Raw genomic sequence first — 57671 nt, 5'->3', positions numbered from 1 at the left:
AATGACCTTGGGCAAATCAGAATTTTTTCCATATTTACCTGTTCCTATAAATAATCTACTACTTAACTCTTTTCCACCTATTTTAAATACATCATTTTCTACCATCTTTACAATTCCCCTTTACAATTTACTTATTACTAAACATGATTTTCATTTAAAATCAGCCTTAATGCCATATTTGCTTCATGACAAGCTGCTATTCCGACTCTAGGTGCCATTAAACCTTCATTCACCTTTGCTTCGTTTTCAAAATCTCCACAAATATAAAAGCGTGAATTCACTTTTCTACTAACTATTAAATTATTAGAATAATATCCTGCCATACCTGATGCAGAAATTATCTTTGGCTTATTAGTTTGAAGTAAAACCTCTCTAACTATCATCGCTTTATTTTCTGCTCCATCAAAAGCTTCAATCACAATATCCATATCCTCAAATAATTCTTTAATGTTATCTGTATTAACATTTACATCTGCATTACATACCTCTATAAATGGATTGATTTCTGAAAGTATCTCCTTTAATGCATCGCACTTTTTCATTCCAATATGTCTTATAAAATATTGTTGTCTATTTAAATTGCTAGGTTCAACTACATCAAAATCAATTATTTTAAGATATCCAACTCCAATTCTACCAAGCGCTAAAGCAACTGTTGATCCAAGACCTCCAAGCCCTGCAATAGCCACTCTTGCTTTTTTTACCTTTTCATGAACCTTTGGAGTATGTCTGCTTACCATTAAGGCTTCAAGCTCCTCTTTTCTAGGAATTTCTCCTCTCTTTATTAATGTAAGCTTATCCCCAGCTTTTAAAACGTAGTCTTGTTTTATTGGAAACCCATTTAAAATTAATATGTCTGCGTCACATTTAAAATTTTCTCTAATACTAAATGCTGTCCTTTCATCTTCTACAGATACTTCTTTTTCATTTACTAAAATTCTCAACTAAAATCCTCCTTCTAAAATATTTGAAATCAGCCTCCACCAACGAAACTTATAACTTCAATGATATTACTTTCTTTAAGTTCACGATTTTCAAAATCTTCTTTAGTTATTATTTCTTTATCTATCTCAACTACAAGTCTATCTGAATTTAAGTTAAGTTCCTTTATAAGATCGCTAACTACTTTTTTATTTCCAAGTTCCATTTTTTTACCATTTACTATCACTTTCTTCACCTCTTTCTTAAAATTTTTATAATCAAACTAAATTATATAGCTCCATCTTTTCACCTTAAAAAAACATGTAAAAAAGGACTCACCATAAAGGCAAGTCCTACAAAATTCATATTACTATTTATTAATGACTTAATAAATAATTTAAATTTACTTATTGCTTCCCTACGGTGGTATTAGCCACATCAGGTTAAAAGAGTTAAAGCAAGTATAGCTTCTCTCAGCCAATTTAAATTGGCACCCCTAGCCTTTTTATATTTAGTTTTCATAACAACTCCATATTACCACTTTATTTCTAATATTTCAATTATTTATAAACAAATTTTTAGAATTTGAATCTTATTTTTTAAATTCATAGCACAAGTGAATTAATCCTTAAATATCTTATGATTTTCTTATTATTATATAAAGATAGATTAAACCTACTATCAAATTTTAAATTCTCATTTATAATAATATTAATAAGACTATTGAAAATTAGCTATAACTTAAATATTTATAATTTATCTTAGAAAATAAATAGTAAAAATTACATAAATAAAAAACATGGATGGTGGTTATAATGTTAGAAAAAAAAAGATTATATAAAGATACTTCAAGAAAAAAAATTTCTGGTGTACTTGTTGGTTTTTCTGATTATATTAATGGTGATGTTACTTTAGTTAGAATATTATTTGTATTGCTCAGCATAGAATTTCTCCCAATTAGTGTTGTGATTTATTTTATATTTGCAGTTATAATGCCTGATAAACAAGACTTATATAACAATCCTAACCAATATTAACAAAAACAATTTTATTCTCACCTTTAAAATATTGTTGAACATTTTTTTAAAAGTGTTAAAATACTATTTGTCGGTATTCCTTTGGAAGCTGAACGGAAATTCATATATTATTATAGATTTTTCCGAATTATATCCATTATTAAGGAGTAAGAACGGAGGTATTTTCATGGAAAGAAATTATGTTAAAACAAGATTTTCAGTGAGACAAATAGCAATGGTTGGAATGCTTTCTGCAATTTCAATTTTCTTAGGATTAACTGGTCTTGGATTTATTCCAATTCCACCTGTAAGAGCTACTATAATGCATATTCCTGTTATAATAGGTGCAATCGTTGAAGGGCCTGTAGTTGGTGCTGCAGTTGGATTAGTTTTTGGTTTATTTTCAATGTATCAAAACTTTACAGCACCTGGGCCAACATCATTTATTTTTTGGAATCCTATAATAGCATTAGTACCTAGAATTTTAATTGGACTTGTAGCATATTATGTGTACAAGCTTATTAAGACAAAATTTAAAAATCAAAGTATTAGCATTGCCATAGCATCAATATGTGCTACTTTAATCAATACAATAGGTGTTTTAGGTTTTACTTATGTATTTTATTTAGAAAAGTATTCAGCCATCCTTAAAATAAAACCTGAAACTGCTGGTGCTGCAATTGCAACTATAGGTGCTACAAACGGAATTCCAGAAGCTATAGTAAGTGCTGTAATTTCAGTACCTGTTATAATAGCAATTTTAAAAACAAAAAAATAATAAATTTTAATTAAAATAAGATAGGCAACAAAATATAAAACTGCCTATCTTTTTATTATTTATTACTATTTTAATTCTTTAGTTTCATTTAGATAATGTATGCATTTTTGTATACATTATCTTTTAAAATATATTAGTGATATTTGTATCAAAATTAATAGTATTTTATACTATTAAAATGCATGATTTTGTTTATAAAAGCCTTTTCTGAATTTCTACCAATTGTTTTATAATTATTTAATTGGTAATGTAACGGATGTTATAAGAATTTCCTCATCTACTCCATGAATTCTAACCTTTGAGCCATAATTTAATTCTCCTTTTATTATCATTCTAGCAAGTCTATTTTCTAATGTATTTTGAATATATCTCTTAAGTGGTCTTGCTCCATATACTACATCATAACCTTCTCTTGCCATTATTGTTTTAGCTTCATCTGTAACCTCTATTTCTATATTCTTATCCTTTAATCTCTTTCCTACCTCACCTAAGAATATATCAATTATTTTCTTAATACCAACTTCTGATAATGGTTTGAACATTATGATATCATCTACTCTGTTTAAGAATTCTGGTTTAAACCTTGATTTTAATACACTTATTACTCTGCTCTTAATATCTTCTTCAACATATTCTTCGTTTTTGTTTTCTAATAGATATTCACTTCCAATATTTGAAGTCATGATTATTATGGCATTTTTAAAATCTACTGTCTTACCTTTATTATCTGTTAATCTACCATCATCAAGGATTTGAAGAAATATATTGAATACATCCTCATGAGCTTTTTCAATTTCATCAAATAGAATTACACTATAAGGGTTTCTTCTTACAGCTTCTGTCAATTGACCACCTTCATCATAACCTACATATCCTGGAGGCGCTCCAACTAATCTAGATACTGAATGCTTTTCCATATATTCAGACATATCTATACGAATTATATTTTCTTCTGAATCAAATAAATTTCTAGCTAAGGTTTTTGCAAGTTCTGTTTTACCAACTCCAGTAGGTCCTAGGAATATAAATGAACCTATTGGTCTGTTAATATCTTTAAGTCCAGCTCTTGCTCTAAGTATTGCATTTGTAACAGATTCAATTGCTTCATCCTGTCCTATTACTCTCTTACCCATTTCACTTTCTAATCTTAGGAGTTTTTCTCTTTCACCTTCAAGTAAATTAGTAACAGGAATTCCAGTCCACTTAGAAAGTACTTGTGAAACTTCTTCTTCAGTAACTTCTTCTTTTAGCAAAGCACCTTCATAATTTTCTTTTAATTCAATTTCCTTTTGTTTAATCTCTTCTTCTAATGCAGGAATTTTACTATATTGAATTTCAGCCACCTTATTATAATCAAAATTCCTTTGAGCAATTTCGATTTCGCCTCTAGCGTCGTCTAATTCACTCTTTAAAGTCTTAATTGCTATAATTTGCTCTTTTTCCTTAGTATACTTTGCAGTCATTTCATCATTTTCTTCTTTAAACTCTGCAAGTTCTTTTTCAATATCTTCTAACCTGCTTTTTGATCCTTCATCCTTTTCCTTTGATAAAGCTTCCTTTTCAATTTCTAGCTTAAATATCTTTCTTCTTATAATATCGAGTTCTGTAGGAAGAGAATCAATTTCTGATCTTATCATAGCACCAGCTTCATCAATTAAGTCAATTGCTTTATCTGGCATAAATCTATCTTGAATATATCTATCAGAAAGTTTTGCAGCCGCTACTATTGCTGAATCATGAATTCTGATTCCATGATGTATTTCAAATCTTTCCTTTAATCCTCTTAAAATAGCTATTGTATCTTCAACAGTAGGCTCATCTATTATTACTGGTTGGAATCTTCTTTCTAGTGCTTTATCTTTTTCAATATATTTTCTATATTCATCAAAGGTCGTAGCACCAATGCAATGAAGCTCTCCTCTTGCAAGTAATGGTTTTATTAGATTACCTGCATCCATAGCACCATCAGTCTTACCAGCCCCAACTATAGTATGAATTTCATCTATAAATAGCAAGATTCTACCTTCACTACTTTGAACTTCTTTTAAAACTGCCTTTAGCCTCTCTTCAAATTCGCCTCTATATTTTGCACCAGCAATTAATGCTCCCATATCTAAGGAAAATATAATTTTATCCTTTAACCCTTCTGGAACATCTCCTCGTACTATTCTTTCAGCTAACCCTTCAATAATTGCTGTTTTACCAACACCAGGTTCACCTATTAATACAGGATTATTCTTTGTTCTTCTAGAAAGAATTCTTATTGTTCTTCTTATTTCTTCGTCTCTTCCTATAACAGGGTCAAGCTTATGCTTTTTAGCAAGATCTACTAAATTAGTTCCATACTTGGCTAATGCATCATAAGTCCCTTCTGGATCCTGTGTTTCGACTCTTTGACTTCCTCTAACCTCCGCAAGAATTTTTAAGAAATTATCTTTATTTATATTATATTGCTTTAATATTTTGGAAACAGGACTACTCTTATCTACTTCCATAATAGCAAGCATCAAATGTTCAACACTAACATATGAATCATCAAATTTCTTTGAAATTTCTTCAGCTTTAATTAAAACTTCTTCTACTTTTCTATTAATATATACATTACCAACACCTTCACCTAAAACCTTAGGCATCAAATCTAATTCTCTATTTATTGAATCTTTTACACTCTTTACTGATATGCTCATCTTAGTAAAAATATTTGGTACTAATCCATCATCTTGTTCCACAAGAGCAGAAAAAAGGTGAATTAAATCTATTTGTTGATGATTAAACTTAACTGCTGTAACATTTGCATCATTTAAAGCTTGTTGTACTCTTAAAGTCATTTTATCAATATTCATTATTATTCCTCCTCAAAATTAATATTAATATACACTTTTAGTTGTGCTCGAAAGTCTTAATTATACTTCTTAATCTTTTATATGTGTTTGACTTGTGGTTGATAATTCCTAATTGTACTTCGCATTTTCTTTATAGGTGTAAAGATATTAATTGTGCTTCGCACTTTTTTTATATGTGTGTACTTTTTATCAAGTCTTGGTTCTACTTAGTACCTTTTTTATTAATATCCTAAATAATTCCTTCTCATATATATAATAATACATAGGTCAAAGAAAGTCAAAGTATATTTATTTTTTTATAATATTTTTTTATTAATTAAACTTTTGTTTAAAAATTAATAATTCTGTAGTAAAATAGTAGTATATATAGTTATATGTTTATCCAAATCTGTAATTCATGTACAATTGGAAATATTATATTTTTAAAAGAGGTGATATTATGAAAATTAATTCTGTTCTTAAGCACGATTTTCACACAATTCACACAAATGATTCTATAGATAAGGCTTTAGATTTTATGAATAAATCTAATGTAAATGGTATGCCTGTAGTAGATAATGATAATAATCTCGTAGGAATGGTTGTTAAAGCTGATATATATAGATTTATGGTACATCCTGGTCATTATGTTAGTTGTCCTGTCGAATGGGTTATGTCAAAATCTGTAATTGTTGCTCAATCTGATGAAGACCTATTTACTATTGCTAAACGTTTAAGGAAAAATGACATTATTGCTATGCCTGTAGTTGAAGGCGAGAAGATTATAGGAATTATTAGTATTGAAGATTTATTGGACTATTTTCTTAATGTAGATCCTCAAAATGATTCCTTTGGGTATGCAGATGGCTCATTAGAAGAATAAGTTCTTATTAGTATATATTTTAATTTAGTTTACAGTCGAAGTAATTGCTAATTTATATTTTATAAGTATAAATTACAATTACATAAAAATTATTATTTATACTCATAAGATTCAAATTAAAATAGAAGAATATTTGTTTAAAATTATAAACAAATATTCTTCTATTTTAATTTTGCATTATTTAATTATATTTTTTTATCTACTGCTAATGCTAAATTGAAGTATTTTAAAGAATCTGTAGTAGAACCAAGCTTATAATAAAGGTGTCCCATATCTATATACCTGCTTTTTCGTTCTTCTCTTGTACCAAATTTAAATAGTGAATCTAAAGATAAATTCATGTATTTTTCGGCTTCAACACATTTATCCATTTTTTGTAAAATTAAACCCTTTAAGTAATATGACTTTTCAATTAACTTTATATTATCTGTAATGATTGCCATATTTAAGGCCTCTTCTGTGATCTTATATGCTGTATCATACTCTAAATTTTTAATTAATATATTAGTACAATAATTTAGAAATTCTACATTTTTTTCTATATTATCGCTTGGGAATATTTTTATTCCTTTTTGTAATTCTATAATTGCTTTATCTTTTTCCCCTACTTCAAAATAATACTTTCCATAGTTCCCATGTGATAAGGCTACTGAAATAGGATTATATTTTTGATACTCAAAGGCTTTATTTTTATATTCATCAACATAATCTTTCTTTAACTTAATGCACACTGTAGCATAGATATGATATATTTTCCCCTTACTTTCATCAGTTTTAAGTGCATCAACATATTCTATTATCTCTGATAAAATACTATATGCTTCCTCTGACTTTTTTAAATTTTGATAACATAAGGCTTCATTATATCCTATCAAGCAATATTCTCCACTATCAAAACCTTCTTTTTTTTGTTGAAACATTTCTCTAAGTTTACTATAGTAAGATATTGCCTCTATATATTCTCTATTTTGAGAAAGATATCTTGCCATATCCTTAAAGTATATAACTGTATTTTCTTCTGTATTATTTCTTTGATATAAATCATAATATTGAGAAACTATTAATTGAATGTTTTCAACTTTGTTTTCTTCCACATAATAAGAAAACAATATATGTATTAATTCAAATGCTAAATCATAATATTTATATTTAAGTGCATAACTTAAATTATCTTTTAATTTATTTTCAGAATCATTATCACATGAAATATTCTTTTTTATAAAGTTTAAGTTACTTAAAATTTGCTCATAAACATCTTCTATTAAATAATCTAAATCAATTTCAATTTTCTCTGCTATATATTCAAGTAATTCTTTATCAGCCTTAATTTTCCCATTTTCTATACAACTCATTTTAGCAATTGAAATTTTGTTTCCACAAAGGTCTTTCAATGTAATTCCTTTAAATATTCTAGCTCTCTTTATTTTTTCACCAGTTGACAGTATTTCCAAATCCATCACCCCTTTGCTTTTAATTTTTCAACTTTTCTGCCTCATCAAACAATTTTATTCCTTGATTTAAATAGTATGAAGCTTCTTCTTCTTCTTTTTTGTCTATAAAGTATTTTCCAACTCTCATAGCTAATTCTCCTGCTTTAGCTAATCGCCCACTATTTTTTGCTAATAAGTATGTATCAATTAAAACACTTTCTGCTTGTTCAACTTTCTCATCAATACTAAACATGGTATATTTGATTAGTTTACATTCAATCTTCCTATCAACATCTTCTTCTTCAACGCTGTTTTCAATATTTTTTAATATCTTGCTGCATTGTTCAGTATTCTTTAGTTTCAAATGATGTTTGCAAATATCCATTAATATATCATTTACATAACCAACGCGGTTTTGAATACTGACATTTCTTGATATTTCATAGTGTTTAATTGATTCGTCTAAATCACCTAATTCATAAAATAATTTTCCTAAATTATGTTCTATATTAACTATACTCTTGTTATATTGTATTTTTTTATAAACTTCTAGCGTTTTCTTTGAGTATTTTATAGCATTTAATAAATCACCTTTTTTATTGAAGTCTTCTGCTAAACAAAATAAATTATTTGCATAATCTTCATCATTGTATATTTGTTCAAATCTTTTTTTTGCTGAATACGAATATTCTAATGCAGAATCTAATTCTTCTATATCATAATATGTTCTAGCCATATTATAATGTATTTCTCCCATTAAAAAATCATCTACTACTTTATTATCTAAATATACTTTTTCAGCTTGCTTTAAATAACTGCTTGCTGAATGATATGCTCTTAATTCTAAGGCTATATTAGCTAAATTTAAAAAAGTTTTTATTATTTGTTCATAATTATTATTTTTTATAAAAATCACATTTGCTGATAAAAAAAACTTTTGTGCCATCGGAAAATCTTTTTTATACATGTAAGACTTTGCAGTTATAAAATATATCATTGCTTTTCTATATTCTAAGTTATACTTTTCACAATAATATAATGCATTGTCAGTATATCTTTGTCCTTTTTCATAATCTTCCTGTAAAATACAAGATTCACCTACTTGCTCATAATAAAGACTAATTTTTTCAGCTTGACTCTCTTCGGATTCCATCAAGTATTCTACCGATGTACTTAATGCATCAGCTAAATATTCTAATAAGTCAACTGAAGGATTAGAACGACCCGACTCAACCAAGCTTATTTGTCCTGGAGTTATTCTGTCTTTCGCCAAATCTTTTAAGGTCATATTTAATTGTTTTCTTCTTCTTTTAATTTTTTCTCCTAATGATAGAATTTCCATTTCTTCAATCCTTCTCTATTCAACAAATTATTTAATTAATTTAATATAATTTTTCTTAATTATAACATAAATTCATAAAAAACTGCATAAAAATATAAATGCTGTCCAAAATTTATATAATTTAATTTTTTTATCCATTTTTATACTAAATTTTATAAACATAAAATATTTTTTTATTATAATATAAAAGACATGAATTCGATTTTTTATAAATCAAATTCATGTCTTTCAAAATAATAAATATTTATTTCATCCAATCTTGAATTCCATTGTAAGTAGATTCAGCCATATTTCTCATTCTTTTTCCTGCTCTTTTCATTGTCCTTTGTGTCCTTCTATCATAGTATGGCATCATGGCCATTTCAACAGCTACTCCAATTAAAATTCCTGCTACCATACCCTTTGAAAATCTTTCCATAATTAACACCTCTTTAATAATAATTTATTTTCTAAATGTAGATTATGTAGTAATTAAAAAGTTATCCAAGTTATTTTTTCCCATATTATATTACATATATTAAATTTAGATTTTAAAGGTAATAAGAACTTTCAAGAGCTATTACTTATTGCGGCATATCTCTTTTTATATGAATATTATATTTAGTTGCTGCAATTTTTAATTTTAAATTATTCTTATCTATCTATTCAAACTTATTCAATAGGTATAATATAAAGCTTTCTTTTTCTTTACTTAACAATTTTGAAATAATCTTCTTTCCATCTTTACAATTACTTTTATACAAACTTATAATTTTCTCAAATCTTACTTCCTTATCCTCATTTTCATCTTTGTCTGTAGCTACATCATTTTTTATGTCATCGTTAATAACTTCAATGTGTCCACTTATAATTATATTCTTAACAGCATTAGGAGCTATACTTAAAATTTCAGCTTTTACTTCCTCATTAGAAACTTCTATAGTATTTTTAGAAAGCCATTTTTCAATAACCCTATCAGAAGTTATACCTAGGCATTCCTTACATTTTTCATCTACTAGTTCATTAAATAAATCTCCTGTGTGACTATCTACCTTTACAAATATAATTTCAATTCCAGAATTCATTAATTTTTGCATCTTATTATAATATTCCATAGATGATTCTTCTTTTCTATCCCAAGCACCAGTAGCATGATGCGCTATTCCTTCATAATCATGAAATAAAACTATTTTAGTTTCATTTTGTTTTAAACCATATTCAATAGCTCTAACAGCACCTTTAAGCTCTCCTGCTATTTGTCTTATATTTTTTTCTGATGTATCCTTTTCTGCATTACTTTCTATATATTCTACAACATTATCTTTAACACAAACTACACCATAAGAATATCTTCCGTCAGATGAATTATAACTGCCATCAACATAAGCGTGAAGACAATCTTTGGGATAGTTTTCATCACTCTTTTTAAGCATTCTATTACCTTCATTTAAATATAAATTTGCATCTTCAATACTTTCAAAACTCTTATATTTAGCACCTTTTACACCTTTCACATATTTAAGACATTCATCCCAAGTATTAACTATAGTATTTTCTATTCTCTTATTGTTCTTAGCATCAAATCCACATTGTATTGCATAAACTTTCTTTGCCATTTCCTTATTCCCTTCTTTGTTAAATCCTTAATCTCATAAAGACATGTATTACATCCTCGATTATTTTTCCTATATATGTTGCATTTTAAATCTTACATTTCTAGTAATTAATATTTAAGAAATTCCAAAAGAAAAGTGAATGTCCAAAAGCGAGAATCAAAAAGTGATGACCCAAATTTTATCTTTGGCTATCAGAGCTTTCTCTGTGATCATTTTAAATCTTGTCTTTCAAACTTTCATACAGTAAATTTTATCTTTTGAAACATGAACTTTCTCTCTAGAGATTTCATTATTCATTGTTAATTGCTAACTGAAATATATATATAATTTATATAAATTATATCCAAATATTAAAGTTAACTTACAATGTAGATAATTCTTCTACTACCTCATATAGTTTTCCTACATTTCTAGCTCCAGTAAAATCAGTTAAATATTCAATTCCATTTTTCAACACTAAAAGCAACTCATTTTCGCCTTCCCAATTTTCTAATATTATAGTTAATGGAACATCTTTAAGAACCTTATTTAAAGCAAAAATTCCCACTCCAATATCATCAATTACACCTATGAATGGTATTTTACTAGGTATTAAATCTGTAGGTATTGTTATATATCCAATAGCTGCTGACATTATCAACTTAGTTTTTATAGATACTCTAGTATCCTTAAGTAACCTGTAAATTAGAGAAACTATATCTGGCAATATAAATATATAATCTTTATATTTTTTAGCTTCTTCCGATAACTTGTTGCTTAGAATATCTCTGCCTTTAGAGTACTTATCCTCTATTTTATTTACAATTTCTAATGCTTCTGTGACCTCTTCACTTTCGTCCTTAACTTCTTCTGCTTCTACTTTCTTTATTAATTCTCCAGCTACAGATATATTAACATTGCTAATTTCCACCCATAATTCCGATCTCTTCATAAAAATTTCATCAATAGTCAAATCAACAAATGGTACATCTTTAATAATTGTATTTATATTTATTGTTACTTTATCTTTTTGGCTTTCTATTCCATATTCTTTAAATACTTTTGCTAGCTGCTTTAATGCAAAACTTCTTATAATTCTAAAAAGCCCAAGGTTTAAAATTTTTACTTTAACTATTCTAGCCGTAATCTTATTACTAAAACATTCAACTAATTCTACTTTCATCAAAAAATCTATTTTAATTCCTTTTTTAAAGCTTCCATCTAAAATTATTCCATCTTCAATGGTTACACTTTTTAAATTTAATCCATCAATTTTGACGAATTCATTAATAATACTTAATATATCCTTTCCTACTAACTTTACCTTAACCTCTGATATGTTCATAACTCATTCCCCTTTAAAGAAAATCTTTACCTTTAAGCTTAAATTTCTTTTTATGTAATTTACAATTTAGAACATTATTTTCCTAATTATAATTAAAAGTATACATTATTTTAGCTAATTGTTAAAGATAAAGAAAAATCCTCCACAAGTATTTATCATACTTGCAGAGGAACTTATTTTGGTGTGGCTAAACTCTAATATTTTTAATTTTATAATTCATTAAAATACTGGAATTACCGCTCCACTGTATTCTTTTTCTATAAAAGCTTTTACTTCTGGTGATGTCAACGCTTTTACTAAAGCTTGAATTTTTTCTTGCTTTTCATTACCTTCTTTTACAACAATAATGTTTGCATAAGGCTTAGCAGCTTCTGAATTTTTATCTTCAATTATTATTGCATCTTTTGTTGGATTAAATTTAGCTTCTATTGCATAGTTACCATTTATTACAGCTGCATCAACATCATCTATTGCTCTTGGAACTGCTGCTGCTTCTAATTCAGAAAACTTTAAATTTTTCTTATTTTCTGTAATATCTTTTGGTGTAGCTAATTCACCCTCTTTAATTTTTATTATCCCCTTACTTTCCAATAATTTTAATGCTCTAGCTTCATTTGTTGCATCATTTGGAATGGCAATTGTGGAACCATCTTTAAGTTCATCTAAATTCTTAATCTTTTTAGAATATAATCCCATTGGCTCCAAATGAACTGCGCCTACTGAAACTAATTTAAATCCCTTTGATTCATTTTGTTCCTTTAAATATGGAGCATGTTGAAAGAAGTTTGCATCTAACGATCCTTCTGACACGGCAGTGTTAGGTTGAACATAATCATTGAATTCAGTTATTTCTACTGTATATCCTTCTTTTTCAAGTAAAGGCTTTGCTATTTCTACTATTTCTTTATGTGGTTTTGGTGTTACTCCAATCTTTATTACCTTATCACTTTTAGAATCTTTACTTGCTGTATTATTTGTGCCCCCACAGCCTACTAATCCTAATGTTACTATTCCTGCTAAAACTATTGATAAAATTGATTTCTTTTTCATATTTTATTCCCCCTATTTTGATAATTTATTATAAAAATAATTTCCTAACAATTGTAGTCCTTGTACTACTATAATTAAAATAATACAAGTTACTATCATTACATCTGTTTGGTATCTTTGGTATCCATAACTTATTGCTACTTGACCAAGTCCTCCGCCTCCAATAGTTCCTGCCATTGCAGAATATCCAACAATACTTATTATTGTAAGAGTTATTCCTGATATTATTGAAGGAACTGCTTCTTTGAGCATAACCTTAAATATAATTTGAGTATTTGATGCTCCAAAAGATTTTGCTGCTTCAACTACTCCTTTATCAACTTCTCTTAATGATGATTCTATAATTCTTGCAACAAAAGGTGCTGCTGCAATTGTAAGTGGAACCATAGCTGCTTCTGTACCTATAGATTTACCTACAATAAATCTTGTTAAAGGTATAATTATTACCATTAATATAAGAACTGGAAAACTTCTTAATGTATTAATTATAAAATCTAAAATAGTATAAATTATTTTATTAGGTTTTAATCCATCATTAGCTGTTACTGTTAATATAATTGCAGGTATAAATCCTAAAATAACTGAAAACGTAGTTGATACAAGAACCATCTCTAATGTTTCTATTAAAGCTTTTCCTATTATCTCATTCATTATTCAATCACCTCCAATAAAATATCCTTACTCTCAAGATACTTCATAACCTTATCTTTGTCTTGTTCTTTTATATTTATTACAAGCCCCCCTAATACTTCCTCCCTAAATTTTTCAAGTTTACCCCAAACTATTGAAAAATCTATTTCAAGCTCTCTAGCCATTTTAGTTATAAGTGCATTTTCTGAAGAATTGCTTGGAAAAAATAATTTAATATTAACTCCATCTTCTGGTAAAAGCTCATCATCTTCTTCACCTAGGAATTTCTTTAGTGACTTTCCAGGTTTTAAAAATAAATCTTCTGCTTTCCCTTCTGCTTTTACTATTCCCCCATCTAATAAAGTAACTCTTTGACAAATTTCTTTTATAACTTCCATTTGATGGGTAACTATTACTATTGTTATTCCTAATTCTTTATTAATTTTAGAAAGTAATGATAATATATCTTTTGTTATTTTAGGATCTAATGCTGATGTAGCTTCATCACAAAGTAATATTTTAGGATCTAATGCTAATGCTCTTGCTATTGCTACTCTTTGTTTCTGTCCACCACTAAGTTCTGATGGTTTGCTTAATCTTTTGTCTTCTAATCCAACCAATTTAAGTAATTCCAATACCTTATCTTTTATTTCACTCTTATTGTAGCCCCATACTTCAAGAGGAAGTGCAACATTATAAAAAACATTTTTTCTTTTCATAAGATTAAAGTTTTGAAAAATCATTCCTAAATCTTTTCTAAATTCTCTAAGGCTTTTACCTGTTAATGAAGAAACTTCTTTACCCATTACATTAACAAATCCTCCATTATAAGATTCTAGTCCATTTATACATCTAAGCAATGTAGATTTTCCTGCTCCACTATGTCCTATTATCCCATAAATTTCGCCTTTTTTTATACTTATTGATACATCTTTTATAACTTGTGTTTCCCCAAAACTTTTAATTACATTTTTAATTTCTATCAAAACACTTTTCCTCCTTGATTTTGTTCTGTCTAGTCTCCGGATAACTAAGATATCTGTCTCAAATAACTAACTGGTTTGCTATTTATTTGAAGATACCTCAAAACAAAAGCGCCAGAGAATAAATCTCTAGCGCATAAAACACTTGTAAATTTATCCTCTCATCTATCAGCTAAAAGCTGCTGGAATTAGCACCATAAAAATATTAATAAATGAATCAATATTTCGGTTGCCGGGTTTCAAAGGGCCAGTCCCTCCACCACTCTTGATAAGATATTCGATTATTTAATTTAGTTTATGACATGATTATATAAGCATTTTTTTTATTTGTCAACCCCAAAAAATAATCCTTTAAACTCTTGAATCCTTAGTATTGTAATCGGATTAGTTATATTATATATATTTATTTATTTTATTGCAAGCTTTTTAATATATACATTCCAATTAATTTTCTACATTAAACTCTCATATAGATTGCTGAATATTATCTAATATAAATAAAAGTATACCTCATTCAAAATTTAATGAGGTATACTTTATATTTGAAAAATTGCTATTTAATAATTAATGATTCTTCCTAACATCTTTTATTACACTATCTATATCTCTCTTTTATTGCTCTATCTATATCTCTCTTATGAGCTCTCTCTAACATAGAATCTCTCTTATCATAATTTTTCTTACCTTTACATACCCCAAGTGCAACTTTGACTTTACCTTCTTTTAGGTAAAGCGATAATGGTATTAAAGTGTATCCATCTTGAGATACTAATCCATCAAGTCTTCTTATTTGCTCTTTATGAAGCAGTAATTTTCTTTCTCTTACTGGATCTACATTAAATATATTTCCTTGTTCATAAGGAGAAATATGCATATTTTTTATAAATAATTCACCATTATATATATCAGCGTAGCAATCTTTAAGATTAACCCTACCCTTTCTTATTGATTTAACTTCTGTTCCAACTAGCACTAACCCAGCTTCCATTGCTTCTTCCACAAAGTAGTCATGTCTTGCTTTTCTATTTTCAGCTAATGAATTTTCATTCTTTTTTCTTGCCATTTTAAATCACCCACTTAGTTAAGTTAAGAGTTAATGCCCTTTAGAGTACCCTGTGGCAATTAACAATTAACAGTTTATTACTAAAATTATATTATACATATCTTTCTAAATCAACAAATTTAGGTGGATTAAAAATCTCCATCTAAATATTTTTAATCTATTTATACTGTTTCTTCTGATTAACTTTTAAGTTCTTTATCCATATCTTTTGGTATATCTTGTTCTTCACCCTCTTCTCTTTTATGTTCTTCTGTAATTCTAAAGAATATTTCTCTGTTTGCTATATCTACATTCACACATTCTACTTTTACTTTATCTCCAAGCTTATAAATCTTCTTAGTTCTCTCACCAATTAGACTAAGATGAGCTTCATCAAATATGTAATAGTCATCATCTAAGTCTGTAATATGAACTAATCCTTCAATTGTATTTTGTAATTCTACAAATACTCCAAAAGATGTAACTGAAGATATAATTCCTTCGAACTCTTCTCCAATCTTATCTTGCATATATTCAGCCTTTTTAAGATCATCAACTTCTCTTTCTGCATCTTGTGCCTTTCTTTCCATTTCTGATGATTGCTTAGCTGCGTAGCCAACTATATTTTTCAATTTATTTATTCTTTTTTCATCAATTTCTCCATGTAAATATTCTTTTATAATTCTATGAATTTGCAAATCTGGATATCTTCTTATTGGAGAAGTAAAGTGACAATAATACTCTGCTGCAAGTCCGAAGTGACCACTACATTCTGTAGCATATCTAGCCTGCATCATAGAACGTAACAATAAAGTACTTACAACGGTCTCTTCATTCTTACCTTTAACTTTCTCTAAAATTTCTTGAAAACTCTTAGGACGTATTTCTTCAGTCCATTGAATAGTATACCCTAAGTTATAAACAAATTCTTTGAATTTAGCTAACTTTTCTTCATCTGGGCTCTCATGTATTCTATATACAAAAGGAAAATGAGTTTTAAACATATGCTCTGCTACTGTTTCATTGGCAGCTAACATAAATTCTTCTATCATTCTATTTGCTATTTCACGATCATAAGGCTTTATTTCAATTGGTTTGCCAAGCTCATTTAATGTAATTTTGGCTTCTGCAATTTCAAAATCAATGGCTCCTCTTTTAGTTCTCTTTAATCTTAATATATAGCAAAGTTCTTCCATCATCTTAAAATCTTCATAAAGATAGTCATATTTCTTTATTAATTCCTCATCATGATTTTTTAAAATTTTTGTAACATCTGTATATGTCATTCTTTCATTAGTTTTAATAATTGATTCTACTATTTCATGATTTACTACTTTTCCTTTATGATCTATTTCCATAAAGCAAGTTAATGTCAATCTATCTACTTTAGGATTTAACGAACATATACCATTTGATAGTTTTCTTGGAAGCATTGGAACTACTCTATCTATTAAATAAACAGAAGTGGCTCTTTTTAATGCTTCTTTATCTAATGGATTATTTTCCTTTACATAATGAGTTACATCTGCAATATGAACGCCTAATTTAAAGTTTCCATTACTTAATTTTTCAATAGATACAGCATCGTCTAAATCCTTAGCATCTTCACCATCTATTGTAACCATTTTCAAGTCTCTTAAGTCTCTTCTTCCTTTATATTCTTTTTCATCAATTTCCTCGGAAATACCCTCAGCAAACTTCAATACTTTATCAGAAAATTCTTCTGGAAGTCCAAGTTTCTTAATAATCATTAAGATATCTATTCCTCTATCTCCTTTTCTACCTAAAACTTCTACTACAACACCTTCTGCTTTTCTTTTTTCGTCTGGCCACTTTGTTATTTTAACTATAACAACATCTCCATCTTTAGCGCCATTTCTATCCTTTTTAGAAATAAATATATCTTTGGATATTTTGGTATCTTCTGAAACTGCAAATCCAAAATTCTTACAATCTTCATATACACCTACTACTTTAGTTGTATTTCTTTCAAGAATTTGAATTACTTCACCTTCTCTCTTCTTAGTACTTCTATCTTCTCTTGTTATCTTAACAGATATTTTATCTCCATTCATAGCTCCATTCATAGATGTACTTGGAATAAAAACATCTTTTTGATCTTCTTCATCAGGAATTAAGAATCCAAAGCCTTTTGCATGAGCTTGAAGTTTTCCTACAATTAATCCTTCTTCTTCATTATTTTTTTCATTTATCATATATTTATTTTTCTTTGTTCTTACAATAAACCCTTCACTCTCCATTACCCTCAAAATCTTTTTGAAAGCAGTATATTCATTTTTCTTTATATCAAATATAGCAACTAATTCTTCAATCTCCATTGGTTTATAACCAGGTTCTTTCATAAAGCTTACTAATGTTTGCTTAATTCCCATAAAAATTTCCCTCCATCGTGCAATTACTATTTATTCTTCCTATATATCTATATACTACCACATTAATGTTCTACAATGTAGGTTTTATCTTATATATTCTTAGTATTAACATGTATATATTAATTTATTTACTTTAATAAATTTTAATTTGTCCTAAGCATATAAAAATATAAATCCTTAAAATATAACAAAAAAACTATAGCAAAATCATTTAAACAATTTTGCTATAGTTTCTATAATATAAATTTATTTTATATTATTTTGCTACTACATTTGTAGTCGATTCTATAGTTGTAGTTGATGGAGCCGATATCTTAGCAAACTCCTCTGCTGTAAGTTTAATTTTACTAGTTGGAAGGGTTATTGCTTTAACTTCACTCTTAGTATTTGTTGCTTTCATTTCCATTGAAATTTTTCCAAAATCTTTAACTTGTAAGTTAATACTAGCATCTGAGTTATAACTGCTATCTGTAAATAATTCTTTTGAAGTAATAGTTGAGCCAGCTAACGATGTTTTAATATCATTCACTGTTGTATTAAATTTTTCATCATTTGCTGCAGCTTTAATTTGTGCAATATCTTCATCACTTAATCCTAATGCAAAACTCTTGTTTAAATTTTCCAAATTATTAGCACATGCTTTAACAGCTTTTGCAGCCAAATCTACAGTTTGATTGGCATCAAGCTTTATTGTATACTCTCTTCCATTTTGAACAAAAGGTAAATCAATATCATTATTTTCACCAAATATTAACTTTCCAAATTGAATCATTGCATCTGGTTGACTAGTTAATGCTTTTATTTTATTTACATCCATTCCATTAGCTGTTGAATTTTCAAGAGCTATGTATTCTTCTTTTATGTTCGCTAATCCTGTTGAATTAGCTTGTCCAGATAGTGCATATAATCCTTCATAGAAACTCTTGTTAATGTATACTGTAGCTCCATCTGAATAAACTTTCATTTCTGGAATTTTAATTTTACCTGATGTATTATTAAATTTCATGTCCACATATGCTTGTTCTTTTGTTGCATATCCATTAGCAGTAAATGTCACTTCTTCTTTTATGCCTAACGCATCAACATTAATTTTACCTTCTATATTCGAAGTTGTAGCTTCCCATTTTGCTGTATTAGAAAGTTCCTTTGAATAGTTGAGAGTTGCTTGGCTACATCCAGCCATTGTTCCAACTGTCAAAGCTGCTGTCATAATAATTGCTAAAGTTTTTTTCAATTTCATTTTTGTTCCCCCCGTAAATACTTATTTGTTATGATAAAAATTAAATATGAGTTAATGATTAACTTGTATTATAATTATTATTATACATACTTTTTATTAAGAAATTCTATTTTATATATTAATTTTACCTTAATTTATACTTAAATTTCTATAATTAACCTAACATTAATATATTTTATATAATTATCATATATTCACATAAATTTTCCTTTTAAAACTCTCCATAAAATTATTTTAAATAAGTATGAAGATTTAAAAAACTTAGAGTACAACTTTATACCCTAAGCTGGATTTAATAATTTTATTGATGAAGTCTTCTAATTATTTTATATGCAACTACGCTTTCCATCACTAATGGTGATGTATGCGCAAAAAATATTATTCCATCTGTTGGTGATTTTATTTGCTCTATAACTTCACCTTCATAAGGATGAATTATTTCCCCAAGAACATCGCCTCTTTCAACTCCATCTCCTGGATTTTTTAATCTTCTATATATTCCACCTGTTGTTGTTTTAACTGACAACAAATCTTCTTCTTGCAAAACACTTGCTATATAGCCACTATGACTATTATATTTTATTACTCCCATTCTAGTTAAAAACCTTAAAACGGCTACTACCGCATGCTTTGCTGATATTTCATCAATTTGGTCTGTTGCATTTGTATATATTGAAAATGCACTTGTATTCCATAATTGCCAATTGTAATTCAGTGTTGTTGTATCAACTGGTTTAGGCTTACGTGTAAGTACATATTGAAGTCCAAAAAGATTTGCTAAGCTTGGGCTATGGTAACCAGTTTCCATCATTCTTATATGAGGTATAAAATCTCCTGGCATATAAAAACTAGCAAACTGAATTCCAAATGCATACCCCTTAACTTGTTCAAAAACACCATTTGCAATTTTTTTTGTTGTTTCTCCCTCTGCATTTCCTGGGAACATTCTATTTATATCTGTATTATCCATTGTCCAAAATCTTTTTCCTATATTCATAGAATGAGGATTTACACATGGAATCACTAAAATTTCACGATCTCTAGCAATTGCCCCCCTGCGTTCTAGCTTTGTTAAAGTCTTAATTAATTGAGAACAAGTATATAATTGTTGTATTTCATTACCTCTAATAGCACCTACTATACAAGCTGCCTTATCACCTTTTCCAAATTTATATCCTGCAATACGCATATCATCTCTATGAGGTGACTTTAATGTAAACAATATTTCCTTTTTCATTTTACACCTCCAAGCACTCTTGCAATAAGAGACCCCTCATAAACTACTGGGTATTCTCTTAATGTAAAAAGCATTCCGTCACAAGGCGAAATTACTTTTTCTTCTATATCACCTGTTAATGGATTTAATATTTCTCCTATAGTATCCCCTTTTCTTATTTCTGCTAAATGATTTAAAGTAGACATAAAAATTCCTGAAGATTTTGAATTAATGGTTTCAACTTCTTTTTCTGTTGATACGATTGCATCTTTAACAGGCAAAACCTGACCTTTCCACATATTCATTTCTTTCATTAAATTAAATATTCCTGTTACCAGTTGATCTCCATATTCTTTTGTTATTCTCATGCCAACTCCCATTTCTACAAGCAATGTTGGTATATTTCTACTGTTCAAATTATATGTAAGGGTAGATTCAAGTACTGTTGCTACTGGATGAACCCAAACAAAATCAATATTTAATAATTTTGCATAAGGTACTAATTTTTCTGCAATATGCTCACTAACTCTAACTTGAGGAATCTCCCGTAAAAATATATTGCTAGAATGTAAATCAATACACATATCAGCTCCATCTATATCTTCTATAATTTTGGCTGCAACATGTTCTGCCATTGCACCATTTTCTGACCCTGGAAATATTCTATTCATGTCTAGATCAAAAGTAGGCATTCCCCTATGTACTGAATCTATTCCAAGTGGATTAAGTGTTGGATATATATCCACTATACCATTTAGAAATTCTATATTTTCACTTATTTTTTTAATTAATTCATAGCATACATATTGCCCTTCAAGCTCATCTCCATGAAGCCCTGTAATAATACATATCCTTTTTTCTTTTCCAATCAACTGTGTTGGCTGAATTCTATTTTTTCTTATTATCATTTTTTCATCAACTGCAAGTCCTATAGATACCACTGCTTCTACCATATTGCCCTCCCTCAATTAGCTCATTGCTTTTTCTCTTTATTCTTAAGCATTTCAAAGTATATTATTTTTCATTGTAAAATTCCCAAATAAATTGGTTCGTTTGTAAAAAAATTTTCTTTCTATATATGAAAAAAGGCGAAGAATCTCGCTTTATGAGCTTCTTTGCCTTGATTAAATATTACTACTTGAAAATTTTATTGTCAATTATTTTTATATAATGTAAGCAATCTTATTTTTACATATTAATCAATATCAAAAGTATCCATTATATTATTTAAGAATAAAATAATTTAATTTGCTACTATGTGAATATTAAAATTATTTTTATAAAAATATAATTCATGCAATATATAAATTGTAATTTATATACCACATGAATTAATTCATACATTGAAATATTAACTTGTGAATTCTATGATTTTATATTAGATACACTCTTTAATTGTTTCTTCTAATACATCCATCCCATACTTGACTTGTTCATCTGTCATAACTAATGGTGGTAAGAAACGAATTACGTTACCAAGCAGTCCTGCATTTAGTAATATTACTCCTTTTTCATAACACTTTTGAATTACAATTTTAACCAAATCCGCTACTGGTTCTTTTGTTTTTCGGTCTTTTACAAGCTCTATACCTATCATAGAACCAAGCCCTCTAACATCACCTATAACCGGATATTTTTCTTTCATTTCATTAAGTCTTCCAATAATATAATTGCCAAGTTCTTGTGACTTACTACATAAATCTTCTTTTTCTATTTTTTCTATTACTTTAAGAGCTGCAACACATGCAAGAGGGCTACCACTATATGTTCCACCTATTCCCCCAACACATGCAGAATCCATTATTTCCTTTTTAGCAACTACAGCACTTAATGGAACTCCTGCTGCTATAGATTTTGATAATGTAATTATATCTGGTTCTATTCCATAGTGTTCATGAGCAAACATCTTCCCAGTTCTTGCAAAACCTGCTTGTATTTCATCTACTATAAATACTATGTTGTTTTCATTACAAATCTTTTGTAATTCTTGCATGTATTTTGCAGATGGTACAACAAATCCACCTTCACCTTGTAATGGCTCAACTATTAAACAAGCTATCATATCTGGTGATAATGTTGTTTTTAGCATAGTTTTTAATTTATTAATACATTCATCAGCATATTCTTCTTCTGAAACTCCAAGTGGTGCCCTATATGAATATGGAAAATCAAACTTATATGTTTCTGGAGCAAATGGTCCAAATCCATTTTTATATGGTTTATATTTACTTGTTATTGACATAGTCATATTTGTACGTCCATGAAAAGATCCTGTAGCTGAAAGAACTCCTGTTTTCTTTGTATAGGTTCTAGCTATTTTTATAGCATTTTCTACTGCTTCTGCTCCACTATTAGCAAACATAACTTTTTTTTCAAAATTACCAACTGCTATTTCTGTTAACTTCTTAGCTAAAGCTCCATATGATTCATAAGTTACTACATTATATCCTGGATGAATATATTTCTCTGCTTGTTCTTTTATTGCTTTAACTATTTCATCATCACAATGTCCTACATTTTGAACACCAATGCCTGCAGCAAAATCTACAAATACATTTCCATCGACATCTTTAATTAAAGCTCCTTTTGCCTCAGCAATGGCAATACCTGTTGACACTGATACTCCATTAGCTACATATTTTTTTCTTTCTTCAAGAATTTCCTTTGATTTAGGTCCTGGTATTGATGTTACTAATTTTACATTTGATTCCTTTATCATCTTAAATCCCCCTCTATTTTGATGAAGAATGAATGATAAATGATTAATGATAAATTTTTTTTAATTTCCTCCTTAACCATTCATTCTTCATTTAAAAATTCTATACTTTACCTACACATTAAAAATAGAGTCATCATGTCTTAAATACATGAAAGACTCCATCGTCTACTAAATTATTGTTTTTTCTGTGTTAGCTTGGTTCTATAATAATACTTTATCCCCTTCTTTTCTATGTCCAATCGCCATAATATTTTTGTCTATTTTGACCAAAAGCTTATTATTTATAACATCTTGCTAATATATAATGCCATTTTTATTCTAAGACAATCCTCAAAATTATGAAGATTACAATTCAATAATTGTTCTATCTTTTTTATTCTATATGTAAGCGTATTTCTATGTAGATACAATTTTTCAGCTGCTATAGTAAGATTGCAATTTTCAATTAAATATGTATCCAATATTTCAACTAAACTAGTTTCTTTATTTCTTTTTGTTTTTTCTAAAATTGGTCCAATTACTTGTTTACAATAATTTTCTAATATTTTTTTATTTTCAATATTAAATATTAAACTATATATTCCTATATCGCTATATCTTTTAATTGCTTGACTAACACCTTCACACTTTAAACTTTCTATAACTATTTTAGCTTCATTAAAGGAATCTTTCATTAGACTTAAATCCTCATAACCATTTCCAATACCAACATTTATTGAAATTCCATTCATTCTCTTCCCAATTACTTCTTGTACGTCTTTTAATGCTTTATTAAGCCTATTCATAGAATTTTCTTCTGATCTATTTAAAAATATAATTTCTTCTTCATTATCTATAATAGGTACCTTTAATGAATATTTTTCTAATATGTCTTGAACTAGTTTTCTAAGGACTAGTTTTACTTTAGCTATACTTATTTCATCATATAATTTTTTTGCTTTTGCAAATTCTTTAAATCCGTTAATTTTAACAATACATATACAACATTTTCCTTGTAGATTATATCCAAAATAATTTGCTTTTTCTTTAATATTTATTCCTAAATCAATTTGACCAAATAATATATTATTTAAAAAGTCATTCATAAATTTCTCTTCAATACGTGCTAATATAATAGTATTACTTATTTCCTTTGAAACCTCAACTAATCGTACTTCCCAGGGCAATGTAAATAAAGGAATCTGAAATTTATCAGCAATCTTAATAGCTCCATCTGGAATTTCTCTTATGTATTTCCCTACATTCACTATTAATGCCGCTCCATTTTTTTCACTAATACCTTCAATGAGCTTTGTTAGAACATTAATGTCACTCTTTATTCCTACTCCAGTTATAATGACTATTTCTCCACCTTGTAGCCACTTTATGCCTTCTAATGGATCTTCAAGACATTCCGATACATATATCCATTCAATACATTTTTCTAAACCTATACTTCCACCTACTAATTCCATTTCTTTTAGAGATTTTAATTTTAAAATATCCTTTACTAAAATTGACATATAACCACCCTTTTTTCAGTTAACAGTAAACAGTTAACATTTATTTTGGAGCAATGGACTTTCTTAAAGAGTTAAACTTAAATTATACTTAATTTTCATTAATTTATAGTTATAAAAAACAAAAGTCTATCACCCCAAAGTGATAGACTATCGTTGCCCATTGAATCTTTCAATTACTTATTTTTACATATTATATAGAAAAGTTAACTCTTTTTCTATGTCCAAAGGCTATAATAATTTTGTTCACAACCTCCAAAGCACAAATTATTATTTTAAAACCTTATTAATATATAATGCAATTTTTACCTTCATACAATCATTGAAATTATGTAAATCACAATTTAATAATTCTTCTATTTTCTTTATTTTATATTTAAGCGTATTTCTATGTAAAAACAGCTTTTCTGCAGTAACTGTAATATTACAATTTTCATTTAAATAAGTTTCTAATATTTCAATCAAGTTATTATCTTTATTCTCACTACTAATTGTACCTAAAACTTCTGTAAAATAGTTTTCTAATACAGTTCTATTTGGAATACTGAAAAGAAGTCCATAAATTCCTATGTCTTTATATTTTGTAATTGTATCATCTAAGCCCTGACATTTTGCACTATCAATAGCTAGTTCTGCTTCATTTAATGATTGTTTCATCATTTTTAAATCTTTATAGGAATTTCCAATTCCTACACTTACTGAAAGACCATCCATGCGCTTTTTTATTATTTCTTGTATTTCTTTTAGTGCTTTATCTAGTCTATTCATACAATTTTCCTCTGATCTAATGAAAAAAAGAACTGCATCATCTTTATCAATTATAGGTACTTTAAGGGCATGCTTCTCTAATATATCTTGAACTATCTTCCTAAATGTAATTTTAATTTTAGATATACTTACTTCATCTTCTAACTTTTTTAACTTTAAATATCTTTCAAAACCATCAATATCTATTACACATATACAACATTCTCCTGCTAAATTATATCCAAAATATGCAGCCTTTTGTATTGCATCCCCTTCTACTTCTCCATCCCCAAATAAAATATTGCTTAAAAAATGAGTAAGTGAATTCTCTTCTATACGTGATAAAACTATAGCATTACTAATTTCTCTAGAAACTTCAACTAATTTTACCTCCCATGGCAATGTAAATAATGGTACTTCAAGTTTATCTGCAAGTTTAATTGCCTCTTCAGATATACTTTTTATATATGGGCCTATATTTACTATTAATCCAGATCCATTTTTTTCACTTATTCCTTTAATTAATTCTAATAATATTTCTACATTATCCTTAATTCCAACACCAGTTATAAATATAATTTCTCCACCTTGTAACCACTTAATTCCTTCCAATGGATTTTCAAAACATTCTGCTACATATATCCATTCTATACATTTCTCTAACCCAGCTTTTCCACCAACAAGATTGATCTTTTTTAAAGAATCTAATTTAAGTATATCCTTCACCGAAATTGCCATAAAATCCACCTTTATCCCTTAAATATTTAAAAATTGTTTGTACTTATTATATTTTTATCATATATTTCTCTATAAAAAAAGAGTTACTTAAATGAAAATTTTCTTTAATAGACATGTTATCTTCTCTAATTTTCGTTTAAAATAACTTTTATTCTTCAAAAATAAATGATTTACACTAAGTATAGTTTTCACTCTTAAATATACTCTCATTTTTAAATAACACTATATTTTTTCTAATTTATTGTAATTTTATATATAATTACATATAATAGAATTAATTGTTTAATTGATTCTATTAAGTATCTATTTTATAGATAGATATTAAATTAATAGTTGTTTTGGAAAACGTGTGCATAAAATTCACTATCTATAGTAATCTTAACAAGCAAAAGATTTATACTCTAAATTTTAATTTATTGCAATCATTTATACATCTTAATAAGCATCAATATCAACATTAATAAATAATAATTAAATCATAACACTTGAAAGGAGTATATAACTATGAAAATTAAAAAAAATATCGAAAAGATACCAGGAGGTATGATGATTGTCCCCTTATTTTTGGGCGCATTACTAAAAACATTATCACCAGATGTAAATAAATTTTTTGGTGGGTTTACAGGCAATTTTTTAACAGGAACATCTGTCATATTATTCATTTTCTTTTTCTCTATTGGCACTACTATTGATTTACGTACCTCTGGATACATTGCAAAAAAAGGTCTTTCTTTATTAATTATAAAAGTCCTCTTTGCATCTTTTCTAGGCGTAATTGCATCTCATATCCTTCCTACAAATGGAATACAATCGGGAATTTTTTCTGGACTTTCTGTGTTAGCAGTTATTTCCTCTTTTAATGAAACAAATGGTGGACTTTATCTAGCATTAATGACAACTCTCGGTAGGAAAGAAGATGCTGCTGGCTTCCCATTTATTAGTATAGAATCCGGTCCGTTTATGACAATGGTTGCTATGGGTGTTGCTGGTATTGCCTCATTTCCTTGGCAAACCTTAGTTTCCACTTTAATTCCTTTTGCATTAGGTATTGCTCTTGGAACTTTGGATAAAGATTTTTGTAAAATGTTTGCACCATTAGTTACAGGTCTAATTCCTTTCTTTGCATTTACATTAGGATTTAACTTAAGCTTTGGGATGATCATTCAATCAGGACTTATAGGTATTATTATGGGAATTTCCGTAGTCTTCTTATCCGGTGGAATTTTAAGTCTTGTTGATAGATTTGTAACCGGATCAGATGGCGTTGCAGGTTGGGCAGCATCTTCAACCGCAGGTGCTGCAGTTGCTGTTCCTTATGCAATAGCACAAGCTAATTCCCAATTTGAGCCAGTTGCAAGTTCCGCAACTGCTATTATTGCTACAAGTGTTTTAGTAACTTCTATATTAACACCTATAGTTACTATGTGGTTTGAAAAAAGAGCTCGCAATAAAGGCTTGCCAATTAAACCTGCCAAATATGATATAACAGATGACACGAAAAATAATTCAGATACTGCATCTTCCTAACGTTATCCTATTTTAAATACTACTTATAAAAAACAAAACACCTAAATAATAACCACATAAAATGATATATTACAAAGGTGTTAATTCTTGTAACTTATGAATAGGTTTCAATTATAAATACGTAATTAATAAAATAAATTCGATTATATATTTTTTATAATCCGTACATAAAGAAAATAATTTATCATTTATACCTATTTATTATGCCAAAGTTTATTTTAATTAACTAAACTTTAGCATTTTCTTTTCTACTAATTTTACTAATTGTGCAAGTGGTAAACTCAATATTAAATAAAATCCTGCTAAGATTGTATATGATTCAATAGTTAAAAATGATTGTGATGCGTAACTTTGAGTACGTAATAATAATTCACTAACTGATACATATGCAAGTAACGAAGTATCTTTTAACATCATCACCAAGTAATTTCCAAATACAGGTATTGAGTTACGTAAGGCTTGAGGTATTATTATTTTAAATAAAGCTTGTTTTTTAGTAAGTCCAAGTGCTAATGCTGCTTCTGTTTGTCCACCATCTATTGATAATATTGATGAACGAATAACTTCTGATATATAACATCCATAATTAATTCCAAGACCTATTGTTCCCGCAACCAATGAACTTATTTTAACCTGATATCCTGGATTCCAAATTTGTACAATCATAGATAATAAAAGTGGTACTACATAATACATATATACTAATTGAACTAATAACGGTGTTCCTCTAATAAATTCTAAAAATACTACTAAAATCCCTTTTAAAATCTTTATTTTACTAATACGGCCAATTGCAATAAACAGACCTAAAATTATTGCTAAAAAAAATCCCAATACTGTTGCTTGTAATACTATCAAAAGCCCATCCTTCAATGAAGGTACTAAATATTTAAACGCTGTACTAAAGTCTAAGTTAGATAAAATATCCATATATACTGCCTCCTTTTCTAAAAAGAATCCATATGGATTCCTTTTAGATTGTAATATTATTTATCTGAAGTTTTTCCTTCTTCTACTGATACAAAATTATCATCATTCATTCCATACTTCTTAAGAAGTTTTAGGATTGTTCCATCTTTTTTCATTTCATCGATTTTTTCATTTACTGCATCAGCCAAGGCAGTATCATTTTTTCTAACCGCAGCTGCTATCATTCCAGCCGATTCTGCTTTATATGGTGATAAAATCTTTAAACTAAGGCTACTATCTTGTGATAATGTATATCCTGCAACTGCGCCATCAGTAATACATGCATCTATTTTCCCAGTATTTACAGCTAGCATTAATTCAGATTGACTTCCAAATACTTTAACTTCTTTAACTAGACCAGACTGTTGCCACTTTTGAGCAGTTTCTAAGAAAGCTGTTCCTTTTTGTCCGCCTAGCACTACATCTTTTAAATCGTCTTTACTTGTAATTTTTGAATTCTTAGGAATAACAATAGCTTCGCCTTCTTTGTACCATATATTTGTAAATTTAGCTAATTTTTTACGTTCATCTTTTACATACATTCCATCTGTTACCATATCTACAGAATTATTATTCAATTCAATCAACAAGTTTTCAAATGGTATTTGTTTCATTTCAACTTTATTAATACCAAGTCTTTTAGCAACTTCCCCAATAATTTCTGCATCAATTCCAGTAAACTCATTTGTCTTAGCATCCATAAATGCAAATGGGGCATCATTTGACGAAGCAACTGTTAATACCCCTTTTTCTTTTGCTGCTGCCAAAGTATCTTTTGCCTTACTGCTGTCTGATGCTCCACTGCTAGCTCCAGATGCTCCACACCCAGCTAATAATACAATACAACTCATTACAACTAACATCGATATTAATAATTTGTTCCATAATTTTTTCATAATTTATTTCCCCTCTGTAATTTATTTTTTTGATATTTAAAGCTTATGCTTAATTCTCACTATATTTTGTATAATTTTATAGACATTTTAATTTAATACTCTAGATAAAAATTCTTTTGTTCTTTCGTTTTTAGGATTTGTGAAAATCTCCTTTGGATTACCTTCTTCTACTATATATCCTTTGTCCATAAAAATTACTCTATCAGATACATCCCTAGCAAAACCCATTTCATGTGTCACAACAACCATTGTCATACCATCTTTCGCTAATTGTTTCATGACATCTAGTACATCACCCACTAATTCCGGATCTAAGGCTGATGTTGGTTCATCAAATAGAAGCATTTTAGGCTCCATTGCTAATGCTCTTGCTATTGCAACCCTTTGTTGTTGTCCTCCTGATAAAGTTATAGGATATACATCTGCTTTATCCTTTAAACCTACCTTCTTAAGAAGCTCAAAAGCAATTTCTTCTGCATCTTTTCTATTTTTCTTTTTTGTAAGTATTGGCGCTAACATAACATTTTGTATTACTGTATGTAATGGAAATAAATTGTACTTTTGAAACACCATTCCTACCTCTTCTCTGAGAGATCTTATATCTGTAGCTTTATCCATTGCATTTTTCCCGTTATAATACATTTCTCCCCCTGTTGGAGTTTCAAATAAGTTTAAACATCTTAAAAATGTACTTTTCCCAGAACCTGATGGACCTATAATGCATACTACTTCACCTTCTTTTATATCTAAGCTTATATTTTTTAATACTTCTAAATCACCATATTTTTTTGATAATTCACAAACTTTATACATATCTCTCAACTCCAATTTTTTGTAATATAAAAAGGCGCACTGTTCTGATTTCAGTGCGCCTTTGCATTTACTATATTTTTTATTTTCTTGTTATAAAATATTATCATAACATTTTTATAATTTCTGTGTTAATAAGTACCTTTTTGTGCAGTCTGCATATATTTAATCTTAAGTTTTTTATTCCTCATCATTGATTTCTTAAAATTAAAATATATTTAGCTTTCACAAGCAACATCTTTAACTTTTATAGTACTTCTTATGTTGTAATTATGTTATCATATATTAATTTATAAGTCTATTATCTCTAATAACAATATTTTAGTGCACTGTGCACAAGTTATTTACTATAAAGTAGTTTTTATGATTAAGATTGATTATATAAATTTTATGAAATTATTTTTTCATAAAATTTATATTAATATCGTTTCTTTAATATTCTATGTAGCTTTATAATTAAAACATAATATATTTATTAATTTCTTTATGTTTTAATCTTTATAATGCTTTATAATAAATATCCTTAATTTCTTCTAACGTAAATTTTACAGGATGATTTATCATACTTGGCTTTGAAACCTTTATACAATTTTCTGCCATCCAATCAACATCCTTTTCACCTATTCCAAATTCGCCTAAAGTTACTTTTAAATTAATTTCTTCAAGAAAGTTTTTTATTGAATCTGCACAATCTTTTGCATCAGTACCTCCTAATAATTTTGATATATCACTATATTTTTCTATATTACTTTCCCAAGATCTTTCAACAATTATTGGTGTAAGCGCTGCAAGTCCTTTTCCATGGACAATATCATAAAGTCCACTTGCTGGATGCTCCATTCCATGAGGTGCTGTTACCCCTGAAACTCCAATTACCATACCACCTAAAGTACTAGCTAAACTAACCTTTTCCCACGCTTCTAAATCATTTGAATTCTTATATACTTTAATTAAATTTTCTGCTAATAATTTTATTCCATAAAGAGCTTTCATATCTGTTAATGGTTGTCCAATTTTTGATACATATGCTTCCATATTATGTGCTAATGCGTCAAATCCAACAGATGCAAGTATCCCCTTAGGCATTGTGGTCATAAGCTCTGGATCAATAATTGATGCTTTTGCGATTATTATATTAGTTCTAAGTGATTTTTTATCCTTAGTTTCTGGGTTAGTAAGCACAGAAAAACAATTTCCTTCGCTTCCAGTTCCACAAGTTGTTGGAACTAAAACTATAGGAAGAGCATCTTTACCTTGTTTTATTCCAAATATATATTCTGAAATATCACCAGAATTTTTAGCTGTAAAAGCAATACTTTTAGCTGCATCCATTATGCTTCCACCGCCAAGACCTAGTATAACATCACAGCCTGTTTCTTTTATAGCCTCAACACCTTCATATACTGTAGTAGTAAGTGGATTTTGTTCTACTCTATCAAAAATTTCATATTCAACCTTTACTTCTTCTAATAAATTTTTAGTTTTATCAAGTAAACCACTCTTTTTTGTACTACTTCTACCCGTTACTATTAGAACCTTTTTCCCGTATTTAGCCACTTCTGAGCCTACTTCATTTATTCTGCCTCTACCAAATAATAAATTTACTGGCAAATTATAATCAAATTTCATATCCAACATTCCTCCTAATACGTATATAAAATATTTTTTACATTTCATGATAAAAATAAAGGCATCTTTTTATTAAAGACACCTTTGTCTACTCAATGGTAGCATATTAAAATCTATAAATCCATTATCTTTTAAAACAATATTTTAGTGCAATGTGCACAAAATATTATATTGCTTTATTTACTTTTGGTTTTTCTTTTAAGATTGAAGAGTAATTTAATTGAGTCATGGAAAATGGATCTAAGATCTTTTCTAATTCTTCTTTTGTTAATATTTCTTCTCTTAATACTAGTTCTTTAACTGAAATTCCTGATTTTAATGATTCTTTAGAAATTTCAGCAGCTTTTTTATATCCAATATAAGGACAAAGAGCTGTTGCAGTTCCAACACTATTATTTAAAAGTTCTTTACACCTATCCTCATTAGCAGTAATACCCAAAATACAATTATCTACTAAAGTCATTGTTGCATTTTTAAGAGTTTCTATAGATTCAAATAAGTTATAGAAAAGAACTGGCTCAAAAGCATTTAATTCTAATTGTCCAGATTCTGCAGCCATAGTTATTGTAAGATCATTTCCCATAATATTGAAAGCAACTTGAGAAACCACCTCTAAAATAACTGGATTTACTTTACCAGGCATAATAGATGATCCATTTTGCATTGCTGGTAAATTAATTTCACCAATACCAGTCTTTGGTCCGCTTGATAATAACCTTAGGTCATTTGCCATTTTTGAAAGATTAGCTGCACATGTCTTTAAGCTTCCTGAAACGCTCACAAAACCATCAAGATTTTGAGTTGCATCAATTAAATCTTTTGCTTGAATTATATTATGTCCACTTACCTTTCTTAAATTTGCTGTAATATTATATAAATAATCTGAACTTACATTTATTGAGGTTCCAATAGCTGTACCACCAATATTTACAGCTAACATCTCTTTTTCTGCTTCTTTTAATCGATTAATATCACGCTTTATCATTGACGCAAAAGCATGAAAAGATTGACCAAGTCTAATTGGCACTGCATCTTGAAGTTGCGTTCTTCCCATTTTAATAATGTTATTAAATTCTAAAGCCTTTAATTCTAGTGCATTATATAAACGTTGAAGTTCTGAAATCGTTTCAGGAAGTAGCTTTAAAACTGCAAGCTTTCCAGCTGTAGGATAAACATCATTAGTTGATTGGGCCATGTTTACGTGATCATTTGGATGTATAATCCTATAATCTCCTTTTTTCCCAGCAAGCAATTCAATACCACGATTTGCAATTATCTCATTTGCATTCATATTTGTAGAAGTTCCTGCTCCGCCTTGAATTGGATCAACTATAAATTCTTCGTGTAGTTTACCACAAATTATTTCGTCACAAGCATTTATTATTGCATTAGCAATGGTACCATCTAAAAGTTCTGCATCTCTATTTGTAATTGCTGCAGCTTTTTTTACCTCTGCAAGACTTACTATAAGTTCCTTGTGGATTCTCTTGTTTGTGATTTGAAAATTAATACTTGCTCTTAAAGATTGAATACCGTAATAAGACTCCTCTGGTATTTCCATACTTCCTATTGAATCAGATTCCATTCTCATTTTCATATAAAATTCTCCATTTCTATATTTTTTAATTTTAATATTTAAACAATGAAAATAAATTTAAATTGTATTTTATTTCTAAATTTCCTTAACACATTGAAGATTATCACGCTTTAAAATCAATGTAAATATTAAAGCTGGAATTGTGAATAAAAATTAAAAATGGATGCATAATACTTATTTTTAATTAATTAATAGCCAAAAATGCTTAATAATATAAAGTCCATATTATTTTTATAAAATACGAATAATATTCATTTAAAACTATAAATAATTCGCAAATATATACTTAATTTTCCTTTATCAAGGTCTAAATACTCTTTTATATTAATTTTTCTAATTAACACCTTTATAAATATAAAAAATAGTATTATAAAAATATATAAAACAATTATTTTCAAAATAATAAGTTAATATTTTTAATTCCAACTGCAATCAAATCATATTTATACTCAGTTATACTTTAAAATATAAACAGGTTGTATTTAAACAAGTTTATACTTAAAATATTTGATTAGATATTAATAATTCCATATATAATTAAGGCAGAGATTCTCTTTTCCAGAGCGTCTCTGCCTTAATTTAATACTAATATAAAAAACTATTAATGTTTATCTTATATGATTTCTATATCTAACTTATTTTTAATCAAATAATCCAACTGATAAGTAGCGTTCTCCTGTATCAGGTAATAATACTACAATTGTCTTTCCTGCATTTTCAGGACGTTTTGCTAGTTCAGTTGCAGCAAATGTTGCAGCTCCTGATGAAATACCAACAAGTAATCCTTCTGATTTAGATAATTCTCTAGCTGTAGCAAATGCTTCTTCATTTTTAACAGTGATTATTTCATCATAAACCTTTGTATTTAAAACATCTGGGACAAAACCTGCACCAATTCCTTGTATTTTGTGTGGACCTGCTTTTCCTTCTGATAATACTGGTGAATCAGCAGGCTCTACTGCAACAATTTTTACATTTGGATTTTTAGACTTTAGAAACTCTCCAACCCCTGTTATTGTTCCTCCTGTACCTATTCCTGCAACAAATATGTCTACTTTTCCTTCTGTGTCTTCAAAAATTTCAGGACCAGTAGTGTTTTTGTGAATTTCTGGATTGGCTGGATTTATAAATTGACCTGGTATAAATGAATTTGGAGTTTCAGCTGCTAATTCTTCTGCTTTAGCTATTGCTCCCTTCATTCCCTTAGCTCCTTCTGTCAAAACTATTTCAGCTCCATAAGCTTTTATAAGAGTACGTCTTTCTACACTCATAGTTTCAGGCATAACAATTATAACTTTATATCCCTTTGCTGTTCCCACGGATGCAATTCCAATTCCTGTATTACCACTAGTTGGCTCAATTATTACCGAATCTGATTTTAATAAGCCTTTCTTCTCTGCATCTTCAATCATAGCTTTTGCAATTCTATCCTTAACACTTCCTGCCGGATTAAAATATTCTAATTTAGCTACTACCTTTGCTTTTAAATCTTTTGCATTGCTATAATTTGATATTTCTAATAATGGTGTTTTCCCTACTAAGTCTGATAAATTCTTATATATTTTTGACATTTGACCACTCCTATTCTCTTCCACACAATTCTTATCTGTTTACTATGGTATTAGTATATTCTTCTTTTATCATCTAGTCAATACTTTTTTCCATATTATTAAGAAGATTAATTTATATGTTTCATAATTTCTAAAGTATAAATTGCCATTCATCAATTATAAGTTAAGCTTATAATTGAAATATCTATAATATTATTGCGTGAAATGACATTATTTAATCTTAAACGCATATTTACAACAAACACCACTAGCGGTATATTATAACAAAGAGATCGCTTTACATATATTAACAAGTGTGAAGTGTACTAAAATTTCTTTTAAATAAATCCAACTGGAAAACCGGAGGACGTACTCTAAACAACATAGAAGTATGCCCTCTTTTTGTCTAAAAATACATGTTATTTTAACAAGTGTTTAAAAAAACATTTACACCCTATAACAAATTATAAAAACAAAAATACATGATTATAAAATAATGCTTTACATCTAGCAATCATGTAAAACAGAATGTTAATAATTCTTTATGTAATTATTTAACATAAATTCAAAAAAATATTTTATTAGGAGGTACCCTTATGAGTAAAAAAATTATATCACTATTACTAAGTTTCGGTCTAATCTTATCACTTCCAACAGTTGCAGCTTCAGCTGCAACTGAAGAGGAGGCGAACACATCACAAAATTCAGAAGCTCAAATTATGCAAAAATTTGAAAGCCTGAATGGCAATAGTCTTAAGTACGATATTGATTCATCAGAAGGAAAAGTTTTCATTTCTGGAAATTTATCTTCAGAAAAAATTACAAATGATGAAACTGCACTTAATTTTATTGAAAAAAACAAAAGTCTATTCAATTTAGACAATGCAAAAGATAAACTAAAGGTTCAAAAATCTGAAAAAGACTCCTTAGGATTCACACATGTTAAAATGGGTCAATATATCAACAATATACCTATAAAGGACAAATTTATAACTCTTCACTATAATAAAAATGGACAAGTAACTAATATTACAGGAGAAGCAGAAAACAAAATTGAAAGTATTTCACAATTAGGAAGTAAATCTATCCAACCAGAAGATGCAGTGGAAATTGCAAAAAAAGAATTTTCATATACAGAGTTGGCTTATGAACCTAAGGTAGAAACTATAGCTTACATTAAAGATGGACAAGCATATAAAACTTATAAAGTTAATATTAAATTCTACGAACCTACTATAACAAACTACGATGTTTATGTTGAAGCATCTTCTGGAACTATTTTAGAGAAAGAAGATAAGATTAGATACGATGGAGCTACAACAGGAACTGGAACTGCTGTTGATGGAAGCACTAAGCCTCTTAATCTTTATTTATCTTCAAGTAAATATCAACTAAAAGATACTTCAAAAGCTTCTTCTGGAAGTCAAATATTAACTTATACTGCTAATAATAAAGAAACTGAACCTGGAACTTTAATCACTAACACAACCAATACCTTTAACACTGAAACATTAAAAGCCGGTGTTAGTGCTCATTATTACGCTGGAGTTGTCTATGATTTTTATAAAAACTTATTTGGCAGAACTAGTATTGATAATAATGGAATGAACTTAGTATCTACAGTTCATTATGACTCTAATTACAACAATGCATTCTGGGATGGTTCTCAAATGGTATATGGTGATGGTGATGGAACTACCTTTACTTATTTAAGTGGTGATTTAGATGTAGTTGGTCATGAAATGACTCATGGAGTTACAGAACGTACTGCAAACTTAAATTATAGAAATCAATCTGGTGCATTAAATGAATCTATGTCAGATGTTTTTGGAGTACTTATACAAACATATGATAAGTATGGTGTTAAAAATGGTGGCAACTGGACATTTAACGCTGCTGATTGGGTAGTTGGAGATGAGATATATACACCTAATACTCCAGGAGATGCTTTAAGAAGTTTAGCTAATCCAACACTATATGATCAACCAGATAATATGAGTGACTATTATAATACTTCATCCGATAATGGTGGCGTTCATACTAATTCAGGTATTCCAAATAAAGCTGCTTATTTAATAGCTAAATCTATAGGAAATGCTGAAACTGCAAAAATATATTATAGAGCATTAACTCAATATATGACTTCAACTACTGATTTCTCTGGTGCTAAAAATGCTTTAGTCCAAGCCGCTACTGATTTGTATGGAGCATCTAGTAGTGAAGTTACAGCTATAAATACTAGCTTTGCTGCTGTAGGAATCGGTTCAGCTACTACAGTTAAGGTAACAGGAGTTTCATTAGATAATACTTCTGCTTCTCTTAATATAGGAAATAGCAAGACATTAACAGCAACAGTTTCACCATCTAATGCTACAAATAAAGCTGTTACTTGGTCAAGCAGTAATTCAAGTGTTGCTACCGTTTCAAATGGTGTTGTTACTGCAAAAGCCGCAGGAACAGCAGTTATAACAGCAACTACAAGTGATGGAGGCAAAACTGCTACATGTAATGTTACAGTTTCTAGCTCTGGGCAAACAACTTCTTTAAGTGAAGGCTTTGATAAAGTAGTTGGAACAAGCAGTTCAATAACATCTGGAATACCATCTGGTTGGACTTTCTCATCTGGTTTAGGTGTATATACTTCTAGTGGTAATTATGGAACTTCTTCACCATCTATAAAATTCGTATCTTCAGGAAGCAAAATTACTACATCTACATTTAATTTATCAGGTGAAGGAACTCTATCTTTTTGGGTAAAAGGAAATTCAACATATTTCAGTTCATTATTAGTAGAACAATATGATGGAACTAGTTGGACAACTGTTGCAGAGATTAGCAGCTTCCCTACTACAGGAACTACTAAAACTTATACTTTAAATTCAGATACTAAACAAGTTAGATTTACTTATGATAAATATTATGGAAATGTTGCCTTAGATGATATTACTATCAAATAAATAAATCGTTTTAAGATACAATAAAAATGTAATAATTTCTAAAGTAATTATTTGAGAATTGTTAACAATTATTTAAAAATTGTTGACAATTCTTAATTGTGTTTTAACATACAAATGTTAATATATATGTAAAATAATCCAAATAAAAAAAATGAAAGAAGGTATTTATTAATGTTTAGAACTACTTTATCAAAAAAGACAGTCGTTTTTATTAGTACATTATTAATTGCATTCCAATTTAATGAATCTGTTAATGCAGAAAATATCAACGAAGCAAAATTTAATATTATGCAAGCCACTTCTACTACTTCACAAAATTATTCCTGGAATAATTACATACCAGAAAAAGTTCCTGCACCAGAAACTAGTAACAGAAAATTAGTGCTATTTGATAATTCTCATGGTGAAACTGCTGGTCAAGCAGATTGGGTTTTAGATGGTGGTTTTTCAGATTTTGCCGATGATTTAGTTTCTCACGGTTATACCGTAAAAGAGTATCGCGGTATAGATAAAAATGGAGATGGGGTTATTCGTTATTACGATGATAGACAAACAGCAAATGTTAGCAGTAATGAAGAAGTAATAACTTATGATGCAATAAAAAATGCAGATGTTTTTGTCATGGCAGAAGCAAATAGACCTTTTACTATTACAGAACAAGCTGCATTAAAGCAATTTGTTGATTCAGGTAAAGGGATATATTTTATATCTGATCATTATAATGCTGATAGGAATATGAATACTTGGGATTCAACAGAGACTTATAATGGATATAATAGATCCACTAGTGGTTCCTATAATATAGGTGGCGCCTATGGAGATTTAAGAAATCCACAAGATGGTACTAAAGGCTGGTTAGCTCAAACCTTTGGATTAAGATTCAGGTTTAATGCGATTAATTTAATTTCTGGGTTTAGTGGGATAAAATCAGTAAAAGATTCAGAAGGAATTACTCAAGATGTCAAACCAATATTAATGGCAGCAGGTTCAACCTTATCAATTGTTGATGGAAGTAAGGCTAAAGGAATTGTATACTTATCTTCAACAGATAAACCTACAAAATGGTCAAATGCTGCTGATAAAGGATTATATTTTGGTGGAGAAGCAGAGGGGGCTTATGTAGCAATATCAAAACCAAGTAGCGGTAAAGCGGCTTTTATAGGAGATTCCTCTCCGATAGAAGACTCTTCACCAAAATACATGCATGAAGGCACTGGAAAAACAAAATCAACACATGAAGGATACAAATCTACTGGAAACGCAGCAACACTTTCAGTAAATATAATAAATTGGCTTGCAAATTCGGAAGCTTATGTAGGATTTGATGGCGTAAATCATACAAAAGGAATAGTTACTCCAACTCCTATGGCAGATATAGAAAAAAATCAAACTCAAGCCGAACCTTGGGCAACTCCTACATATGATCCATGGAATACGGACACTTATGCATATGGTTCATACAATGCACCTGAGGGACCAAATAATAATTCTACTGTTAATGTAACAGGAATTTCATTAGACAAAACCTCTACTACCCTTAATGTAGGAAGTATCCAAACCTTATCACCAACAATTATACCAACTAATGCCACAAATAAAACTGTAACTTGGTCAAGTAGTAATACAAGTGTTGCTACAGTATCAAATGGTGTTGTTACTGGAAAAGCTATAGGGACAGCAATCATAACTGCAACTACTGTTGATGGAAAAAAAACTGCTACCTGCAATATTACAATTTCTAATATTCAAAATACTGCTACCTTAAACGAAGGCTTTGATACAGTAGTTGGAACTAGTAGTTCAATAACATCAGGAATTCCAACAAGTTGGACTTTTTCTTCTGGTTTAGGTGTATATACTACTAGTGGCAACTATGGAGTATCTTCACCATCTATAAAGTTACAAAATACAGGAAACAAAATTACTACACCTAGTCTTGACTTATCAACTCCAGCAAATCTATCCTTTTGGATAAAGGGTAATGGAACAAATTCAAGTTCATCTCTATTAGTGGAAAAATATGATGGAACTAGTTGGATATCCATTGCAGAAATTGCTAACCTACCTATTACTGGAACTACTAAAACTTATACTTTAGGACTAGATACTAAACAAGTTAGATTTACTTATACTAAAAGTTTAGGTAACCTTGCATTAGACGATATTAAAATCCAATAAAAAAGATTGCTCCTTTTTATATGTTATTACAGAATCAAACATATAAAAGGGGCACTCTTTTGTTATTTTACAAATTTAATGACTCCATTATTTCTTTCATGTTCTTTTCCTAAACTATTAGGATATCCAATTGATGCTATTCCCCAAACAATATGATTTTCTGGAACACCAAAGCTTGTTAATACTTTTCTTACTTCCTTTTCATCGCAAATAGTTTTTAATTGATTTATCCAGCATGAGCCTATTCCTAGAGAAGTTGCCATTAAAAATATATTTTCAAGAGCACATGCACAATCTGCAAGTCCATTTGTATTATCCTTATCATTAGATAACATTATTAAAGTTGGGGGAGCATAAAAATTATATCCTGCATCTCTTCCTAAAGCTTCTCTAATAACTTTTGCAAGTAACTCAATCTTTTCCTTATTTTGAACCACAGTAAATTGCCAGCTTTGTTTATTCATTCCGCTTGGTGCGTGTATTCCAGCTTTTAAAATTAACTCTAATTCTTCATCCTTTATTTGTTCCTCTTTAAAATCTCTTACACTTCTTCTTGTTAATATGTTTTGTAATACTTCGTTCATAATAATATCTCCTTTTCATATTTTTATAATAATTTATTTAAAACATTTGACTTACTTTTTTGAAATTTTCCTCAAAAATTCTTGCATTTTTATCTTCATTATTATTGAATTTCATCTAACACACCTTAATAAAATCAAAACTTTATAGATCTCTAATTTGATTAAACTTTATATTTATTATACCATCATATACATAAAATGCTATTTATTATATTTATTTTATAATAATATTATCTCCCTTATTTTTTCATAAATTATCCTTATTTTATCTTAATCTAATAAATCCCCTCATTTTCTCCATTTATGCTTTATAAATCTAATTATGTGATCAAAATATTTATTTATAGTTTTTTACATGTTAATATCTAAACATGTATTTTTTTGTAAAATATACTCATGGCATACTTAAACTAATTATTTACTTATTAAAAATAACTCAATTATTATTTAGGAGGAAGATCTATGAAAGCCAAAAAAATTTTTTCAATCATGTTAACGTGTTCATTAATTTTAGGTGCAACAGTAATTTCATCTCAATGTTCTGCATCAGCAGCTGTTAAAACTACAACAAGCTCAGCCGTAACTTCTAGCTCTGTTTCAGAAAAAAATTCTATCTATGTATCACCTGATGCATCAGATAATGGTGCTGGAACAATTAATAATCCAACATCACTTATTTCAGCAGTAAACAAAATTGCTCCAGGTGAAACTATATATCTACAAAGCGGAACTTATAAAATCAGCAAACAATTAACAATACCTTATACTAACAATGGTACTGAAAATGCTATGAAATCAATGGTTGCTTTAGATAGCAAAAAAGTAATATTTGATTTTACAGCTGAATCTTATAATATGAAGGATACATCTCGAAATGATAGAGGTGTGCAATTAGAAGGAAGTTACTGGCACTTAAAAGGAATACAATTTTATAATGCTGCTGATAATGGTTTATATGTAACTGGCAAACATAATATAGTTGAATCATGTATCGCTAAAGCAAATAGAGATACAGGGATTCAAATAGGTCGTCGTGCTTCTAGCCTTTCAAATAAGGCAGATTGGCCAAGTGATAACCTTATTCTTAATTGCACTTCATTTAACAATAGCGATCCTGCAACAGGTGAAAATGCTGATGGATTTGCAGCTAAGTTAACCTGTGGAGAAGGTAATGTATTTGATGGCTGTATTTCTTATAACAATGTTGATGACGGTTGGGACTTATTTTCAAAAACTGAAACTGGTCAAATAGGTGGAATTACGATTAAAAATTCTATTGCATTTAGAAATGGATATACTACAAGTGGTCAATATACTAAAAATAGTGATGGTAATGGATTTAAATTAGGTGGTTCAGACATGCCTGGAAATCACACTGTATATAATTGCATTGCTTTCGAAAATAAAAAACATGGTATAACTGATAATAGTAATCCAGGTGTTATCACTGTAGATAGCTGTACAAGTTTTAACAATGCAGCTACAGATGGAAAATCAAGCAATATTGATTTAGCAAGAGATAAAACAAATTCTAATAACATCTTAAAAAATATTATTTCTTTCAGTACTAAAAAAGTAGGTAGTGATAAATATAAAGGTACTGTAGAAAATTCTATTTTATATAATACTAATAAATATTACTCATTTGCTGCAAAATCAACTGCTGATTCTAGAGTAAAAGGTAGTATGGGTACTGTAGCGGATGCTGTAACTACTAATGATTTTATAAGTATTGAATCTCCTATACTTGGTGAAGATGTTGATACTTTATGGAGAAATTCAGATGGTTCAATAAATACAGGCAAGTTCTTAAAGGTTAATCCTAGTAGTAAATATAGCAAAATGGGAGCTTCTTTAAGTAAATAATTTATAATAAATATAGGTTCATTTTGACTATTATAATACACCACAAATTAAAATTAATAATAAGTGAGTAATAACTAATAAAAAATAAAACATTAGTTATCACTCACTTTTGTTATATATAGATATTAGAAATAATGTTATCTAATTCATATACTTAAATCCTAATTAATTTCCTACATAAAAACATAAAACAATCTTATTATCTCTTATATTATTTTATGAATAATTATTATATTACATTAAGAACAGTACAATAACTACGCATATGTAGTTTATTTATTGGAATGAACATCAGCATCATTTTTTATTTTTACTAATAGAATTCCACTTGCTAATGCGGTAAATGGAGCCACAGTCACAAGTCCAAAACTACCAATTAAAGTATGCAAAATTTCAGATGATACATATTTCAAATTTAATATGTTTATTATTGGCGTACCCTGAGCCATAAATACCATAAGTAATCCTATATATCCACCTGAATATGCTAATAATAATGTAGTCATCATAGTTCCCATAATTGATCGTCCAACATTTATTCCTGACTTAATAGCTTCCATCTTTCCTATACTTGGTTTCTTTTCAATTACTTCTGCCACTGCTGAAGTAATATCTACTGCTACATCCATAACTGCTCCTGACGATGCTATGAATATACTAGCTATAAATATTTGTGTAAGATTCAAATTCTCATATCCTGAATATAAAAGTGATTCTGAATATGACATAACTGCTCCATGAATTTTAAATTTATTTACAAAGAATAGTGCCATAAAACAAGTTACAAGAGCTCCACATAATGATCCAATTATTGCAGCTAAAGATTTCTTATCTATACCATAAACTAATACTATTATTGTAATTATTAATATCATAGTTGTTATTATACCTACTATTACAGGATTATATCCTTGCAAAAATAAAGGTATTAAAACCTTCCACATAGCTAACACTGTAAATATAAACGATAAAATTGATTTTATACCAACTATTCCTGCAAACCCAATAAGTACAACTACAAAAATAGCTATAAGTAAAATTTCATAATTAAGTCTATAATGATCAACAAGAGTTGCTACTCTAATTTCATCCCCTGTATAATCAATGGTAACTAATATTTTGTCTCCAATTTGAAATATCTTGTCTTCTTCAAGGGAGCCTGACAATCTATTAGTTCCTCTAGTTACCTTTCCTTTAAACTTCCCTTCAAGTATTTCTATTTCACATAGCTGTTCTCCAGTTTTTATAAGCCCTGTATTTATAATAAAACTCTCATCTGTACTCAATACCTTGGCAGATACTCTTTGTGTATTTTCATATATTTTTTGTGGAAACTTATTAGGTAAAAGTGTAAGTAAAGTTATCGCTATAAGTGTTACTAATATAGGAATTGTATTACGTCTATGAAAATCTTTAAACAATTAATCATTCTCCTCTTTGTTTTAATCAAAAGTTATAATTTAGGAATTTAGAATCAAGGATGAAAAAATAATTTTTTCATTCTCAATTCTATCTTCAAAACTCCTCATAAAATATCCTAAAGGGCATAAATCATTATTGTACTTTAGTTATATTTTTAAGTTTATCAAATACATTTGTATTGTCATAATATCCTGCAAATAAATCTTCTCCAAGTCCCTTTGCCATCATTGCTACCGGAATTCCTGTATGTGAATATGAACTAAATGAAATTCCTGATTTATTGTTTAAAACATGAGTTAATGTTACTGAAAATGGTTCATAAGTTCCATACATTACATTTTCATTTTCGTCTAACTTTCTATCAGCTTTTGAAACCATACTCTTTTCATATGCAGCCTTAATTTTAGCTTCCTCAGCTTGTGTTAATACCATTCCACCCTTTGTTGATTCTCCACTCGAACCAGCTCTTTTAAGACCAAATTGTGCTTCAACATCTTTCATTGCATCATCAAAAGATGTTTTATTTTTTCTATATTCCTCAATGTTTCTATCAAAAGCTGTATATGATACTTTTTGATTAGATATGTTTTGTAAATAAGTATCATAGTTTGTTCCTGCAAAACCTATTGTGAGTCCACCTGTTTCATGATCTCCTGTTACTAAAATTAATGTTTCATTTGGATGTTCATTATAAAAATTAACTGCCTCTTGTACTGCATCACTAAAAGCTTCTGTTTCCTTAATATTTGCTCCTGCATCATTAGCATGACCAGCCCAGTCAATCTTTCCACCTTCAACCATCATAAAGAAACCTTTATCATTATCTAAAACTTCTATCCCTTTTTTAGTATAATCTGCAAGCGTAAGCTCATTTCCAGTTCTATCTAAGTTATATTTTATTGCGCCACTTTCTTTTTCAACCTCATCATCTGGACAAACTGCAATTGCTTTATCACCTTTTTTTAGATTTTTTATATCGGTTTTAGTATTAACTACTGTATATCCTTTTTCTTTTGCTAATTCTCCTATTTTAGCCTTACCTTGTTCTTTTACTTCTTTAGAATCATCTGATAAGAACTTTCCTCCCGCAAAATAGTCAAAGTTAGAATCCACAAGTTCAAGTCCCATACTATAGTATTCACTTCTAGATGGTACATGAGCATAATACGCACCTGGAGTTGCATGATCTATATTTACTGATGATACTATTCCAACCTTATATCCTAATTGTTTCTTTAACTTTTCTGTTATAGTCTCATAAGATTTAGTTTTTGTTTCATCCATATTAATTACACTACTTAATGTTTTATTTCCTGTTGAAAGAGATGTAGCTGTTGATGCTGAATCTGGACAAAGAGAGGTTGAATCATATGTTGTTACTGTTCCTGTTACAGGGAAATTCATAAATGATAATTTTTCTGGATTTGGATAATTTCCCTTTTTAACATCAATTTCTCCATGTTCTTGAATTCCTTTATAATATTGTGCTGCTTGAATTTGTGGAAAACTCATACCGTCACCAATAAACATAAAAATATATTTAGGCGCTTTTCCATTATAATTTGAAGTTGAAGCTGCTGCTACTCCTTGAGGTTTTATTTGATTATTTAATGTATAGCCAACTCCTACTACCATTGCTAAAGCTAACACTGACCCCAAAATTCTTTTAACAGTTTTATTCATTATTTACTATCCCCTTTACTATTTATAATCATATTCTTTGACTTTCTATGATTTCTTCATAGTTTATTTCTTTTCATTAGATAGTATAAACTTTATGTGTTAACATTATTTTATTAATTAGTAAAATAACTGTAAAATTAATGTTAAATTTTGTATTTGAATTTAATCATTCATTATTGAAACAAAAAAATAAAATAACTGGGATATTCTTTATACTAAAAAAGACCATTTGCCAACTATTAAATAGTAATCTGGTAAATGGTCTTATAATTTAATATTAAAAGACAGATATATTATTCTTAAACAAATATATCTAAAATTTTTAAATTTTAAACTTTTGTACTATTTCATTAAGGTTTTGAGCAAGCTCTGCTTGACTTTGAGCAGTTAATGCAACCTGCTCTAACCCATGTGTAGTTTCATTCATTCTTTCTTTAATTACTTCTGCATGTTCACTAGATTTTTGAGTTACTTCAGCCATATTTTTAATTTCTTCACTTACTTGTCCAACTGTTGCTGTAACCTCTTCTGACATAGCTGCAATTTCTTCTGACATGTTACTTACAAAATCAGAATCATTATAATATTGGTTTCCTGTTTTTTCATATGCCTCAAATTGTATATTTACATCTCCATTAATAAATCCTAATATATCACTTCCAGTATCAATGCTATTTTTAAAGGCTTCTTGAACTTTAATTATAGTTTCTTGAATGTTTTTTACTGCTTCTGCTGATTGTTCTGCAAGCGTTCCAACTTCTTCAGCTACAACAGCAAATCCTTTTCCCATTTCTCCCGCTCTTGCTGCTTCAATCGCTGCATTTAATGCTAGTAAATTGGTTTGTTCTGATATATCTGCTATAGTCTCTGCCATAACTCTAATATTATCAACAACCTTCCCCTCTTCGATAACCTTTATCATTCTTTGTTGTTTTTCATCAGATATTTGTTTAGCTTCCTTTAAAGCTTTTTGGCTATTATTTTTAACTTCTATAGCCCTTTCTTTTGCACCATTTGCATTGCTGCTTCCGTCCATAGCTTTCTGTGAAAGTACATTAATACTTGAATCAACTTCTTGAATAGATGCACTTATTTCTTCTGTTCCAGAGCTTGCTTCCTGCATATTAGTACTAATATTATTTATAGCTTCATCTACACTAATAGCCTTTGATGTTAATTCTTGAACTGTTGCTGAAAGCTCCTCTGATGAAGCACTCATATTTTGAGAATTTTCAAGTATAGTTTTAACAAGCTCTTTAATATTATCTTGCGCTATAAATAATGATTCTCCTGCTTTTCCAAATTCATCTCCTCTTGTAACTTTAAAATCATAAGACAAATCATAACTTGCAAGCTTTTCACCAAATAAATTTATTATTTGGAGAGGCTTGTTAATATCATTTGTTAAAATTAATCCTATTATAATCGCCAATATAAAACCAATAATGCTTAATATTGTCATAATTGTAGTCGATGTTGTATATATTGAAACAATATTATCGTTAGCTGTGCTAGATTCTTTTAAATTTCTTTCTATCAATTTATCCAAACTTTTAAATAATACATCTGTAATTTGAGGTATATCTTTATATTGTTCAATTGCTCCAGTATAATTACTTGATTCTATAAGCTTAATAGTATTTTCCCTTAAAATTGTATATTGTTTTAATTCACTATTGAATTGTTCAAATGATTTTTTTTCATCCTCCTCAATAAGTCCACTTTGGAGTTGACTTATATATTTTTCATTTTCTTCCTTATTATCTTGAATTTCCTTTATCAACTTAGTTCTTATTGAAGCTTCTTGTTCATCTTCAGAGTTTACTAAATCTGACAAATCACTTTTTATTTGAGTTAAATTTTGTTTCATATCTGTTAACATATAAACATTCTGAAGATTTTGATTATACATCTTTTTTGCATTTTCACCAACATTTTTAAGTGATACAATTCCAACTCCTCCTACGATACCGATTAATAATGCAACAATTAAGAATGAAATAATTAATTTAATTTTTACTTTTATATTTTTCAATAACCCCATTTATAATACCTTCTTCCTTACCACTATTTATTATTAGGCTATTTATGACTTATATAGCCTAAAATTATTGTTATATATGTTTAAATAAATAATTTACCTATGCTTATGTAATTGATTTCAATCAAGCAAATTAGGTAGAACTAATATATTAGTAAAAATATTTTCACTATATCTGTGTGTTTAAAATTATTTAACAAAATTAAGTCATAATAATTAACTTAATGATTACTAATTTTATGAACACATATATTATCATGATATTAAACTCGTCAAAATACAATTTAATTATACTATATATTCTATAATCCTTACATAGATAATGTCAAAATTTCTCAAAAATAATTAGAAAAACCCTTTTCTATTCTTATCATAAACAAATAAATAGGGTTATATCTTATAAGTATAACTTTTCTCTATAATTTTTAGGAGACATACCCTTTTCCTTTTTAAATATTTTGGAAAATCCAAGTGTATCATCATATCCTACTGAGCGTGATATATCACTTATGCTTAATTGACGATTGATCATAAGTTCACATGCCTTATTTATTCTAAATTTTATTATATATTGTTGAGGTGTTACTCCCATATTTTCCTTGAAAAATGCACTAAAATAGTTTTTATTAAGACCTACACTTTTAGCCATTTCATTTATATATAATTTCCTAGAATAATTGGTTTCAACAAACTGCAAACTCTTTTTTATGTATAATTCCTTGTAATTATTACTTAAAACTACGTGTTTTCCTGATTCCTCAATAAGTTGTGATAAGAACATTCCCAGTAGTGATTGTAGTCGTAATTCCCTTCCATATTTCAATTCTGTAGCTTTTCTCATATCTTCAAAACATTTTTTTATAAATTCCCCTTCTATACATTCAAAAATAGGATTCTCTTGATTAAGATTAGCTAAATTCAAATAATTTTCAGCTTTTATTCCCCTAAAGCCAATCCAGGTATATGTCCATGGATCTTCATTATCAGCCTTGTAATATGTTACTACATTAGGACAAATTAGAAAACCTTGATTTTCTTTTATCTTATATGATTTTTCATTCACATAAAATATACCGCTTCCTTTAAGTATAAAATGAATTAAAAAATGATCCCTAACTGCTGGTCCATAAGAATAAGAAGGCTTACATTTTTCCATACCACATTGATATACGACCAGATCAAATCCATCTCTATTTACCGTTGGTAAATATGTTATTTCCATATCTTCTTTCATTTTCAAATCTCCAATTTTAAAAATATGTAAATTTTTTTCTTAGATTATACCATATTAATCTTATATTAATCCATTTCATTTTTTTATTATAATCTTATAATTATATTTAAAAGAAATCGTTTTTTATTATAATTTAAAATTAAATTGGAGGAATTAATATGAGTATTATATATGACAACAATACAAAATCGTTTCACTTAACAGCTAAAAATACTAGCTATATATTACAAATCCATGAAGATGGTTATTTATTACATCTTTATTTTGGAAGAAAATTAAGAAATTTTAATTGCAATAGTTTATTATCACTTAAAGAGAGATGTTCTTTTTCTCCAAATCCTGATCCTTGTAATTATATGCTTTCACTTGACACACTTCCACAGGAATATCCTTCTTATGGAACTAGTGATTTTCGTACTCCTGCATATTCAATTCAACTTGAAAATGGGACTACTATAACTGACCTCAGATATGAATCACATAAAATTATAGATGGAAAACCAAAGTTAGAAAATCTTCCAGCAACTTATGTTGAAGATGATGCAGAAGCACAAACTTTAGAAATAGTAATGTCTGATTCTTTAATTGGACTTAAAGTAATTTTATCTTATACAGCTTATGAAAACTATGATGCTATATCAAGAAATGTAAAATTTATAAATAGCGGTAATGAAGATTTGAAATTACTAAGAGCTTTAAGTATGAGTATAGATTTTAATAATTCTGATTATGATTTTCTTCACCTTCATGGTGCTTGGGCAAGAGAAAGACATATTGAAAGAACACCTTTAATAATTGGTACTCAATCAGTAGAAAGCAGACGTGGTTCAAGTAGCCATAATCAAAATCCTTTTATTGCATTACTAAGTCACGATGCTAACGAAGAATATGGTGATGTATATGGATTTAATTTAGTGTATAGTGGTAATTTCCTGGCACAAGCAGAAGTTGATCAATATAAAACTACAAGAGTATCACTTGGTATAAATCCCTTTGATTTTTCTTGGCTTCTTAAACCAAATGAAAATTTTCAAACACCTGAGGTTGTAATGGTTTATTCTTCAAACGGTTTAGGTGAAATGTCAAGAACATACCATAAACTATATAGAAATAGATTATGTCGAGGTACTCATAGAGATAAAACCAGACCTATTCTTGTTAATAATTGGGAAGCAACTTATTTTGACTTTAATGCTGAAAAAATTGAGAGTATTGGTAAAACTGCAAAAGAACTTGGAATTGAACTTTTTGTTCTTGATGATGGTTGGTTTGGAAAAAGAGATAGTGACAATTGTTCTTTAGGCGATTGGGTTGTTGATGCAAAAAAACTTCCTAATGGATTAAATGATTTAGCCGAACGTATAAATAATTTAGATTTACAATTTGGTTTATGGTTCGAACCTGAAATGGTGTCACCTGATAGTGATTTATATAGATCACATCCTGATTGGTGCCTTCATGTTCCAGGAAGATCTCGTACCCAAGGAAGAAATCAACTAGTATTAGATCTATCTCGTAAAGAGGTATGTGATTATATTGTAAATTCTTTATCTGCTATTTTAAGTTCTGTTAACATTAGTTATGTTAAATGGGATATGAATAGAAATATGACTGAAATAGGCTCTCCTTGCCTTCCTCCAGAAAGACAAAGAGAAACTGCTCATAGATACATGTTAGGTTTATATAACATATATGAAAAGCTTACAACAACTTTTCCAAATATATTATTTGAAGGCTGCTCTGGTGGTGGTGGTAGATTTGATGCAGGTATACTATACTACATGCCTCAAATCTGGACAAGTGATGATACCGATGCTGTTGAAAGATTAAAAATTCAGTATGGTACTAGTATTGTTTACCCAATTAGCACTATGGGCTCTCATGTATCAGCAATTCCAAATCATCAAGTTCACAGAAAAACTTCTCTTAAAATGAGAGGTGATGTTGCAATGTCAGGTAACTTTGGCTATGAACTTGATCTTACTAAATTTACTGATGAAGAAAAAGAAGCTGTAAAGAAACAGATAAAGTCTTATAAAGCTTTAAGAGAGCTTATACAATTTGGAGATATGTATAGATTACTAAATCCATTTGATGGTCATGAAGCATCTTGGATAATTGTATCAGAAGATAAATTAGAAGCCTTTGCAACATATTTTAGAGTTCTTTCAACTCCAAATGAACCAATAAGAAAATTATACTTAAGAGGACTAGATCCAGATAAAAACTACTCAATTACTGGACTTGATGGAGCTTTTGGTGGAGATGAACTTATGTATAGTGGTATTACCATCCCTGACTTAGAAGGTGATTATCAAAGTATTACTTGGACATTAAAAGCTAATTAATGCAGTTCAATTAAACTGTTCTAACTAAAAGTACTTCAAAAAACTGATTTTTTAATCTTTTTTGAAGTACTTTTAGTTTCTTATTTATGTTCAATTATATTCTTAGAAGATAATTGAACATAAATGCCTTTACTTTTCCTATATTGAACAGGTGTAATATTAAATTGTTTTTTAAAGTGTTTATAAAAAGTCGGCGTATCTTTAAATCCACATGAATAAGAGATTTCTGTAATGTTCATTTTTGTAGTTTCTAACAAATTTACAGCAGTATTTAATCGAAAAGAAATAAGATATTGTTGAGGTGAAATTTTGTTCTCTTGAATAAATAGTTTATATAGATAAGTTCTTTCGATTCCAACATATTTAGCTATGTCACTTATTTTAATATCATAACTAAAATTATTATATATATAATCAAGGGCCTTATCCAAGTAGGATTCACCTGTATTTTTTGCTTTTGAATTTACTTGATCATATATGTTAGAAAAACATATGTATAATTGTCCTAGTAAAGCAAATTCATTACTACTATTAGCTTCATACTTATATATTAAAGAAAGTAGATTTTCTTTAAAAATCCCATTACTATTGTCTTTAAAAATTAAATTATCTTTTGATAATCCACATTTCTTTAAAATAGTATTAGCTTCATATCCATCAAAACTAATCCAGCAATATTCCCAAGGCTCTTCTTTATCTGCTTTGTAGTAAGTAGATTCGCCTGGACAAATCAAAAAACCTTCTCCTTTTTTTAGTTCATAACATTTATTATTTACATAGTAATTTCCTTTTCCATTTAAGATATAGTGTAAAAGATAATGAGGGCGAATGGCTGGTCCAAAGGAATGCGACGGTTCGCATATCTCTGAGCCACCATAATATATAGTTAACCCACGACTTAATTTATCTTGTGAAGTAAATTGTAACTTAGTTTGCATTTTTATTAAAATCCCCTTTATTAATATTTTGCTTTCATCAATTTTTGATATCCTAACTTCCACATCTTATTCTATTCTATGTTAGTAGTTTATAAAATTTTCAACATAACAACAACTTTTTGAAACATAGCACATAGAAACATACTCCTATATAATTATATAATTAACTTGTAATTAAATCAAAAAAAGTTAAGGAGGATAAGTAAATGAAAATTACATTTATGGGGGCTGGAAGCACTGTATTTGCAAGAAATGTATTAGGTGATTGCATGTGTACTGAAGCCCTTTGCAAAAGCGAAATTGCTCTTTATGACATTGATGAGGACAGATTAAAAGAAAGTGAAATAATCTTGAATGCAATCAACAAAAATATAAATAAAGGAAGAGCGCAAATTAAATGTTTTTTAGGTGTTCACAATAGAAAAGCATCCCTTAAAGATGCTACCTTTGTTGTTAATGCAATTCAAGTAGGTGGATATGATCCTTGCACAATTACTGATTTTGAAATTCCTAAGAAATATGGCTTAAAACAAACAATTGCAGATACAATGGGAATTGGCGGAATAATGAGAGCACTTAGGACTATTCCTGTTATGGCTGATTTTGCAAAAGATATGGAAGAAGTTTGCCCAGATGCATTTTTTTTAAATTACACAAATCCAATGGCTATGCTTACAGGTTTTATGCAACGTTTTACTAAAGTAAAAACAATTGGTCTTTGTCATAGTGTACAAGTATGTTCTGAAAATTTGTTAAAGGATTTGAACATGGAAGATAAACTAGACGGTAGAAAAGAACTAATTGCTGGTATTAATCATATGGCATGGCTCTTAGAAATATACGACAAAGACGGCAATGATTTATATCCAGAAATTAAGAAAAGAGCAGAATTTAAAAATTCTGGAGAAGAAAAACATAATGACATGGTACGTTATGAATATATTAAACATCTAGGTTATTATTGTACTGAATCAAGTGAACATAATGCAGAATATAATCCATTCTTTATTAAGTCAAAATACCCTGAACTAATTGATAAATTTAATATTCCATTAGATGAATATCCAAGAAGATGCATAGAACAAATTGAAGGATGGCAAAAAGAAAAAAATGAAATTTTGCAAAATGGCAAAGTTACACATGAACGATCTAAGGAATATGCTTCTTATATTATGGAAGCAATTGTAACAAATAAACCATATAAAATTGGAGGTAATGTGATCAATAATGGACTTATTGATAATTTACCACAAGATGCATGTGTAGAAGTTCCTTGTATGGTAGATGCAATTGGAATTCATCCAACTTATGTAGGTAAACTACCAACACAACTTGCAGCTATGAATATGAGTAATATAAATGCTCAATTGTTAGCAATTGAAGCAGCTGTAACAAAAGATAGAACTAAAATATATCAAGCTGCTATGATGGACCCACATACTGCTGCTGAATTATCTATTGATGATATCGTAAAAGTGTGTGATGAAATGATAGATGCACATGGAGATTATATGAAAGACTTTAACAAATAATAGAATAAAATCGTAACTAATAGTTAGATAATTATAAACTAAAAAGGGGCATTGCCCCTTTTTTATGCTACAATTAACTATTAAATTTTGAGAATAATATCTTGCAAGAACTTTTCTCTTTGACTTGGCTGAGAATTGGTTATCCCTCTAAAGTGAATCCATTTACGTTTTTGGAAACCTAACTGTTTTAAAGTTCTATTTACAAAAATCTTCCCAATAGGATTTCCAAGAAACCATCGTAAATATCATGTTAGTGAAGTAGAAGTAGTAATAACCACTGCTTTCTATGTTACTTTGATCCATTTCAATATTTAATTTTCATAAAATGAAGCAGATAAAGGTTGTCTATCTGTAAATCTTTTGTAACTATACTTGGGATATCCTACCATTACAACCCCTGTTATTTTCTTTTTTTCTGGAATATTAAAAATCTTATTTATTGGTGAATTCTCACTACGAGCACAAATCTCAAATATTCCTGCCCAGCATGATCCAAGATCAAGAGATGGAGCATATAATTCAAGATAAGATAATGAAAGAATAGAATTTTCTCTGCCATTGTAAAAATTATCATCAGCTAAAGTTAAAATTATACTAGGTGCATCTCTTAAAATAGTATCAACTTTATTTTCTCTGTAGCCCTTAATCATGCCAGACAACATCTTACTCCAAGTTGAATCATTTTCAAACCAGTTAATACATTCCTCAACTGCTAACTGAATTGCTTTTTTATCATCTATTATTATATAAGATATACCTTGTGAATTACTAGCCGTTGGAGCCAAATGAGCAACATCAACAAGTTCCATTAACTTTTCTCTTTCAACTCGTGTATTCTTATAAGAACGAATAGATCGTCTTGCTCTAATAAAATTCTTTGCTTCTTCTGCATTTAATTTTTTAACTTGTCCAATCTCACTTTGCATAACTAATGGTGATTTATTATTATCTATAGCTTCTTTTGGACATATAGCTACACAATGACCACAGGCAAAACATGCATCAGGATTGACTTCCTTTGGACCTGTAGATTCTAGTTTTAATACTCCTAATGGACATTCCTCTACACACAATCCACATTTTATACATTTTTCTTCATTTACAGTTGTTAAATTCATTTTAATTCACTCCTCATTAATTTTTATACTCATATATGATACGAATACATTTAATTTTTGTTTAACTTGTGATATTTATCAAAATAATCATTATGAATTTCCATATGTCTTTGCTCATTTGCCATCTCATCATGGGTTTCTGAACGGACAAATCTGTTTTTCAGGTTTATTTTTTAGTTATGTTTGATTAAATAATGTTTTCATCAAACTCACTACTTTTCATTGATTTTTTATTCTACAACATATCATATATTTTTATGTGGAGATATCACAGCTGATTATCACCTCCTTAGTTTTCTTGCTTAACAAAATATGTTCCATTTCAAATTGATTGAGCTATTTCACTGATCTTTATGTTTTCATTTTTACAATCATCAATAATATGTGAACTCAATTATCTAGTAAATGCTAAGATTTACTTACTGGAACATTCCCGTAATAGCATTTAAGCGGTCCCTTTTCCACACCGACTATACAGAAATTGCATTGTATACATTTTGATTGTGTCTGTTTTCCTGTTTTGAATTTATTTACTAAATCTGATTCAATTATAAGTGGTCTTGACATGGAAATTGCATCAAATTTATAATTATCAATTAAGTCTTCTATTTCTTCTAATTTTGTTATTCCTCCTACTAGAATAACTGGAATATTTACAGCTTTCTTGATTGACATTGCTGCCTCAAAATTATATAAGCTTTTTGGCTGAGGTTGTGGTACTGTTTTCTTTGCAACTATACCAATGAAATTTTTCATGAATTCTGGCATTTTATTTAACTTCTCATTTTCGGCTACTATCATTTTCCATGGAACCTGCCCACGCATTGTTGCCAACCCAGCTTTTAATGTTCCATTTGAAACTTCAATTCCATCACATCCAACTTGCTCTAATAATCTAGCAATTTTTACAGACTCTTCAATTGTCATACCATTTTTTAATGTTTCATATCCATTTATTTTTACAATCATTGGATAATCTAAAACTTCCTTCCTAGCTTTTTCAAATATCATCTTAACAATTCTAAATCTATTTTCTGTACCGCCTCCCCATTCATCTTTTCTCCTGTTCATTCTTGGCGATACAAATTCTGAAAGTAAGTATCCATGTGCTAAATGAATTTGTACACCATCAAAACCTGCTTCTTTTGCATTTTTTATTCCTTGAACAAACATTTTTATTACTTCTAAAATTTCAGTCTTAGTCATTTCTCTTGCTTTATAGTCAGATATTTTAGAAGGTGCAACAATCGACATATGAGCACTTTCTTCTTTTGATTGACCGCCACAATGATTAAGTTGTGCAATAACTGGTGTTCCCATTTTATGCATTCTATTAGTTAATTTTTTTAAGCTCTCAATATTTTCAGATTTATTAATCATAACCATATTATCTGAAGCCTTTCCTTGCTGTCCAACTCCAATAAAGCCAGTAATAATTCCACCGACTCCTCCTTTAGCTAATGCTTCGTACTTTTTAATTAATTGCTCTGTAACCTTGCCATTTTCATCACCCGCTCCTTCAAAAGTTGCTGATCTAATAATTTTGTTAGAAAATGTTATACTTGCCAATTTAAATGGCTCAAATGCTGTTTTCATTAAACTCTCTCCTTTGCATGATTTTTTTACTTTCCTTTATTACTGATATAATTTACCCTTTGTATTAGTCAGGATTTTAAAGAAACATAAGGATATTTTTCGAGAACGATCATTCTAATTAATATAAAATTTTTTTATTTAATAAATTCAAGAAAAAAATCCACTATATGTTGCATTTTTTTGTTCCCTGATATTCTTACATTAATTATTTATATAGTGGTTTTACTTTCTTTATTTATGTAACAAGATTCTAGAAAAATATAATTACATTTTTTTAGAATTATCATTCTAATTACCTAGATTTCGTACAAATATAAAAATTATACTTGTATATAATTACCTGTTACTATTATCCATAATATTTTATTATCTATGCAATTTAAGATAAATATGCTATGGAATAATATAGGAATTTTAAAAATGGCCGAACTGAAAAGAGCAAAAAGCAAATCTTCCAATTTTAGATTATATTGTATTAGTAAAAATTGTTTTAACTCGAAATATCGAAAGTTAGTTGGATATATCTAGGATTGCAAAGTACATCTGCAATTAACTTCGCTAACTTTGTTAGTGGCGGAATATTTACTTTAATTCCAAAAGAAGTTCTTTTAACAAAACCTTTTATGTTTCCAACAGTTTTTACTAGTGCTCTAACTCCCATATTTTCAAATTCAGTAACATAAAGAATTGTAGATTTAAAACAACTTATAAGATTATGTGTTATGAATACAAGCCATAAGAATCCGTATATTCCAAGAAACTTTCTGGTTCTTAAATTTTTTATTTGGTATATATTTTTAGCCATTTTAAAGAAAGCCTCTATGGTTT

The 57671-nt window shown here is 28.6% G+C and carries 43 protein-coding genes, 1 pseudogene and 2 riboswitches (1 of these 46 running past the window's edge); of the genes and pseudogenes, 9 read left to right on the top strand and 35 right to left on the bottom strand.

All coding sequences use genetic code 11. From position 1 onward, the window contains the following. The 3 genes in view from CLPUN_RS06895 to thiS are tightly spaced (at most 32 nt apart) and all read right to left on the bottom strand, a layout consistent with a single transcriptional unit that may run on beyond the window. On the bottom strand, positions 1 to 105 hold the 5' end (the start) of the coding sequence (locus tag CLPUN_RS06895) for a thiazole synthase (protein ID WP_077846582.1). The gene continues 669 nt to the left of window position 1, outside the view; 105 of the gene's 774 nt are visible here — the first part of the coding sequence; its start codon is at positions 103 to 105; the stop codon falls past the left edge of the window. 32 nt (positions 106 to 137) lie between these two features. Beyond that, a complete protein-coding gene (gene thiF, locus CLPUN_RS06890) occupies positions 138 to 944 on the bottom strand; it encodes a sulfur carrier protein ThiS adenylyltransferase ThiF (RefSeq protein WP_077846581.1) in 807 nt (268 codons plus the stop codon). 29 nt (positions 945 to 973) lie between these two features. Beyond that, positions 974 to 1168 (bottom strand): sulfur carrier protein ThiS, encoded by a 195-nt coding sequence (thiS, locus tag CLPUN_RS06885; RefSeq protein ID WP_077846580.1) that lies wholly within the window; start codon positions 1166 to 1168, stop codon positions 974 to 976. Positions 1169 to 1319: 151 nt separating this feature from the next. Then, positions 1320 to 1429, bottom strand: a riboswitch (TPP riboswitch). 307 nt (positions 1430 to 1736) lie between these two features. On the opposite strand from thiS, the gene CLPUN_RS06880 reads away from it, so the two are divergent. Next, positions 1737 to 1958 carry a PspC domain-containing protein gene (locus CLPUN_RS06880; RefSeq protein WP_077846579.1) on the top strand — a complete coding sequence of 74 codons (222 nt, stop codon included), beginning with the start codon at positions 1737 to 1739 and terminating at the stop codon, positions 1956 to 1958. A 166-nt stretch (positions 1959 to 2124) separates the two neighbouring features. Beyond that, entirely contained in the window at positions 2125 to 2715 is a 591-nt protein-coding gene (locus CLPUN_RS06875; RefSeq protein ID WP_077846578.1) for an ECF transporter S component, read from the top strand. 233 nt (positions 2716 to 2948) lie between these two features. Here the strand turns inward: CLPUN_RS06875 and clpB are convergent, their stop codons facing one another. Next, on the bottom strand, positions 2949 to 5558 hold the full coding sequence (clpB, locus tag CLPUN_RS06870) for an ATP-dependent chaperone ClpB (protein WP_077846577.1): 2610 nt from the start codon (positions 5556 to 5558) through the stop codon (positions 2949 to 2951). 439 nt (positions 5559 to 5997) lie between these two features. On the opposite strand from clpB, the gene CLPUN_RS06865 reads away from it, so the two are divergent. Continuing rightward, on the top strand, positions 5998 to 6420 hold the full coding sequence (locus tag CLPUN_RS06865; RefSeq protein ID WP_077846576.1) for a CBS domain-containing protein: 423 nt from the start codon (positions 5998 to 6000) through the stop codon (positions 6418 to 6420). A 185-nt stretch (positions 6421 to 6605) separates the two neighbouring features. On the opposite strand, the gene CLPUN_RS06860 is transcribed toward CLPUN_RS06865, so the two are convergent. From CLPUN_RS06860 to CLPUN_RS06790, 16 genes are all read right to left on the bottom strand, one after another. Further along, entirely contained in the window at positions 6606 to 7871 is a 1266-nt protein-coding gene (locus tag CLPUN_RS06860) for a helix-turn-helix domain-containing protein (protein WP_077846575.1), read from the bottom strand. 19 nt (positions 7872 to 7890) lie between these two features. Beyond that, on the bottom strand, positions 7891 to 9192 hold the full coding sequence (locus tag CLPUN_RS06855; protein WP_077846574.1) for a helix-turn-helix transcriptional regulator: 1302 nt from the start codon (positions 9190 to 9192) through the stop codon (positions 7891 to 7893). 244 nt (positions 9193 to 9436) lie between these two features. Beyond that, positions 9437 to 9610 carry a YtxH domain-containing protein gene (locus tag CLPUN_RS26980; RefSeq protein ID WP_143328995.1) on the bottom strand — a complete coding sequence of 58 codons (174 nt, stop codon included), beginning with the start codon at positions 9608 to 9610 and terminating at the stop codon, positions 9437 to 9439. Between the two features lie 223 nt (positions 9611 to 9833). Further along, on the bottom strand, positions 9834 to 10787 hold the full coding sequence (locus CLPUN_RS06850) for a ribonuclease H1 domain-containing protein (RefSeq protein ID WP_077846573.1): 954 nt from the start codon (positions 10785 to 10787) through the stop codon (positions 9834 to 9836). A 361-nt stretch (positions 10788 to 11148) separates the two neighbouring features. After that, positions 11149 to 12111, bottom strand: a complete 963-nt coding sequence (locus CLPUN_RS06845) for a YkvA family protein (protein WP_077846572.1) — start codon at positions 12109 to 12111, stop codon at positions 11149 to 11151. Positions 12112 to 12330: 219 nt separating this feature from the next. Further along, complete coding sequence (locus tag CLPUN_RS06840; protein WP_077846571.1) at positions 12331 to 13161, bottom strand: MetQ/NlpA family ABC transporter substrate-binding protein; 831 nt, start codon at positions 13159 to 13161, stop codon at positions 12331 to 12333. Between the two features lie 12 nt (positions 13162 to 13173). Then, positions 13174 to 13812, bottom strand: a complete 639-nt coding sequence (locus tag CLPUN_RS06835; protein WP_077846570.1) for a methionine ABC transporter permease — start codon at positions 13810 to 13812, stop codon at positions 13174 to 13176. Continuing rightward, entirely contained in the window at positions 13812 to 14777 is a 966-nt protein-coding gene (locus CLPUN_RS06830; protein WP_077846569.1) for a methionine ABC transporter ATP-binding protein, read from the bottom strand. Before CLPUN_RS06830 ends, CLPUN_RS06835 begins: the two co-directional genes overlap by 1 nt. A 155-nt stretch (positions 14778 to 14932) precedes the next feature. Continuing rightward, a riboswitch (SAM riboswitch) is annotated at positions 14933 to 15049 on the bottom strand. Positions 15050 to 15369: 320 nt separating this feature from the next. Next, positions 15370 to 15837, bottom strand: coding sequence for an SsrA-binding protein SmpB (gene smpB / locus CLPUN_RS06825; RefSeq protein ID WP_077846568.1), 468 nt, complete (start codon positions 15835 to 15837; stop codon positions 15370 to 15372). Positions 15838 to 16016: 179 nt separating this feature from the next. Beyond that, positions 16017 to 18209: a ribonuclease R gene (rnr, locus tag CLPUN_RS06820; protein WP_077846567.1), complete on the bottom strand. Its 2193-nt coding sequence runs from the start codon at positions 18207 to 18209 to the stop codon at positions 16017 to 16019. 256 nt (positions 18210 to 18465) lie between these two features. Beyond that, positions 18466 to 19449: a hypothetical protein gene (locus CLPUN_RS06815; protein WP_077846566.1), complete on the bottom strand. Its 984-nt coding sequence runs from the start codon at positions 19447 to 19449 to the stop codon at positions 18466 to 18468. Positions 19450 to 19750: 301 nt separating this feature from the next. Further along, positions 19751 to 20686 (bottom strand): M14 family metallopeptidase, encoded by a 936-nt coding sequence (locus tag CLPUN_RS06810; RefSeq protein WP_077846565.1) that lies wholly within the window; start codon positions 20684 to 20686, stop codon positions 19751 to 19753. Beyond that, on the bottom strand, positions 20683 to 21618 hold the full coding sequence (locus tag CLPUN_RS06805; RefSeq protein ID WP_077846564.1) for a M14 family metallopeptidase: 936 nt from the start codon (positions 21616 to 21618) through the stop codon (positions 20683 to 20685). Before CLPUN_RS06805 ends, CLPUN_RS06810 begins: the two co-directional genes overlap by 4 nt. A gap of 425 nt (positions 21619 to 22043) precedes the next feature. Beyond that, the gene (gene gabT / locus CLPUN_RS06800; protein ID WP_077846563.1) at positions 22044 to 23384 is read right to left on the bottom strand and encodes a 4-aminobutyrate--2-oxoglutarate transaminase; all 1341 of its coding nucleotides are present in this window, start codon (positions 23382 to 23384) and stop codon (positions 22044 to 22046) included. Positions 23385 to 23665: 281 nt separating this feature from the next. After that, on the bottom strand, positions 23666 to 24886 hold the full coding sequence (locus CLPUN_RS06795; protein ID WP_077846562.1) for a PucR family transcriptional regulator: 1221 nt from the start codon (positions 24884 to 24886) through the stop codon (positions 23666 to 23668). A 267-nt stretch (positions 24887 to 25153) separates the two neighbouring features. Then, positions 25154 to 26368: a PucR family transcriptional regulator gene (locus CLPUN_RS06790; protein WP_077846561.1), complete on the bottom strand. Its 1215-nt coding sequence runs from the start codon at positions 26366 to 26368 to the stop codon at positions 25154 to 25156. A gap of 504 nt (positions 26369 to 26872) precedes the next feature. On the opposite strand from CLPUN_RS06790, the gene CLPUN_RS06785 reads away from it, so the two are divergent. After that, positions 26873 to 27895, top strand: a complete 1023-nt coding sequence (locus tag CLPUN_RS06785; RefSeq protein WP_077846560.1) for a 2-keto-3-deoxygluconate permease — start codon at positions 26873 to 26875, stop codon at positions 27893 to 27895. Between the two features lie 222 nt (positions 27896 to 28117). Here CLPUN_RS06785 and CLPUN_RS06780 read toward each other — a convergent pair whose 3' ends face one another. The 6 genes from CLPUN_RS06780 to cysK form a co-directional block, all read right to left on the bottom strand. Continuing rightward, positions 28118 to 28825: an amino acid ABC transporter permease gene (locus CLPUN_RS06780; RefSeq protein WP_077846559.1), complete on the bottom strand. Its 708-nt coding sequence runs from the start codon at positions 28823 to 28825 to the stop codon at positions 28118 to 28120. 56 nt (positions 28826 to 28881) lie between these two features. Further along, positions 28882 to 29760 (bottom strand): substrate-binding periplasmic protein, encoded by an 879-nt coding sequence (locus CLPUN_RS06775; RefSeq protein ID WP_077846558.1) that lies wholly within the window; start codon positions 29758 to 29760, stop codon positions 28882 to 28884. Positions 29761 to 29847: 87 nt separating this feature from the next. Further along, complete coding sequence (locus CLPUN_RS06770) at positions 29848 to 30573, bottom strand: amino acid ABC transporter ATP-binding protein (protein WP_077846557.1); 726 nt, start codon at positions 30571 to 30573, stop codon at positions 29848 to 29850. Between the two features lie 495 nt (positions 30574 to 31068). Continuing rightward, positions 31069 to 32199, bottom strand: a complete 1131-nt coding sequence (locus tag CLPUN_RS06765; RefSeq protein WP_077846556.1) for an iron-containing alcohol dehydrogenase — start codon at positions 32197 to 32199, stop codon at positions 31069 to 31071. Positions 32200 to 32365: 166 nt separating this feature from the next. Then, complete coding sequence (locus CLPUN_RS06760) at positions 32366 to 33796, bottom strand: aspartate ammonia-lyase (protein ID WP_077846555.1); 1431 nt, start codon at positions 33794 to 33796, stop codon at positions 32366 to 32368. A gap of 641 nt (positions 33797 to 34437) precedes the next feature. Further along, positions 34438 to 35367: a cysteine synthase A gene (gene cysK, locus CLPUN_RS06755; protein ID WP_077846554.1), complete on the bottom strand. Its 930-nt coding sequence runs from the start codon at positions 35365 to 35367 to the stop codon at positions 34438 to 34440. Positions 35368 to 35942: 575 nt separating this feature from the next. On the opposite strand from cysK, the gene CLPUN_RS06750 reads away from it, so the two are divergent. Together CLPUN_RS06750 and CLPUN_RS06745 are read left to right on the top strand one after the other, a co-directional pair. Continuing rightward, positions 35943 to 38303 carry a M4 family metallopeptidase gene (locus CLPUN_RS06750; protein ID WP_077846553.1) on the top strand — a complete coding sequence of 787 codons (2361 nt, stop codon included), beginning with the start codon at positions 35943 to 35945 and terminating at the stop codon, positions 38301 to 38303. 171 nt (positions 38304 to 38474) lie between these two features. Continuing rightward, entirely contained in the window at positions 38475 to 40481 is a 2007-nt protein-coding gene (locus CLPUN_RS06745; RefSeq protein WP_242954067.1) for an Ig-like domain-containing protein, read from the top strand. Between the two features lie 62 nt (positions 40482 to 40543). On the opposite strand, the gene CLPUN_RS06740 is transcribed toward CLPUN_RS06745, so the two are convergent. Then, positions 40544 to 41065 (bottom strand): nitroreductase family protein, encoded by a 522-nt coding sequence (locus CLPUN_RS06740; RefSeq protein ID WP_077846552.1) that lies wholly within the window; start codon positions 41063 to 41065, stop codon positions 40544 to 40546. A gap of 462 nt (positions 41066 to 41527) precedes the next feature. Here CLPUN_RS06740 and CLPUN_RS06735 point away from each other — a divergent pair, with 462 nt between their 5' ends. Further along, positions 41528 to 42931 (top strand): right-handed parallel beta-helix repeat-containing protein, encoded by a 1404-nt coding sequence (locus CLPUN_RS06735; protein WP_077846551.1) that lies wholly within the window; start codon positions 41528 to 41530, stop codon positions 42929 to 42931. Positions 42932 to 43203: 272 nt separating this feature from the next. Here the strand turns inward: CLPUN_RS06735 and CLPUN_RS06730 are convergent, their stop codons facing one another. The 4 genes from CLPUN_RS06730 to CLPUN_RS06715 all read right to left on the bottom strand — a co-directional run bounded on the left by CLPUN_RS06730 (position 43204) and on the right by CLPUN_RS06715 (position 49311). Continuing rightward, positions 43204 to 44352, bottom strand: a complete 1149-nt coding sequence (locus CLPUN_RS06730) for a YibE/F family protein (protein ID WP_077846550.1) — start codon at positions 44350 to 44352, stop codon at positions 43204 to 43206. Between the two features lie 133 nt (positions 44353 to 44485). Beyond that, positions 44486 to 46036 carry an alkaline phosphatase gene (locus CLPUN_RS06725; RefSeq protein WP_077846549.1) on the bottom strand — a complete coding sequence of 517 codons (1551 nt, stop codon included), beginning with the start codon at positions 46034 to 46036 and terminating at the stop codon, positions 44486 to 44488. 322 nt (positions 46037 to 46358) lie between these two features. Beyond that, positions 46359 to 48080 carry a methyl-accepting chemotaxis protein gene (locus CLPUN_RS06720; RefSeq protein ID WP_077846548.1) on the bottom strand — a complete coding sequence of 574 codons (1722 nt, stop codon included), beginning with the start codon at positions 48078 to 48080 and terminating at the stop codon, positions 46359 to 46361. A 394-nt stretch (positions 48081 to 48474) separates the two neighbouring features. After that, positions 48475 to 49311 (bottom strand): AraC family transcriptional regulator, encoded by an 837-nt coding sequence (locus CLPUN_RS06715; protein WP_077846547.1) that lies wholly within the window; start codon positions 49309 to 49311, stop codon positions 48475 to 48477. Positions 49312 to 49469: 158 nt separating this feature from the next. On the opposite strand from CLPUN_RS06715, the gene CLPUN_RS06710 reads away from it, so the two are divergent. Further along, positions 49470 to 51659 (top strand): alpha-galactosidase, encoded by a 2190-nt coding sequence (locus CLPUN_RS06710; RefSeq protein ID WP_077846546.1) that lies wholly within the window; start codon positions 49470 to 49472, stop codon positions 51657 to 51659. An 80-nt stretch (positions 51660 to 51739) separates the two neighbouring features. Here CLPUN_RS06710 and CLPUN_RS06705 read toward each other — a convergent pair whose 3' ends face one another. Further along, entirely contained in the window at positions 51740 to 52597 is an 858-nt protein-coding gene (locus tag CLPUN_RS06705) for an AraC family transcriptional regulator (protein ID WP_077846545.1), read from the bottom strand. Between the two features lie 206 nt (positions 52598 to 52803). Here CLPUN_RS06705 and melA point away from each other — a divergent pair, with 206 nt between their 5' ends. Further along, positions 52804 to 54129, top strand: a complete 1326-nt coding sequence (gene melA, locus CLPUN_RS06700; protein ID WP_077846544.1) for an alpha-glucosidase/alpha-galactosidase — start codon at positions 52804 to 52806, stop codon at positions 54127 to 54129. Between the two features lie 311 nt (positions 54130 to 54440). Here melA and CLPUN_RS06695 read toward each other — a convergent pair whose 3' ends face one another. From CLPUN_RS06695 to CLPUN_RS06685, 3 genes and pseudogenes are all read right to left on the bottom strand, one after another. After that, complete coding sequence (locus tag CLPUN_RS06695) at positions 54441 to 55247, bottom strand: nitroreductase family protein (RefSeq protein WP_077846543.1); 807 nt, start codon at positions 55245 to 55247, stop codon at positions 54441 to 54443. 408 nt (positions 55248 to 55655) lie between these two features. After that, the gene (locus tag CLPUN_RS06690; RefSeq protein WP_077846542.1) at positions 55656 to 56843 is read right to left on the bottom strand and encodes an NADH:flavin oxidoreductase; all 1188 of its coding nucleotides are present in this window, start codon (positions 56841 to 56843) and stop codon (positions 55656 to 55658) included. A gap of 490 nt (positions 56844 to 57333) precedes the next feature. Further along, a pseudogene (locus CLPUN_RS06685) lies at positions 57334 to 57671 on the bottom strand (transposase); the annotation flags it as partial.

Origin of the sequence: Clostridium puniceum (assembly GCF_002006345.1) — a bacterium.
Taxonomy (GTDB): Bacteria; Bacillota; Clostridia; order Clostridiales; family Clostridiaceae; genus Clostridium; species Clostridium puniceum.
Note: the sequence above shows the minus strand (reverse complement) of the source record. Positions and strands in the feature narration are given on the sequence as shown.

Coding starts and splice junctions, on each gene's coding strand:
- CLPUN_RS06725 (WP_077846549.1), bottom strand. CDS start 46,036: ATGAATAAAACTGTTAAAAGAATTTTGGGGTCAGTGTTAGCTTTAGCA.
- CLPUN_RS06790 (WP_077846561.1), bottom strand. CDS start 26,368: ATGGCAATTTCGGTGAAGGATATACTTAAATTAGATTCTTTAAAAAAG.
- CLPUN_RS06740 (WP_077846552.1), bottom strand. CDS start 41,065: ATGAACGAAGTATTACAAAACATATTAACAAGAAGAAGTGTAAGAGAT.
- CLPUN_RS06770 (WP_077846557.1), bottom strand. CDS start 30,573: ATGTATAAAGTTTGTGAATTATCAAAAAAATATGGTGATTTAGAAGTA.
- CLPUN_RS06785 (WP_077846560.1), top strand. CDS start 26,873: ATGAAAATTAAAAAAAATATCGAAAAGATACCAGGAGGTATGATGATT.
- gabT (WP_077846563.1), bottom strand. CDS start 23,384: ATGATAAAGGAATCAAATGTAAAATTAGTAACATCAATACCAGGACCT.
- CLPUN_RS06850 (WP_077846573.1), bottom strand. CDS start 10,787: ATGGCAAAGAAAGTTTATGCAATACAATGTGGATTTGATGCTAAGAAC.
- CLPUN_RS06745 (WP_242954067.1), top strand. CDS start 38,475: ATGTTTAGAACTACTTTATCAAAAAAGACAGTCGTTTTTATTAGTACA.
- CLPUN_RS06750 (WP_077846553.1), top strand. CDS start 35,943: ATGAGTAAAAAAATTATATCACTATTACTAAGTTTCGGTCTAATCTTA.
- CLPUN_RS06875 (WP_077846578.1), top strand. CDS start 2,125: ATGGAAAGAAATTATGTTAAAACAAGATTTTCAGTGAGACAAATAGCA.
- CLPUN_RS06805 (WP_077846564.1), bottom strand. CDS start 21,618: ATGGTAGAAGCAGTGGTATCTATAGGACTTGCAGTTGATGAAAAAATG.
- clpB (WP_077846577.1), bottom strand. CDS start 5,558: ATGAATATTGATAAAATGACTTTAAGAGTACAACAAGCTTTAAATGAT.
- CLPUN_RS06780 (WP_077846559.1), bottom strand. CDS start 28,825: ATGGATATTTTATCTAACTTAGACTTTAGTACAGCGTTTAAATATTTA.
- CLPUN_RS06735 (WP_077846551.1), top strand. CDS start 41,528: ATGAAAGCCAAAAAAATTTTTTCAATCATGTTAACGTGTTCATTAATT.
- CLPUN_RS06705 (WP_077846545.1), bottom strand. CDS start 52,597: ATGCAAACTAAGTTACAATTTACTTCACAAGATAAATTAAGTCGTGGG.
- CLPUN_RS06835 (WP_077846570.1), bottom strand. CDS start 13,812: ATGAATGAGATAATAGGAAAAGCTTTAATAGAAACATTAGAGATGGTT.
- CLPUN_RS06865 (WP_077846576.1), top strand. CDS start 5,998: ATGAAAATTAATTCTGTTCTTAAGCACGATTTTCACACAATTCACACA.
- CLPUN_RS06815 (WP_077846566.1), bottom strand. CDS start 19,449: ATGAAATTGAAAAAAACTTTAGCAATTATTATGACAGCAGCTTTGACA.
- CLPUN_RS06810 (WP_077846565.1), bottom strand. CDS start 20,686: ATGAAAAAGGAAATATTGTTTACATTAAAGTCACCTCATAGAGATGAT.
- melA (WP_077846544.1), top strand. CDS start 52,804: ATGAAAATTACATTTATGGGGGCTGGAAGCACTGTATTTGCAAGAAAT.
- CLPUN_RS06720 (WP_077846548.1), bottom strand. CDS start 48,080: ATGGGGTTATTGAAAAATATAAAAGTAAAAATTAAATTAATTATTTCA.
- CLPUN_RS06845 (WP_077846572.1), bottom strand. CDS start 12,111: ATGAACATATCAGAGGTTAAGGTAAAGTTAGTAGGAAAGGATATATTA.
- CLPUN_RS06695 (WP_077846543.1), bottom strand. CDS start 55,247: ATGAATTTAACAACTGTAAATGAAGAAAAATGTATAAAATGTGGATTG.
- CLPUN_RS06715 (WP_077846547.1), bottom strand. CDS start 49,311: ATGAAAGAAGATATGGAAATAACATATTTACCAACGGTAAATAGAGAT.
- rnr (WP_077846567.1), bottom strand. CDS start 18,209: ATGGGAATTAAGCAAACATTAGTAAGCTTTATGAAAGAACCTGGTTAT.
- CLPUN_RS26980 (WP_143328995.1), bottom strand. CDS start 9,610: ATGGAAAGATTTTCAAAGGGTATGGTAGCAGGAATTTTAATTGGAGTA.
- CLPUN_RS06760 (WP_077846555.1), bottom strand. CDS start 33,796: ATGAAAATGAGAATGGAATCTGATTCAATAGGAAGTATGGAAATACCA.
- CLPUN_RS06690 (WP_077846542.1), bottom strand. CDS start 56,843: ATGAAAACAGCATTTGAGCCATTTAAATTGGCAAGTATAACATTTTCT.
- cysK (WP_077846554.1), bottom strand. CDS start 35,367: ATGTCAAAAATATATAAGAATTTATCAGACTTAGTAGGGAAAACACCA.
- CLPUN_RS06795 (WP_077846562.1), bottom strand. CDS start 24,886: ATGTCAATTTTAGTAAAGGATATTTTAAAATTAAAATCTCTAAAAGAA.
- CLPUN_RS06775 (WP_077846558.1), bottom strand. CDS start 29,760: ATGAAAAAATTATGGAACAAATTATTAATATCGATGTTAGTTGTAATG.
- CLPUN_RS06880 (WP_077846579.1), top strand. CDS start 1,737: ATGTTAGAAAAAAAAAGATTATATAAAGATACTTCAAGAAAAAAAATT.
- CLPUN_RS06765 (WP_077846556.1), bottom strand. CDS start 32,199: ATGAAATTTGATTATAATTTGCCAGTAAATTTATTATTTGGTAGAGGC.
- CLPUN_RS06840 (WP_077846571.1), bottom strand. CDS start 13,161: ATGAAAAAGAAATCAATTTTATCAATAGTTTTAGCAGGAATAGTAACA.
- CLPUN_RS06710 (WP_077846546.1), top strand. CDS start 49,470: ATGAGTATTATATATGACAACAATACAAAATCGTTTCACTTAACAGCT.
- CLPUN_RS06855 (WP_077846574.1), bottom strand. CDS start 9,192: ATGGAAATTCTATCATTAGGAGAAAAAATTAAAAGAAGAAGAAAACAA.
- smpB (WP_077846568.1), bottom strand. CDS start 15,837: ATGGCAAGAAAAAAGAATGAAAATTCATTAGCTGAAAATAGAAAAGCA.